We start from the raw sequence: 57264 nt of genomic DNA on the forward strand, positions 1-57264 counted from the left end.
TCTATCCGGTTATTAGTGGAAACCCATCCGCAAAATAAGCTTTATTTTTGGTTGATAGCGCATTAGCCCAGTAAATACGGGCTTTTGTCGCGGCTGGCGGCTGAGCAATCGGCTAATTGTCTTTCAGTAACGGGATAGCCGTTGACGAACTTATTGCGGCTTAATTTCAATCGAAGCACCACCAGAGTGTCTCGCTGCAGGTCACTGGAAACTGCCATTGCTCATGGCCTTGGGTTCTGTGCCAGAAGGGCCTTCTATTAATGTTTGTTCTATACGCGGCAGGGGGAATAAATAATATGTTGGATAAAGCGTGGCTCATTCGGGGCGTTCAAACAGTTGGCTTGTTGACGCCATTATTGGCACAGGCGGATGTGGTCAGTGACAGCAAGCTGACGCTGGGGACCCGCAACTTTTACATCGATCGGGATTACAAGGAGAACAACCCTCCGCATTCTCGGGTGGGCAGCTGGACCCAGGGTTTCGACCTGCGTTTCGCTTCCGGCTATACCGAAGGCCCGGTGCAGTTCGGCCTCGATGCAGAGGCGCAATATGCCTATCGTCTGGACGGCGGTGGCGGGCGCGGTGATGACTCCATCATCCCCTACAGCCAAAGCCGTCAGGCGCAGGCCGATGACTATGGCCGTGGCGGTGTGACGTTGAAAATGCGCTACTCGAAAACCGAGCTGAAAGTCGGTGAGTTGCGGCCGTTTCTGCCCGTGGTGATCATTGACGACTCGCGCCAACTGGTCACGACCTATCGCGGTGCCTTGCTCGAGTCCAAGGAGGTCGACCGTCTGACATTGACCGCCGGACGGCTGACGGAGATCGGGGCGCGTAACTCCTCCAACTACGAAAAGCTGTATCTGCAGACCGGCTCCGGCGTGCGCCACGGCAGCGATGGCCTTAACCTCGCCGGCGCCAGCTATGCCTTCACCCCTTCGTTGACCGGCACCTACTTCTACGCGCAACTGGAAGACATCTACCAACAGCACTACCTGGGTATCACTCATCTGGCAGACCTGGGTGACGGTTATGGGCTGAAGACCGACCTGCGTTACTTCAACAACAACGAAGATGGCGACGCCCTCTACGGCGACATCGACAACCGTTCCTACGGCGCCATGACTTCGCTGAAAAAGGGCGGGCATCGGTTTGGCGTGGGCTACCAGCGTATGCTCGGCGACAGCAACTTCCCGACCTTGGGCGGTTATGTCCCGCAGCCGTTTCTGGTGAACTGGTCGCGGGTCGCGTTCATCAAGCCCAACGAAAAATCCTGGCAATTGCGTTATGACTACGACTTTGCCGCCCTCGGCGTCCCGGGGCTGACCTTCATGACCCGATACTTCAAGGGCACGTCGGTGGACCGCGGCGACAACCTCAGCCAGGCAGCGGAGCAGGAACGCAACCTGGTGCTGTCGTATGTGGTGCAAAGCGGCCCGCTCAAAGGCGTCGGTGTGGAGGCCGGCAATGTTGTCGCCAAATTCAGCCACGGTAATGACTGGGTGGAGAACCGCCTGATCACCACTTACACCTGGAAATTTTGGTAACGTCCTGCCCTCAAATCGAGCGCGGTTGGGCGCTGAAGTGACGCCTTGGGTAGCGCATTACCCAAGGCGTTGACCCTGACCGGCACCGTTGCTGTGCGCGTCAACGCCGCTTGATGCGCTCGATATCCAGATAGTGTCCGATTACTAGCCTGAAAATGCGGATATCGCCTGTTCGCACCGGCTGGGCATAGCCCTTGCTAATCCAATGAGAATACGCGCCGAAGAGCGTGTCGATGTTCATTGCCGTGGGTGTACTGAAATGACCGAACCAAACGTTGCCCAGTTTCGAGATATCCGTATAGACCGCTATGACCTGGCCGGCGCCCGTGCATGGATGGCCGGCATTTGCGGGCCGCACGAACTGCAGACCTCTCAACCGAACCGGATTCAGTTTCACCACAAGGCCAATGTGTTCAAGTCCATGTCCACGACCTTGGGCCGGATGGAGTACGGCACCGACGTGACCATCGGCGTCGAGGATGTCGAACACCTCAATTGCTACAGCCTCAGCCTGCCCATTCGCGGCGAGCAGGAGCTGATCAAGGACGGCCGCCGGTTGTACTCCAGTCAGGACCAGGGCCTGATCGTGACGCCCCACGAAACCCAGTCACTGAGCATGGCCGGCGATTGCCACAAAATCTCCGTGGTGATCACCCGCATGGCTATGCGTCAGACCCTCGAAGGCATGCTGCAGCGTCCACTGGAAACGCCGCTGAAATTCGAACCCGTGATGGATGCGGTCAACGGCGCCTCAGCCTCCTGGTGGCGGCTGGCCCGTCACTACATTGATGAGCTGGAGCGCGGTCACGACCTGTTCAATCAGGTGTATTTCACCCGCGATATCGAAAGCGCGCTGATCAAGGGCCTCATCCTTTCTCAGCCCAATAATTACAGTGCCGAGTTGCGTGAACAGCTGGGCGCCAAGTTGCCGTACTACCTGGTGCGCGCCAAGGACTTCATCGAAAGCAACGCCCGCGAAGACATGCACCTGGAAGACATCGAGGCGGCAGCAGGTGTGTCACGTTTCAAATTGTTCGAAGGCTTTCGCAAACACTTCGGCGTCTCCCCCATGGCTTACCTGAAAAAGTTTCGCCTCGGCGCCGTGCGCCAGGAAATCCTTGAAGACGCCTCGGTGCGCAACATCTCCGTGATCGCGATGTGCTGGGGATTTTCGCACCTGGGGCGATTCGCCAGCGAATACCGCAAGCTGTTCAACGAAACGCCCAGCAAAACCCTGCAACGCAGCGAAGCCCGTCGCAACCGGTCGCTTTGAAATGACGACTTTACAGGCGGCCACCGCCAACAGCGTCGGCCTGAACTTGTCGCTGATGTGCCGCGAGCCGGTCTTCACCAGCCGCTCGGCGCAGGAAACCCAGCGGTTGATGGGGCAAGCGCTGGTGGAACATGAGCTGGATTGGCCGCGAGGCGGTGTCGATACGGCGTTCTATCGCGGCAAGGTCGCCAGTTGCGAACTGTATGCGCTGCGCTACGGCGGCCAGGTTGAAATCCGCCCGCAGCCTTTCGAAGATTTCGTCTTGGTGCAGATGCCACTGCGCGGCAGCGCCACCCTGGAGTCTGACGGCATGGGTTTTAGCGTCAGTCCTGGAGAAGTGGCGATTCTGTCGCCGCGTGAGCAGGCCCGAGTGGTGTGGGAGGAGGGCTGCGAGCAACTGATCCTCAAACTGCCGCGGGCATTACTCGACGAGAGCCAGAGGGTGCTGGCCGATGACTTGCCATCGGGATTCAGATTGGCGCCGGTCAGCCGCCTGCAACGGCCGCTGGCGGTGCGCTGGTTTCGTCTGGTCAGCGAATTGCTGGAGCACCTGCCCGAGGGACTGGGGAGCACAACGCCTTCGCGCTGGTTACAGCATTTGGAGCAAAGCTTGCCGCTGTTTCTGCTCAGTCATTGCGGCGTTGCCCAACAAGCCTCGCCCTCGCTGCGTCAGCCCACGCTTCAATTGCATAAAATCGACGCCTGTATGCGCGAGCACCTTGCCCAGGGCATCAGCCTGGCTGAACTGGCGACAGCCGTGGGCATGAGCATTCGCAGTCTGAATACCCTGTGCCAGCGCGAATACGGCCAAAGTCCGATGGACCGCTTGCGTGGGTTGCGCCTTCAAGCCGCTCGGGAGTATTTACTGGCCAGGCCACACGCCAGCGTGACTGAGGTGGCGCTGGAGTTTGGCTTTGGGCACGTGGGGCGGTTTGCCAATTATTATCGGCAGCGTTTTGGAGAGTTGCCGAAACAAACGGTGAAGTCACAGGCGTGAGCCGGTCGAGATCCAGATCATCAGAAACGAAAAAACCCGCCAGGAGGCGGGTTTTTTTGGGCTTCAGAGAATGTGGACGCTTTCTCTGGAACCGTGTCTGGCTCCACGACCTGGACTCGAACCAGGGACCCAGTGATTAACAGTCACTTGCTCTACCAACTGAGCTATCGCGGAATGGCGTGTATGTTACTGATTCAAAAAGAGAAGTCAAGCATCTGTTGGTAACTTGATGGATTCATCGGGACGGACGGTGGTTTATCGGTTATTGGCGGTTACCAGAATCGGTTCAGAGGTCTACCATGGCCGCCCGGAAGTGGTTACACGCGCTGCCGGCCATTCGCCGAAAAGGTACGCGCCATGAATCACTCAGTCCTCCCGCCTCAAACTACCGAGGTGATCGCATGACGATCGCTCAGATCAGCCTGCCTAAAGGTGTCGGCCCGCACGCCGAGAAATTGTTCGATGCAATCACTCAGGCCAGCACGGCTGACGAATTGAATCGGGCGGGCGGTAAGGCTGAAGGCTTCGTCCTCGGCCTGGAAAGCACCAAGGCGATCAAAAGCCAGGTCGCTGAATCGCTCTATGTTGCCTATGACGACGCCGCCAGCCAGCGTGCAGCCGAACTGGCTTAACCGCCAAAGGTAAAGGTGCCGAGCATCAGCTTGGCGTACAGCATCGTGGCGGCCAGTTGCACCAGCCATAAGGCGAGGCCGCCGAGAAACACGCCAGCGGCCACTTGCATCACAAGGTTATTGCCGCGCTTGGCCGGGGTGCGAGGGACGAAATGGTCCAGTTCGTCACGGTCTGCGCGTAGGTCGTCGTTTTTCATATCGGCTCTCATAAGAAATCTCGGGTGTACTCAAAACCTGTGGAAGCGAGCGCTTTTGTGGCGAGGGAGCTTGCTCCCGCTGGGTCGCGAAGCGGCCCCAACGGCTTTGCGTCTGCTTCGCAGCCGAGCGGGAGCAAGCTCCCTCGCCACACAGGCACCCTCGTCACAGAGGCTCGCTCCCAGCTGATTTGTGTGGAGTTTAGAGGGCGGCGCCACTGCTTTGAGAATTATCTCTGACAAATAAAAAACGGGAAGCCATCTGGCTTCCCGTTTTTCGTATTACAGAATGACTCAGATCACCGCAACGATGGCCTTGGTCACCACATCGATGTTGCTCTGGTTCAGTGCAGCCACGCAGATACGGCCGGTGTCCAGGGCGTAGATGCCAAACTCGTTGCGCAGGCGGGTGACTTGCTCAACCGTCAGGCCGGAGTAGGAGAACATGCCGCGCTGACGACCCACGAAGCTGAAGTCACGCTGCGGGGCGTTTTTTGCCAGCAGGTCGACCATCTGGGTGCGCATGCCGCGAATGCGAAGGCGCATTTCAGCCAGTTCTTCTTCCCACTTCGCACGCAATTCCGGGCTGTTCAGCACGGCAGCGACAATGCTTGCGCCGTGGGTCGGCGGGTTGGAGTAGTTGGTGCGGATCACGCGTTTGACTTGCGAAAGCACGCGCGCGCTTTCTTCTTTCGATTCGCTGACGATCGACAGGGCGCCAACGCGCTCGCCGTACAGCGAGAAAGATTTGGAGAACGAGCTCGAGACAAAGAAGGTCAGGCCCGACTCGGCGAACAGGCGCACGGCGGCGGCGTCTTCGTCGATGCCATCGCCGAAACCTTGATACGCCATGTCGAGGAACGGCACGTGACCTTTGGCTTTCACCACTTCCAGGACGTTTTTCCAGTCTGCCGGGCTCAGGTCAACGCCGGTCGGGTTGTGGCAGCAAGCGTGCAGCACCACGATCGAACCGGACGGCAGGGCGTTCAGGTCTTCCAGCAGGCCCGTACGGTTGACGTCGTGAGTTGCCGCGTCGTAGTAGCGATAGTTCTGTACCGGGAAACCGGCGGTTTCGAACAGTGCGCGGTGGTTTTCCCAGCTTGGGTCGCTGATCGCCACAACAGCGTTCGGCAGCAACTGCTTGAGGAAGTCGGCACCGATTTTCAGTGCGCCGGTACCACCAACAGCCTGGGTGGTGATGACGCGGCCAGCAGCGATCAGCGGCGAGTCATTGCCGAACAGCAGTTTTTGCACGGCCTGGTCGTAGGCGGCGATACCGTCGATCGGCAAGTAGCCACGGGAAGCGTGTTGAGCGACGCGAATCGTCTCGGCTTCGACAACGGCGCGCAGGAGTGGAATTCGCCCCTCCTCGTTGCAGTAAACACCCACCCCCAGGTTGACCTTATTGGTACGGGTATCGGCGTTGAATGCTTCGTTGAGGCCCAGGATTGGATCGCGTGGTGCCATTTCGACAGCGGAGAACAGGCTCATTTTTGCGGCGGCTCTGAATGGAGAGTGGAGGGACGTGTCGCGCTCCAGCCGAATGCACTAGAGCGGTGCACAAACGGGGAGCTAGTATAGAGGCCATCTACGATTGAAGGCGACAGACGAATCGGCTTTTCGGGTAAGTTTTTTGGAATATTTTTCGACCGTTAGTCGAATGCCCGCGTCAAAGACTTCAAGGGATGTAGGACGTTTGCCTTGAAAGCGCGGGCAATCGACTCCACATTGAGCACAATCAAGTTTTTTCCTCGGGCGACGTCAGTCGTTTGCGGCCTTTCTCGTTGCTGCCGGTTTGACCGGGCTGGCGCGACTCCTTGCTCCGAGAACCATGAGGTATGCATGTCTGAATTTCAGCTAGTCACCCGCTTCGAGCCCGCCGGCGATCAGCCGGAAGCCATCCGCCTGATGGTCGAGGGCATCGAAGCCGGGCTCGCGCACCAGACGTTGCTCGGTGTGACCGGCTCGGGCAAGACCTTCAGCATCGCCAACGTCATCGCTCAGGTTCAGCGTCCAACCCTGGTGCTGGCGCCGAACAAGACCCTGGCCGCGCAGCTGTATGGCGAGTTCAAGGCGTTCTTTCCCAATAACGCCGTCGAGTATTTCGTTTCCTACTACGACTACTACCAGCCCGAAGCCTACGTGCCGTCCTCGGATACCTTCATCGAGAAAGACGCCTCGATCAACGACCACATCGAGCAGATGCGACTGTCCGCGACCAAAGCGTTGCTGGAACGCAAGGACGCGATCATCGTCACTACGGTGTCGTGCATCTACGGTCTGGGCAGTCCGGAGACCTATCTGAAGATGGTTTTGCACGTGGATCGTGGCGACAAACTTGATCAACGTGCTTTGCTGCGTCGCCTGGCGGACCTGCAATACACCCGCAACGACATGGAATTTGCCCGTGCGACCTTCCGGGTGCGCGGTGATGTGATCGATATTCACCCGGCGGAATCCGATTTCGAAGCCATTCGCATCGAGTTGTTCGATGACGAGGTCGAGAGCCTGTCAGCTTTCGATCCGTTGACGGGTGAAGTGATCCGCAAACTGCCGCGTTTCACGTTTTATCCGAAAAGCCACTACGTAACGCCGCGAGAAACCCTGCTCGGCGCCATCGAAGGGATCAAGGTCGAGTTGCAGGAGCGCCTGGACTATCTGCGTTCCAACAATAAGCTGGTGGAAGCGCAGCGGCTGGAGCAGCGCACCCGTTTTGACCTGGAGATGATCCTCGAGCTGGGCTACTGCAACGGCATCGAAAACTACTCGCGCTACCTCTCCGGCCGTGAGTCCGGCCAGGCGCCGCCTACCTTGTTCGATTACCTGCCGGCCGACGCCTTGCTGGTGATCGACGAATCCCACGTCAGCGTGCCGCAAGTGGGCGCGATGTATAAGGGCGACCGCTCCCGCAAAGAAACGCTGGTCGAGTACGGCTTCCGCCTGCCGTCGGCGCTGGATAACCGGCCGATGCGTTTCGATGAGTTCGAAAACATCAGCCCGCAAACCATCTTCGTTTCCGCCACGCCGGGTAACTATGAGGCGGAGCACGCCGGCCGCGTTGTCGAGCAATTGGTGCGTCCGACCGGCCTGGTGGATCCGCAAATCGAGATCCGTCCGGCATTGACCCAGGTCGACGATCTGCTGTCGGAAATCGGCAAGCGTGTAGCGCTGGGAGAACGGGTGTTGGTCACGACGTTGACCAAACGCATGTCCGAAGACCTCACCGATTACCTGGCGGATCATGGCGTGCGGGTGCGCTACCTGCACTCGGACATCGACACCGTGGAGCGGGTCGAAATCATTCGCGATCTGCGCCTGGGCACCTTCGATGTGCTGGTGGGGATCAACCTGCTGCGTGAAGGCCTGGACATGCCGGAGGTCTCGCTGGTGGCGATCCTCGATGCGGACAAGGAAGGCTTCCTGCGCTCCGAGCGCTCGTTGATCCAGACCATTGGGCGCGCGGCGCGTAACCTCAATGGCCGGGCGATTCTGTATGCGGACCGGATCACCGGTTCTATGGAGCGCGCGATAGGCGAAACCGAACGCCGGCGCGACAAGCAGATCGCGTTCAACCTGGCCAACGGCATCACGCCCAAGGGTGTGTTCAAGGACGTTGCCGACATCATGGAAGGCGCCACCGTGCCGGGTTCGCGCAGCAAGAAGCGCAAAGGCATGGCCAAGGCTGCCGAGGAAAGTGCCAAGTACGAAGCCGAACTGCGCTCGCCGGGCGAAGTCGCCAAGCGCATCAAGGCCCTGGAAGAGAAGATGTATCAGCTTGCGCGTGATCTGGAATTTGAGGCTGCGGCGCAGATGCGCGATGAAATCACCAAGTTGCGGGATCGGTTGATTGCTGTTTGATATTCGCGGTGCCTGGGCTGGCCTCATCGCGAGCAGGCTCACTCCTACAATGGGCTTCGCAACGTTCACTATCGCGTGAATACCCGAAAACCCTGCAGGAGTGAGCCTGCTCGCGATGGGGGCAACCCGGTTTCAATGAGCCTCGCCAGCCTTCAACCCCGCCGGCAACGCCTTGGTCAACAACACCGCGATCATGCTGATGCCAAGCGCAATCCCCACAAAATGAAACGCATCGTTGTACGCCATTATCGACGCCTGTTGATGGGCGATCTCGCTCAGCTTGCCCAGCGCCGCCGTTTCACTGCCGAACCTGTCCGCCATCGACGCCATTCGCTCGGCCACCTGCGGGTTGGTGGGCACCAGCGCCTCTCGTAAATAATCAAAGTACGTCTTCGTTCGCGCATCCAGCAGCGTGGCGAGGAGGGCGATGCCAATCGCGCCGCCCAGGTTACGCAGGATGTTGAACAGGCTCGATGCCGACCCCGCATCCTGGGGCAGGATGTAGGCGGTGGCGATCAACGAAATGGTGACCATGATCAACGGCTGGCCCAGCGCGCGAATAATTTGAATTTGATTGAACTGCGGCCCGGCAAAGTCCGGGTTCAGCACCCCTGACGAAAAACTCGCCAGCCCGAACAACCCGAAGCCCAAGGTGCACAACCACTTGGGCGAGATGTACTTCATCAGTTTCGGCACCAATGGAATCAGGAACAGCTGCGGAACGCCCATCCACATGATCACTTCGCCGATCTGCAAGGCGTTGTAGTTCTGGATCTGCGCCAGGTACAACGGCAGCAGGTAAATCGAACCGTACAGCCCGACGCCCATCCCGAGGCTGGAAATGCTCGATAGGCCGAAGTTGCGATTGCGCAAGATGCCGAGGTTGATCAGCGGATTGGGTTTGGACACTTGCACGATCACAAAAGTGATCAGACTGATCAGCGCAATGCTGCCCAGGGAAACGATCAGGCTCGATTCCAGCCAGTCCTTGCGATGGCCTTCCTCCAGAAAAACCTGCAAGCAACCGAGGCCGACACCCAGGGTGAGAATGCCCATGTAGTCCGTGCTTTTGAGCAGTTCCCAGTGTGCTTCCTTCTTCTCCAGGCCATACATCAGGCCGGCAATCATGATCAGGCCCGGTGGGATGTTGATGTAGAAAATGTACTCCCAGCCCCAGTTCTCAGTCAGCCAGCCGCCCAGCGTCGGGCCGATTGAAGGTGCAAACGTGGCGGTCATGGCAAACATCGCCATGCCTTTCGCGCGGTGGTGTTCGGGGAGTTTGATCAGCGTCAGGGTAAACGCCAGAGGGATCAGCGCGCCGCCCGTAAAGCCTTGCAGAGCGCGGAAAACGATCATGCTTTCCAGGCTCCAGGCCATCGAGCAGAGCAGCGAGGCCACGAGGAACCCCAGCGAAACCCACACCGCCAATCGTCGTGCCGAGAGCAACTGCACCAGCCAGGCGGTCAGCGGGATCATGATGATTTCCGCGACCAGGTAGGAGGTGGAAATCCACGAGCCCTCTTCGAGGGTGGCCGACAGTGCGCCTTGAATATCCTTGAGCGAAGAGTTGGTGATCTGGATATCAAGCACGGCCATGAAGGCGCCGAGCATCACACTCATGACCGCGATCCAGTCCCGCCGGGTCGGTTCGCCGACCGGGCGGATCAGTTGATCACCGGCCATCGTCAGGGGCGTCTTTGATGTTCACTTTGGCGGTGACCGACATGCCCGGGCGAATCTTGCCGTGCAGCGGATTGTCCGCGGCGAAGGTCAGTTTTACCGGAATCCGTTGTACGACTTTGGTGAAGTTGCCGGTCGCATTGTCCGGCGGCAGCAGGCTGAACTGTGCGCCCGAAGCGGCGAACAGGCTGTCGACCCGGGCTTCGATCGGGGTGTCGCTGTAAGCATCAAACGTCAGTTCGGCTTTCTGGCCAGGCTGCATGTGGCCGATCTGGGTTTCCTTGAAATTGGCCTGAATCCAGATGTCTTGATCCGGCACGATCGACAGCAGATAGGCGCCGGCCTGCACATATTGGCCATTGCGCGCGGCTCGTTGGCCGATCAGGCCGCTGATGGGCGCGTGGATTTCGCTGCGAGTGAGGTTCAGTTCTGCCTGGGCCAGGTCGGTTTTGGCGTTGGAGATCATCGCGTCCAGACGCTTGATTTCGGCGCTCAGGGCGTTGACTTGCTGGCGCTGACTTTGCGCATCCGCCTGGGCTTTGGTCACTTGCGAGCGTGCAATGTGATTGTCGGCGGAAAGGGTGGTGACCCGTTCTTCCGATACGTAGCCGGGTTTACGCAAGGTTTCGGCCCGGGATAAATCGATCTGCGAGCGGCTGAGGCTGGCCTGGCTGGAGGCGACCTGTGCATCGCTGGCGGCGATCTGGCTGGCTTGTTGAGTGAGTTTGCTCTGCGCTTGCAGGCGTTCGGCCTGGCGCGTGGCGAGGGTGGCGTTGGCCCGGTCGACGGCGAGGTGGAAATCATCGCCTTCAAGCTTGATCAGCAGCTGGCCTTTCTCGACGTGCTGGTTGTCTTGCACCAGCACCTCATCGATACGCGCCCCCAGTTGGCTCGAGACGCGGGTGATCTCGCCCTGCACATAGGCGTTGTCGGTGCTTTCGTAAAACCGTCCCTTGAAGAACCAGTGGGCAAAGAAGCCCCCGGCGATCAACAGGACGATCAACAGGAAAATAAACAGGCGACGCTTGAGTTGGGCAGGCATGGGGCAGACTGTAGTCGAGAAATTGTAAGGAAAGTTATCAGCCGGTGAATCTCGCATACAGCCGATAAACGGTAAATGCCAATGGCTGATATTTGGCCATTCACCGGGCTATCAGCACTTTGTAGACCCAACCTTGGCTTAAATGCCCTGCTGACTGGAGCCGGGCCGCTGTCGCCTGTTACCATTCGCCCTTTGTTTTATCTTCATTTCGAGACTTGCCATGACCACCGTCCGCACTCGCATCGCGCCATCGCCTACCGGGGATCCCCACGTAGGTACCGCTTACATCGCTTTGTTCAACTACTGCTTTGCCAAGCAGCATGGCGGTGAGTTCATCCTGCGGATTGAAGACACTGATCAATTGCGTTCGACCCGCGAGTCCGAACAACAGATTTTCGACGCCCTGCGCTGGTTGGGTATCGACTGGAGCGAAGGTCCGGACGTTGGCGGCCCGCACGGTCCTTATCGTCAAAGCGAGCGTGGCGAGATCTATCAGAAGTACTGCCAGCAACTGGTCGAAATGGGCCACGCGTTCCCGTGTTTCTGCACCAGCGACGAGCTGGACCAGATGCGCGCCGAGCAGATGGCGCGTGGCGAAACCCCGCGCTACGACGGCCGTGCGCTGCTGCTGTCTGCAGAGGAAGTCGCGCGCCGCCTGGCCGCTGGCGAACCTCATGTGATCCGCATGAAGGTGCCGAGCGAAGGCGTTTGCGTGGTTCCGGACATGCTGCGTGGCGACGTCGAGATCCCGTGGGATCGCATGGACATGCAAGTACTGATGAAGACCGACGGCCTGCCGACGTACTTCCTGGCCAACGTGGTCGATGACCACTTGATGGGCATCACCCACGTACTGCGCGGCGAAGAGTGGCTGCCTTCGGCGCCGAAACTGATCCTGCTCTACGAGTACTTCGGTTGGGAACAGCCGGAACTGTGCTACATGCCTCTGCTGCGTAACCCGGACAAGAGCAAGTTGTCCAAGCGCAAAAACCCGACCTCGGTGACGTTCTACGAGCGCATGGGCTTCATGCCGGAAGCGATGCTGAATTACCTGGGCCGCATGGGCTGGTCGATGCCGGACGAGCGTGAGAAGTTCTCGCTGCAGGAAATGGTCGACAACTTTGACCTGAAGCGTGTTTCCCTGGGCGGGCCGATTTTCGACATCGAGAAACTGTCCTGGCTCAACGGCCAGTGGCTGCGTGATCTGCCGGTGGAAGAGTTTGCTTCGCGCCTGCAGACCTGGGCACTGAATCCTGAATACATGATGAAGATCGCGCCGCACGTCCAGGGCCGGGTTGAAACGTTCAGCCAGGTCGCACCGCTGGCCGGCTTTTTCTTCGCTGGCGGCGTGAACCCGGATGCGAAGCTGTTTGAATCGAAGAAGCTGTCGAGCGATCAGGTGCGTCAGCTGATGCAGTTGATCCTGTGGAAGCTTGAGAGCCTGCGTCAATGGGAGAAGGACAGCATCACCGCGACGATTCAGGCGGTAGTCGAATCCCTGGAACTGAAGCTGCGTGACGCCATGCCACTTATGTTCGCCTCGATCACGGGCCAGGCCAGTTCGGTTTCGGTGCTTGATGCGATGGAGATCCTCGGGCCGGACCTGACCCGTTTCCGTCTGCGCCAGGCCATCGACTTGCTCGGTGGTGTGTCGAAGAAAGAAAACAAAGAGTGGGAAAAACTCTTGGGCAACATCGCCTGATTCGTTGCGGTTCCCGAAAAGATCGCAGGCTTCGCAAGCTCCTACATTTGGAATGCATTCCCCTGTAGGAGCTGCCGCAGGCTGCGATCTTTTGATCTTGCTGTTGCCAGCACCCCCATTTCCCGGGGGAAGGGCGGTAAGTGATTGTTATGTCGGCAAAAAACTTTGAAATATTTTAAAAATAAGTTTGACAGCCTTTCGATGCGCCATTAAGATTCGCCCCGTCCTCAGCGATGAGGGGCTATAGCTCAGCTGGGAGAGCGCTTGCATGGCATGCAAGAGGTCGACGGTTCGATCCCGTCTAGCTCCACCAATTTACACTTCAAGGTCTGGCCACACCGGCCTTGAAGCGATCAACACTCAGCGTTGATCTGTTGTATAGAAGGGTTTGCGTCCCCTTCGTCTAGTGGCCTAGGACACCGCCCTTTCACGGCGGTAACAGGGGTTCGAGTCCCCTAGGGGACGCCAGTTTTACAGAAGTGATGTTGCAAGATGTCACTCCGCCGCGAGGCGAAAAATCCGGGGCTTTAGCTCAGCTGGGAGAGCGCCTGCATGGCATGCAGGAGGTCAGCGGTTCGATCCCGCTAAGCTCCACCAATTTTACAGTTCAAGGTCTGGCCACACCGGCCTTGAATCGATCAGCTCTCAGCACTGATCAGTTGTATAGAAGGTTTTGCGTCCCCTTCGTCTAGTGGCCTAGGACACCGCCCTTTCACGGCGGTAACAGGGGTTCGAGTCCCCTAGGGGACGCCACGATTACCCGCTCTGCGGGATTTTATAAGGGTCATTCAATTATTGAATGGCCCTTTTGTTTGTCTGGCGTTTGGCCAAACCCCCAATTTCTCTCACACTGTTCTTCAGACCAGCGGTCACATCCACGACTTGCGGAAAATTATTATGAGAATAATATTCTAGTCGTAATATTCGGAGGCAACGATGAACGATAAAAAAGCTCAAACCCGCGAACGCATTCTCAAGGCCGCCAGCGCAGCGCTGATTCAGCGCGGCCCGGCCGAACCGAGCGTGGGCGAGGTGATGGGGGCGGCTGGCCTGACGGTTGGCGGCTTCTATGCGCACTTCGAAAGCAAGGACGCGATGATGCTGGAGGCGTTCAAACAGTTGCTCGGTCATCGTCGTGAACTGATCGCCGATATGGATGCCCAGTTGACTGGTGAAGAGCGGCGGGCGTTGGTCGCTGCATTTTATCTGTCACGCAAACACCGTGACTCTTCTGATTCTGCTTGCCCGATCCCGGCGTCTGTCGGCGAATTGGGCCGGCTGCCAGACGCGTTTCGTGTCGCGCTGAATGAGCACGTGGAGTTGATGGTCGCGCAGTTGGCGGCCAGTCCGGAAGACACAGAGAAAGCTTTGGCTGACATGGCCTTGATGGTGGGTGGTTTGGCTCTGGCGCGGGCGCTGGGGCCTGGAGAGTTGTCTGATCGATTGCTGCGCGCCGCGAAATCAGCGGTGCAATGACCTGAAGGCAAACGCCTGGGGAGTGAGAGCGATGAGCGCGTTAAAGTGGGTTCGTGGCGTTAATGGCACCTTGGGCTGGTTTGCACCGCAGTTGGTCGCAAGCAAAATGCGACTCGCATTCATGACCCCGCGCACGCGGCCCCCGCGTGATTGGGAGCTGCCGCTGCTGGCGAATTCCGAGCGCATCACGTTGCGCTTCGGTCTCTCGGCATTGCGTTGGGGGCAGGGTCCGGCGGTCTTGCTGATGCACGGTTGGGAAGGGCGCCCCACGCAGTTTGCCAGCCTGATCACCGCACTTGTAGAGGCCGGTTATAGCGTGGTTGCGCTGGATGGCCCGGCACATGGTCGTTCTCCGGGTAGAGAGGCAAATGTCGTGCTTTTCGCCCGCGCCATGCTCGAAGCCGCCGCCGAGTTGCCACCGCTGCGCGCCGTCATCGGCCATTCCATGGGGGGCGCCAGTGCGATGCTTGCCGTGCAGTTGGGCCTGCGCACTGAAACCCTGGTAACCATTGCCGCCCCGGCACGAATTCTTGGGGTCCTGCGTGGTTTTGCGCGCTACGTGCGGCTGCCGCCCAAAGCGCGCTCGGCATTCATTCGTCAGGTCGAGAACGACGTCGGCATGCGCGCCGCCACGCTGGATGTCGCGCACTATCAGCTCGACATGCCGGGCCTGATCGTCCATGCCGACGATGATGATTTTGTCCTGGCCAAAGAGTCTCAGCTGATCCATGAAGCCTGGTTCGACAGTCGCCTGTTGCGTCTGGAGGCGGGCGGTCATCAGCGAGTGCTGGCCGATCCTCGGGTCATTGAGGGCGTGTTATCACTGTTGGCCGGACGCAGCCTGCAATCACGCCAATCCGCTTGAGCATCCGTTACACTGCCTCGGTCAAAATTTTCTGACTGGGAGTGGGGCATGGGCTGGGATCGGGCAACGCCATTTATCATTGACCTGGAAGTGGGCGCCGAAGACATCGACGGGCTGGGGCACGCGAACAACGCGGTCTATGTGACCTGGCTCGAGCGTTGCGCCTGGCGGCACTCCCAGCGCCTGGGCCTGGATCTGGTCGAGTATCGGCGTCTTGACCGGGCGATGGCCGTTGTACGTCACGAGATCGATTACCTCGCGGCAGCCTATGAAGGCGACGAATTACAGTTGGCAACCTGGATTGTCGATTGGGACCAGCGCCTGAAAATGACCCGGCACTTTCAACTCAAGCGCCCCAGTGACAACACCACATTGCTCAGGGCGCAAACCACGTTCGTCTGTATCGAGCTGTCTACCGGCAAGCCCAAGCGCATGCCGGCAGAGTTTATCGAGGGCTACGGGCCGGCGTTGTTGTCGCAAGAATTGAACACCACCCAAATCTAGTGTGGGAGTGAGCCTGATCGCGATTCAGGCGGCGCGGTTTAGCCATTACACCGCGTCATCGTTTATCGCGAGCAGGCTCACTCCTACAAGGAATCTGCGATTCCCCGCGCAATCCAGTAAACTGCGGCACGTTTTTCGTCGAGTGTGTTTTTCATGCAAATTGCTTTGGCGCCCATGGAGGGGTTGGTCGACAACATCCTGCGGGACGTGCTGACTCGGGTGGGCGGTATCGATTGGTGCGTGACCGAATTCATCCGCATCAACGACCAGCTGCTCACGCCTGCCTATTACCACAAGTTCGGCCCTGAACTGCTGCACGGCGCAAAAACCGCTGCCGGCGTGCCCTTGCGCGTGCAGTTGCTGGGTTCCGACCCGGTTTGCCTGGCGGAAAATGCCGCGCTGGCCTGCGAGCTGGGCTCCCAGGTGATCGACCTTAACTTCGGTTGCCCGGCCAAAACCGTGAACAAATCCCGCGGTGGCGCCGTTCTGCTCAAAGAGCCTGAGCTGCTGAACCAGATCGTTGAACATGTGCGCCGCGCTGTTCCGGCTCACATCCCGGTCACCGCCAAAATGCGCCTGGGTTTCGACAGTCCTGACGGTTCGCTGGTCTGCGCCACGGCACTGGCCGAAGGCGGCGCGGCTCACATCGTCGTGCACGCGCGAACCAAGACCGACGGTTACAAGCCGCCCGCTCATTGGGAGTGGATCCCGCGTGTACAGGACGTGGTCAAGGTGCCCGTGTTCGCCAACGGCGATATCTGGAGCGTCGAAGACTGGCGCCGCTGCCGCGAAATCAGTGGCGTGGAAGACATCATGCTGGGGCGCGGCCTGGTGTCGCGTCCCGACCTGGCGCGTCAAATCGCTGCGGCGCGCGCCGGTAAAGACGTCGTCGAGATGACCTGGGCCGAACTGTTGCCGCTCATTCAAGACTTCTGGCTGCAAGCCAAGGCACAGATGACACCCCGCCAATCACCCGGCCGCCTGAAGCAATGGCTGGCGATGCTGACCCGAAACTACCCCGAAGCAGTCGAACTGTTCACCGTGCTGAGACGTGAAACCGAACTGGATCAGGTTTCGCGTTTATTGGGTTTGCAAGTTCGCGAAGCGGCCTGAAAAAATCTTCAAAAAACCTCTTGAAAAGTAATCAGTGGTCCTTATCTAAGGGTTACGCGATGCCGAATTCGGGTCGCGGAGACATAGAACCTTGCTGATTATTTTCAGGAGATTTTGAATCATGAGTACTGCATTTTCCCTGGCGCCCCTGTTCCGTTCCTCGGTCGGCTTCGATCGTTTCAACGACCTGTTTGAAACCGCCTTGCGCAACGAACCAGGCAGCACCTACCCGCCTTACAACGTTGAAAAACACGGCGACGATCAGTACCGCATCGTCGTAGCGGCAGCCGGTTTCCAGGAAGAAGACCTGGACCTGCAAGTCGAGAAGGGCGTGCTGACCATCAGTGGCGGCAAACGCGACGCAACCGAAGGCGTGACCTTCCTGCATCAAGGCATCGCCCAGCGTGCGTTCAAACTGTCGTTCCGCCTGGCGGACCACATCGAGATCAAAGCCGCCGACCTGCGTAATGGTCTGCTGAGCATTGACCTTCTGCGCGTCGTGCCGGAAGAAGCGAAAGCCAAGCGCATCCCGATCAATGGGACGCAGCAACCTGCTCTGCAGCATTGATTCAGAGCAATCAAGAAGGGCGCCGACGGCGCCCTTTTTTGTGTCTGTCGCTACATCATCGAAGGAGTTCCTGAAACGCCTCCACCGGCAACGGCCGGCTGTGCAAATACCCCTGATAAAAATGACAGCCCAGCCCCTGCAAAAACTCCAATTGCTCCGCTGTCTCAACTCCCTCTGCAATCACCTTCAACTCCAGGCTTCGGGCCATGGCGACAATGGCGCGGATGATTTCGGCGTCGTTGGGGTCGGTGGTCGCGTCGCGGATGAATGACTGGTCGATTTTCAGGGTGTCGACCGGCAGGCGCTTGAGGTAGGTCAAGGAGGAGTAACCGGTACCAAAGTCATCCATCGCGAAGCTCACGCCGAGTTTTTTCAGGCGCCGCATTTTGTTGATGGTGTCTTCCAGGTTCTGGATGACGATGCCTTCGGTGATCTCCAGTTTCAGCAGTGAGCAGGGCAGCCCATGGCTGCTGAGGCTGTGTTCGATGCGCTCGACAAAGTCGTTCTGGCGAAACTGTCGTGGGCTGATGTTCACGCACAGGCTGAAATCCAGCGGATCGATCAGACCCTGCGCCACCAATTGTTTAAAGGCTTCGCAGGCTTCGTCGACGATCCAGGTGCCGACCTCCAGGATCAGTCCGCTGTCTTCGAGCACTTTGATGAACTCGGTGGGCGATTGCGCGCCGAGTTCCGGGTGATTCCAGCGCACCAGCGCTTCCGCGCCGACGATGCGGTTATCCCTGGCGTCCACCTGGGGTTGGTAATGCACGCGAAACTCGCCCCTTGAAAGTGCCAGGCGCAGGTCGGTTTCCATGCGCAGGCGCTCGCTCGCAGCCTTCTGCATGGCGTTGTGGTACATCTGCGTGGTGTTGCGGCCTGAATCCTTGGCCCGATACAGCGCGATGTCCGCGCGTTTAAGCAGGTCGGTTGGCGTCGAGCCATGATCGGGAATCAAGGCGATACCGATACTCGGCGTCACTTGCAGACGCTGGCCGTCGAGGAACATCGGTTCCGACAGCAGTTCGCGCAAGGTGTCCGCCAACTCGCGCACCTGGGCACTGACTTCGTTGCGCGAGCCTTCCAGGCCGCTCAGCAGCACGACAAATTCATCGCCGCCCAGGCGCGCGACCGTGTCTTCCATGCGCACGCTGGCTTCAAGGCGCGCGGTGATGATTTTCAGCACCGTATCGCCGACCGGATGGCCGAGCGAATCGTTGATGTGCTTGAAGTGATCGAGATCGAGAAAGAGCAACGCACCCCGCAGGTTGTGGCGCTTGAGCAGGGCGATCTGTTGGCTGAGGCGATCCATCAGCAGTGCGCGGTTGGGCAGATTGGTCAGTGGATCGTGATAGGCCAGGTGACGGATCTGCGCTTCGGCGTTCTTCAGCAGGCTGACGTCACGCGCGGTCAACAGCAGGCACGCGGTTTCGTTAAGGGTGATCGGTTCTACCGAGACTTCGACGGTCAGCAATTCGCCCCGCTTGTTGCGCCCGAGCATCTCCTGGTGATGAACCCGACCTTTGAGCTGTAACTCGGCCAGCAGTGAGGACCGTTGTTTTTCTTCGGCCCAAATGCCCACCTGGTACACCGTCCGCCCGATGACTTCATCGGCGCGGTAACCGGTCAGTCGGCAGAACCCGTCATTGACCTCCAGATAACGTCCGGTGTCGCGCTCGGTGATGGTAATGGCGTCGGGGCTGGAGTGAAACGCCTTGGCGAACTTCTCTTCGCTGGCCTTGAGTGCCGCTTCGGAGCGCTGCTGTTGAGTGATGTCACGCAAATTGGTGACGATGCACGGCTGGTCGCCGACGCTGATCTGGCGACTGGAAATTACACAGGTCAACGACTGCCCGTTCTTGTGTTGAACGTGAATCGCCACGTTGCTCAATCCCTGTTCACGGATGACCTGTTCGATCCGCTGCAGGCTCTTGGACGAGGCGTCCCACAGACCGATCTCATCGGCGCTACGGCCGATCACATCGGCGGCGCTCCAGCCGAACGTCTGGGTAAAGCTGGAGTTGATTTCGATGAATTGGCCACTGTCCTGATGAGTGACACAAATCGGGTCCGGGCTGACCTGGAACAGCGTGGCGAATTTTTCTTCCGAGGCAATCAACTGCTGTTCGCGCTCCACCTGTTCGGTGATGTCCAGCAGGGTGCCAGCCATGCGCAAGGGCGCGCCATTTTCATCGCGATAGAGGCGGGCTCGGCTTTCCAGATAGCGCGAGGTACCGTCCGCCAATTGCACGCGATAGGTCAGCTGATAATTGCCGGCGGGACCTTCGCGCAAGCTGCGGTAGGCGTCACGCATGGTGTCGCGCTCTTCACCGGGCACGCCCTCGAAAAATTCGTCAAAGGACTCGTGGACGGGTTTGGCTTCCATCCCGTGCAGTTGCGCGGCGCGCGCCGAGCCGTAAAGCATGCCGCTGGGAATGTGCCAGTCCCAAGTGCCGAGTTGCGCAGAATCCAGTGCCAGGTCCAGGCGCTCCTGACTGTCTTTCAGGGCATGCTCGGCGGCCTTGCGTTCGGTGGTGTCGAGGAAGGTGCTCAGCAGATACGGTTGGCCTTCGAGCTCGACCTTTTGTGCGCTGAGGATGCCGTCGTGGATCTGCCCGTTGCTGGCGCGAAACTGCACTTCCATGCTGACCAGCTCGCCTTTGGCCTTGGTCGCTTTGACCAGGTGCTCGCGTTGTTCCGGGTGCACCCACAAGCCAAGCTCGAGGGTGGTGCGGCCAATGGCATCCTGCACGGGCCAGCCGAACAGGCTCTCGAAATACTGGTTGGCCTCGGTGATCAGGCCATCTTCCTGACGAGTCAGCAGCACCATGTTCGGGCACAGGTGAAACAGCGTTGCAAAGCGCTTCTCCGAGCTGGTCAGGGCTTGTTCACGCTGGCGCTGATGGGTGATTTCGCGGATTACGCCGATCATGCGTGGGTGTCCATCCTTGTCTGGCAGCAGGCTGCCATTGATTTCGAGCCAATGCAGGCTGCCATCGGGCCAGCGAATGCGGTGATGCATCGCCTGTGCCAGCGGTGCGCCGGCGATCACGGCGTTAAAGGCGCGGACGGTTTTTGCCCGATCCTCTGGCGGCAGCAGGTCGAGGTATTCCAGGTCGGCGGGCAATGGCGTGTGCGGGTCAAAGCCGAACAGCGCTTGTGTGCCCCGTGACCAGCTGATTTGCCCGCGTTCGATATCCCAATACCAGGCGCCCAAACGTGCACCGTTAAGGGCGGCCAGCAATTGCGGTGCGCTTTCCCAGCTCTGCTCTGACTGTTTTGGGTCAAGCGCCTGAATACGCGGCATTGGCGGAATTCGGTCAACAGATTTCGGCATTGGCAAGCCTTAAGCTGAGTGGGCGTTAGGCGCAGGGTCTCGCGGCTCTATAGGCGTAGCACACGTTAGCCATGAGTCCCTGGCCGATCGATTTGTGCATCCAGCAAGGCCATAAAGGCCCGTGCCGCATTCGACAGCGTCCGTTCGGTGTGCACGATATAGCCTAGCTGGCGAGTGAGCTGTATGCCCGGCAAAGGTATGCGCGCCACCTGATCATCGAGCATGGTGCGTGGCAATACGCTCCAGGCCAGGCCAATCGAGACCATCATCTTGATGGTTTCCAGGTAATTGGTGCTCATGGCGATGTTTGGCGTCAGGCCCTGCGCTTCGAACAGACGCTGGACGATGTGGTGGGTAAAGGTGTTGCCGCCGGGGAACACAGCCGGGTGCAGGGCAATGTCCGCCAGGCTGACGGCGCCGTTGCTGATGAGCGAATGTTCCGGCGCGACCACAAAGTCCAGCGGGTCGTCCCACACCGGTGTGGCCTTGACCAGCGAGTGGGGCTCTGGCGCAAGGGTGATGACCGCCAGCTCGGCGCGACCGTGGAGGATTTCCTCATAAGCCACTTCCGAATCGAGGAACTGAATATCCAGCGCGACCTGTGGGTAGCGTCGAGTGAACTCCCTTAATAAGGGCGGCAAACGGTGCAGGCCGATGTGGTGACTGGTGGCCAGGGTCAGGCGGCCCGTCACTTCGCCGGTCAGGTTGGTCAGGGCGCGGCGGGTATCGTCCAGCACATTGAGGATCTGATAAGCCCGCGGCAGCAGGGCGCGCCCGGCCTCGGTAAGACCGACTTCACGGCCCAGGCGATCGAACAGGCGCACCTTCAATTGCTGTTCCAGACCGGCGATACGTTTACTGATCGCGGGCTGGGTCAGGTGCAACCGTTCGCCTGCGCCAGAGAAGCTGCCGGTCTCGGCAATCGCGATAAAAGCATTCAGGTTGGCGAGGTCCATTTAGGTATTCCAGCTGGTTATCCAAAGCATAAAAAATATGAATTTGAGTTATTTAATGTAACCCCCTAGGATCGACCTCACAAGCCAAGGGGTTATTGAAAAAGCCCAGGGCATAGAAACAAGCTGATGAGGACCGTCTGATGGCCGGCAAAACGCTTTACGACAAGCTTTGGGATTCCCATGAAGTGAAACGGCGCGACGATGGGTCGTCGTTGATCTATATCGACCGCCACATCATCCATGAAGTGACTTCGCCCCAGGCTTTCGAAGGCCTGCGCCTGGCCGGGCGCAAGCCTTGGCGCGTCGACTCGATCATCGCTACCCCGGACCACAACGTGCCGACTACCCCGGATCGCAAGGGCGGGATCGAAGCGATCACCGACCAGGTCTCGCGTTTGCAGGTTCAGACCCTCGACGACTATTGCGACGAATATGGCATCACTGAATTCAAAATGAATGACGTGCGTCAGGGCATCGTTCACGTGATTGGTCCGGAGCAGGGCGCGACCTTGCCGGGCATGACCGTCGTCTGCGGCGACTCGCACACCTCGACCCACGGCGCGTTTGGCGCGTTGGCACACGGCATCGGCACCTCCGAGGTCGAGCATGTGTTCGCCACGCAGTGCCTGGTCGCCAAGAAAATGAAAAACATGCTGGTATCGGTCGAAGGCCAATTGCCGTTCGGCGTCACCGCCAAGGACATCGTGCTCGCGGTGATCGGCAAGATCGGCACCGCTGGCGGTAATGGCCATGCCATCGAGTTCGCTGGCAGCGCCATTCGCGATCTGTCGATCGAAGGCCGCATGACCATCTGCAACATGTCCATCGAAGCCGGCGCTCGGGTGGGGCTGGTCGCTGCGGACGAAAAAACCGTGGAATACGTCAAAGGCCGTCCATTCGCCCCGAAAGGTGCGGAATGGGACATGGCGGTCGAAGCCTGGAAAGACCTGGTGTCCGACGCTGATGCCAAGTTCGATACCGTGGTTGAACTCGACGCCACCCAGATCAAGCCGCAAGTCAGCTGGGGCACCTCGCCAGAGATGGTCCTGGCCGTTGATCAGAACGTGCCGGACCCGGCGAAGGAAATGGACCTGGTCAAGCGCGGTTCCATCGAACGCGCCTTGAAATACATGGGGTTGAGTGCCAATCAGGCCATCACCGATATCCAGCTGGACCGCGTATTCATTGGTTCGTGCACCAACTCGCGAATTGAAGACCTGCGCGCCGCGGCCGTCATCGCCAAGGGCCGCAAAGTCGCTTCGACTATCAAGCAGGCTATCGTCGTGCCGGGCTCGGGCCTGGTGAAGGCGCAGGCCGAGGCAGAAGGTCTGGACAAGATTTTCCTCGAAGCCGGTTTCGAGTGGCGTGAGCCGGGGTGCTCGATGTGCCTGGCGATGAACCCGGACCGTTTGGAGTCGGGCGAGCATTGCGCCTCGACCTCCAACCGCAACTTCGAAGGGCGTCAGGGCGCCGGTGGCCGTACGCACCTGGTGAGCCCGGCCATGGCCGCGGCAGCTGCCGTCAACGGTCGTTTCATCGACGTTCGCGAACTGATCTGAGGAACCGCACATGAGAGCTTTTACCCAACACACCGGTTTGGTCGCGCCATTGGACCGGGCCAACGTCGACACCGACCAGATCATTCCGAAGCAGTTTCTGAAGTCGATCAAGCGCACCGGGTTCGGTCCGAATCTGTTTGACGAGTGGCGCTATCTGGACGTGGGCTATGCCTACCAGGACAACTCCAAGCGTCCGCTGAACAAGGATTTCGTGCTCAACGCCGAGCGTTATCAGGGCGCCAGTGTGTTGCTGGCCCGTGAGAACTTCGGTTGTGGTTCCAGCCGTGAACACGCGCCGTGGGCCCTGGAAGAATACGGTTTCCGCAGCATCATCGCGCCGAGCTATGCCGACATCTTCTACAACAACAGCTTCAAGAACGGCTTGCTGCCGATCATCTTGAGTGACGCTGAGGTTGATGAGCTGTTCCAGCAGGTTGAGGCGAATCCTGGCTACGAGTTGACGGTCGACCTGCAAGCCCAGACCGTGACCCGGCCGGATGGCAAGGTCTACAGCTTCGAACTGGATGAATTCCGCAAGCATTGCCTGGTGAATGGTCTGGACGACATCGGCCTGACCTTGCAGGACCACGAGGCGATTGCGACGTTTGAAGGCAAGCACCGGGCGAGTCAGCCTTGGTTGTTTCGTGACGCGTAAATTAGCGTAAGGCGTGATGACGCCATCGCCAGCAGGCTGGCTCCCACATTGGATTTGCGGCGTTCACAAAACCCTGTGGGAGCTGGCTTGCCAGCGATGAGGCCCGACCAGGCAACACAAGGCTTAAACCCAAAAGGAAATCTTCATGACCAGCACCGCCCACAGTCAGGTTGTACAAAAGCAATTCGGTGAACAGGCCTCCGCCTACCTGAGCAGCGCCGTACACGCTCAAGGCACCGAATTCGCCTTGTTACAGGCGGAACTGGCAGGGCAGGGCGATGCACGGGTGCTGGACCTGGGGTGCGGCGCCGGGCACGTAAGTTTTCACGTGGCTTCGCTGGTCAAGGACGTGGTGGCTTACGACCTGTCGCAGCAGATGCTCGACGTGGTGGCCGGTGCTGCCGTTGACCGGGGCTTGAGCAACGTGTCGACGGTCCTTGGCGCCGCCGAGCGCCTGCCGTTCGACGACGGTGAATTCGACTTCGTCTTCAGCCGTTACTCCGCGCACCACTGGAGCGATCTGGGGTCGGCGCTGCGCGAAGTCCGTCGGGTACTGAAGCCGGGTGGCGTGGCGGCGTTCATCGATGTGTTGTCACCGGGCAGCCCGTTGTTCGACACTTACCTGCAAAGCGTCGAAGTGCTGCGCGACACTAGCCATGTGCGCGATTATTCCGCCGGTGAGTGGTTGCGTCAGGTCAGCGAGGCGGGGTTGCATGCCCGCAGCACTAGTCGTCAACGTCTGCGCCTGGAATACAACTCCTGGGTCGAACGCATGCGCACGCCACAGGTGATGCGCGCCGCGATCCGCGAATTGCAGCAGTCCATGGGCAACGAAGTGCGCGAATATTTTGAGATTGAGGCCGATGGTTCGTTCAGTACCGATGTGCTGGTTCTGATTGCAGAACGCTAAGCACTGAACGATAGCCGCCGGACGATAGAATTTTTCCGGGTGCGCCCAAGGGGCGCACCGACTGATGACATGAGGAAAGCATGAGCAAGCAGATTCTGATTCTCCCAGGTGACGGTATTGGCCCGGAAATCATGGCCGAAGCGGTCAAGGTGCTGGAGCTGGCTAACGACAAGTACAGCCTGGGCTTCGAATTCAGCCACGACGTGATCGGCGGCGCGGCCATCGACAAACATGGCGTGCCGCTGGCCGACGAAACCCTGGAGCGTGCCCGCGCGGCAGACGCTGTGTTGCTGGGCGCCGTGGGCGGCCCGAAATGGGACACCATCGAGCGTGATATCCGTCCAGAACGCGGTCTGCTGAAAATCCGTGCGCAACTGGGCCTGTTCGGCAACCTGCGTCCGGCGATCCTCTACCCGCAACTGGCCGACGCCTCCAGCTTGAAGCCGGAAATCGTTTCCGGTCTGGACATCCTGATCGTTCGCGAGCTGACCGGCGGCATCTACTTCGGCGCGCCACGCGGTACCCGCACCCTGGAAAACGGCGAGCGTCAGTCTTACGACACGCTGCCTTACAGTGAAAGCGAAATCCGCCGTATCGCCCGTGTCGGTTTTGACATGGCCATGGTGCGCGGCAAGAAGCTGTGCTCGGTGGACAAGGCCAACGTGCTGGCTTCCAGCCAGCTGTGGCGTGAAATCGTCGAAGAAGTGGCCAGGGATTACCCGGAAGTTGAACTGAGCCACATGTACGTCGACAACGCTGCCATGCAACTGGTGCGCGCACCCAAGCAGTTCGACGTGATCGTGACCGACAACCTGTTCGGCGACATCCTGTCCGACCAGGCTTCCATGTTGACCGGGTCCATTGGCATGCTGCCGTCGGCGTCCCTGGACACCAACAACAAGGGCATGTACGAGCCGTGCCACGGTTCGGCGCCGGACATCGCAGGCAAAGGCATTGCCAACCCGTTGGCGACCATTTTGTCGGTGTCGATGATGCTGCGTTACAGCTTCAACCAACAGGCTGCCGCTGATGCCATCGAGCAAGCCGTTAGCCTGGTTCTGGATCAAGGCCTGCGTACCGGCGACATCTGGTCGACGGGTTGCACTAAGGTCGGTACGCAGGAAATGGGCGACGCAGTAGTCGCCGCGCTGCGGAATCTGTAATCTCTCGGGCCCGCTGCCACTTTCAACGTCGAAAGCAGCGGCCCACTTTTTAAAGAAGGTGTAGTTGCGATGAAACGTGTAGGTCTGATCGGTTGGCGCGGTATGGTCGGTTCCGTGCTCATGCAGCGGATGCTGGAAGAGCAGGATTTCGATCTTATTGAGCCGGTGTTTTTCACCACTTCCAATGTCGGTGGCCAAGGCCCGTCCGTGGGCAAGGATATTGCGCCGCTCAAGGACGCTTACAGCATTGAAGAGCTGAAGACGCTTGACGTGATCCTGACCTGCCAGGGTGGCGACTACACCAGCGAAGTCTTCCCGAAACTGCGCGAAGCCGGCTGGCAGGGTTACTGGATCGACGCCGCTTCCAGCCTGCGCATGCAGGATGACGCGGTGATCGTGCTGGACCCGGTGAACCGCAAGGTCATCGACCAGCAGCTCGATGCAGGCACCAAGAACTACATCGGCGGCAACTGCACCGTCAGCCTGATGCTGATGGGCCTTGGCGGTCTGTTCGAAGCCGGTCTGGTGGAGTGGATGAGCGCCATGACCTATCAGGCGGCTTCCGGTGCCGGCGCGCAGAACATGCGTGAGCTGATCAAGCAAATGGGCGCAACCCACGCTTCTGTCGCTGATCAACTGGCGGATCCTGCCAGCGCCATCCTCGACATCGACCGTCGTGTGGCCGAAGCCATGCGCAGCGACGCGTACCCGACCGAAAACTTCGGCGTTCCGCTGGCCGGCAGCCTGATCCCGTGGATCGACAAGGAACTGCCGAACGGTCAGAGCCGCGAAGAGTGGAAAGCTCAGGCCGAGACCAACAAGATCCTCGGTCGCTTCAAGAACCCGATTCCGGTCGACGGTATCTGCGTGCGTATCGGCGCCATGCGCTGCCACAGCCAGGCGCTGACCATCAAGCTGAACAAAGACGTACCGATCGCCGATATCGAAGGGCTGATCAGCCAGCACAACCCTTGGGTCAAGCTGGTGCCGAACAGCCGTGAGAGCAGCATTCAGGAGCTGAGCCCGACGAAAGTCACCGGCACCCTGAATGTACCGGTTGGCCGTCTGCGCAAGCTGAACATGGGTTCGCAATTCGTCGGTGCCTTCACCGTCGGCGACCAGCTGTTGTGGGGCGCGGCCGAACCGCTGCGTCGCATGCTGCGGATTCTGCTTGAGCGTTGATCGATTGATGCAATGAAAGAGCCCGTGCCTTGAAAGAGGTGCGGGTTTTTTTATGTCTGAAGTTTCCCGGTAGTCTGGTCTGGCCTCATCGCTGGCAAGCCAGCTCCCACAGGTTTCATGGTGTACCCGGTTTTGTGCTTGAAACCATTCACTGTGGGAGCTGGCTTGCCAGCGATGGGGCCTTTACGGGCACCGTCGAATTGCCTGCATCCCCACCACCCGGTAAAGTGCCGCTCCCCCCGTTTCGCCAGAGGTAGAACCATGAGCCAGACCCTTGATATTGCCGTGATCGGCGCGACCGGTACTGTCGGCGAAACGCTTGTGCAGATTCTCGAAGAGCGCGACTTCCCGGTGGGCAACCTGCACCTGCTTGCCAGCAGCGAGTCCGCCGGGCATTCGGTGCCGTTTCGCGGCAAGAACGTACGCGTACGCGAAGTCGATGAGTTCGACTTCAGCAAGGTCCAGCTGGTGTTCTTCGCCGCCGGTCCCGCGGTCACTCTCAGCTTCGCCTCGCGCGCCACGGCTGCCGGCTGCTCGCTGATCGACCTGTCCGGCGCTTTGCCCGCCGATCAGGCACCGCAAGTCGTGCCTGAGGCCAACGGCGACATCCTCGTCGGGATGAAAAAGCCTTTCCAGGTCAGCAGCCCAAGTCCTTCGGCCACCACCCTGGCCGTGCTGCTGGCGCCGTTGCTCAGCATCATCGACCTGCAACGCATCCATCTGACGGCGAGTCTGGCGGTGTCAGCCCAGGGTCGTGAAGCCGTGACTGAACTGGCGCGGCAAACCGCCGAGCTGCTCAATGTACGTCCGCTGGAGCCAACGTTCTTTGATCGGCAGATGGCCTTCAACCTGCTGGCTCAGGTCGGCAAGCCGGATGAGCAGGGCCATACCTTGCTGGAAAAACGCCTGGTGCGCGAAGTGCGTCAGGTGTTGGCGCTGCCTTCGTTAAAGATTTCCGTTACGTGCATTCAAGCGCCGGTGTTTTTTGGCGATAGCTTTAGTGTGACTCTTCAGTCTTCGCGTGAAGTCGACCTGGCGAAAGTCAACGCCGCCCTGGAAGACGCGCCGGGCATCGAACTGGTAGAAGCCGGAGATTACCCGACAGCGGTGGGCGACGCGGTAGGGCAGGATGTGGTGTACGTCGGTCGGGTCCGCCGGGGAATTGACGACCCGTCGGAACTTAATGTCTGGCTGACGTCAGATAACGTACGCAAAGGTGCCGCGCTCAATGCTGTGCAGGTGGCTGAATTGTTGATAAAAGACCTAGCGTAAAAGATACTTGGCAACAATTTGTCGACTGAATCTGGCCGGGCGCTATGCTTGGCCGAAGTGCTGATCGCGAGTCACCCTTCGGGGCTTCGCGTGGCAAGAAAGAAAAGATCGCGCGCGACGACCCTTCGCCGCCGCGCGCAATGCCTTACGGCAGCGACTATCAACACCTTCTCGCTGGCCGAGGAATGTTCAAACAAAGGATGAGGCTATGGTTCAAGTTCGCAAACTGGTGTTAGCAATAGCGGCCGCCTCGGCGCTGTCCTCCGGTGTGGCGCATGCCCTCGGGCTCGGGGAGCTGACCCTGAAGTCGACGCTGAACCAGCCGCTGGTGGCGGAAATCGAGCTTCTTGATATCAAGGAGCTCACTGCTGCTGAAGTGGTGCCGAGCCTGGCCTCACCCGAAGATTTCGCCAAGGCCGGTGTCGACCGCCAGGCGTTTCTCAACGACCTGACCTTTACTCCGGTGCTCAACCCCGGCGGTAAAAGCATCCTGCGTGTGACATCCAGCAAGCCACTGTCCGAACCGATGGTGAAATTCCTGGTTCAGGTGATGTGGCCGAGCGGTCGATTGATGCGCGATTACAGCGTATTGCTCGATCCTTCAAAATTCTCGCCGCAGACCGCTGATGCGGCTGCTCAGCCTGCACCAACGCAAACCGTTGCGGCACCAGTCACCGGCGCAACCAAGTCCGCCCAGTACACCACCACGCCGCGCGATACCTTATGGGAAATCGCTGCAAAGGCGCGTAATGGCGGGTCGATCCAGCAGACCATGCTGGCCATCCAGGCACTGAACCCGGATGCCTTTATTGACGGCAACATCAACCGTTTGAAAACCGGTCAGGTGCTGCGTCTGCCGGATCAGGCGCAAAGCACCAATCTGCCGCAACCTAAAGCCATCGCCGAAGTCGCCGCACAGAACACGGCGTGGCGTCAGGGGCGTCGCTATGTACCCAAGGCGGGCGCTGGCCAGCAACAACTGGATGCCACTAACCGTCCTCGCGGTGATGGCGCGACCTCGCAAGCTCCCAAGGACAACTTGAGCCTGGTCTCGGCCGAGACGGGCAAGCCCGGTGCCAAAGGCGCTGCGGGCGATGCGAAGAAGTTGAGCAACAAGCTGGCGGTAACCCAGGAAAGCCTCGACACGACCCGTCGTGACAACGCCGAACTGAAAAGCCGCATGACCGATCTGCAAAGTCAGATGGACAAGCTGCAACGCCTGATCGAACTGAAGAACAACCAATTGGCCAAGTTGCAGGCTGAAGGCGCTGCAGACGCTCCGGTGGATGCAGGTGCGGCTGCCGCGCCAGCCATGTCGGCGGAACTGGCAGGCAGTCCAGCGGCAACGACGCCTGCCGAAGCCGTGCCGACAGCACCGGTGACACCCGCGTCAGCGCCTGAGGCTGTGGTGCCGGAAGCCGCGCTGGCACCCGCTGAAAAACCGGTCGAGCCGACGCCGGTTAAAACCACTGACGATCAGAAATTCAATGAGCTGCTGACCAATCCATGGTTGCTGGGCATGGTCGGCGGTGGCGCAGTCATCCTGCTGCTTCTGTTGCTGTTGCTGGCCCGTCGGCGCAAAGCTCAGCAAGAAGCTGAAAAGCATCTGCGCATGGCTCGCGCATTGTCCGAGGAGCAGGAATTCTCGGTCGATCACGATTTGCCGGAAAGCAGCTTCGAAGGTCTGGAAGTTCCGCCTGCAAGCGTGAAGCTCGCCACGGCGCCGGCTGTAGAGCCGACTCCAGCGCCTGTGCCTGCACCGGCGCCAGTGATCGCTCCGGTCATCGTAACGCCGCCAATCGCAGCGCCGCTGATCTCGCCAGCCGCCGAGCACAATGATGATGTGTTGGGTCGGGCGCAGTCGCACATTGCTGCCGGTCGCCTGAATCAGGCCGCCGCGATACTGGAAGATGGCATCAAGCAGGAGCCGCAACGCAGTGATTTGCGCTTGAAGCTGATGGAAGTCTACGGGCAGCAGGGCGATCGCGATGCGTTCGTCGCCCAGGAGCGCAAGCTGATTGCCAACGGCGACAACTTCGCTCAGGTCGAACAGTTGAAAAGCCGCTTCCCGGCCATGGCGCTCGTGGCGGCGGGTGGTGCTGCGGCTATCGCAGCGCAAATGGATGCCCAGTACGTCAAGGACCTGATGCTGGATGAGCCAGAGGCGCCTGCGCCAGTGGTGCCGGCTGATGACGAATTTGATCATGACTTCGACTTGAGCCTGGATGATCTGGAAACCGCTTCTCCGGCCGTTGTTTCTCCCGAAGCGAACCCCGTGGAAGATCTGGATGCATTCCCGTCTGACGATGATCTGAGCTTTGAGTCGGTGTTGCAGCAGCAGACTGATATCAAGGAAAACCTCGACGACCTGTCTGATTTTGATCTGGACATGGACCTCGGTGGTGAAGCTTCGCCAGCCACGTTGGCCGAAGATGATTTCCTGCTGAACCTGGACGACGATGCCAAGGATCTGCCGGTTGCGGAAGCGCCGAGTGTTCCGGAAGTGACACTGGACGATCTGGAATTGCCGGCCGACTTCGACCTGTCGCTGGCGGACGAAATGGACGCCCCCGTCGCTGCCGATGATTTGTCCGCCAAGCCTGACGATTTCAGCGCGGAGCTCGATCGTCTATCCCAGGACATCAGCGGGCCGACCTTTTCAGCGGAAGACGCCATGGCCTCTGCCGCTGACGAGCCTGAGTTCGACTTCCTTTCCGGTACCGACGAAGTGGCCACCAAACTCGATCTGGCCCAGGCCTACATCGACATGGGCGACAACGACGGTGCGCGGGACATCCTCAACGAGGTGGTGACCGAGGGTGATGACGGTCAGAAGAGCGAAGCGAAGGAAATGTTGTCGCGCCTCGCTTGAATGCTCGGTAAGTCGTAAAGAGAACGGCAGCCCATTGAGGCTGCCGTTTTTGTTTCTGCCGGGAGTGCGAGGGTGGTGGTGGTGGTGGTGGTGGTGGGATGGTCATCGCGGGCAAGCCCGCTCCCACAGTGATTTGCGCCGTTCACAAAACCTGTGGGAGCGGGCTTGCCCGCGATGAAGCCCTAACATTCAACACTGTGTCGACTGTTGCACTGGCATCCACCTCCCACAGCCTTATAATGCCCGCCTTTGCGTACATCAGCAGGCTGTCACTCCTTGGCAAATATAGATAATCCTGCCGCCGAAATGGCGGCCGACGGCTTTTTCCGGATCGCGTTGGGCGTTGAATACAAAGGCTCGCGTTATCGCGGCTGGCAGCGTCAGGCCTCCGGCGTGCTCACCGTGCAGGAAACCCTGGAAAAGGCGTTGTCGAAAGTCGCCGACTCGCCTGTCTCGCTGCTCTGCGCCGGTCGCACTGACGCCGGTGTGCACGCATGCGGACAGGTGGTGCATTTCGACACGCAGGTCGAGCGCTCTATGAAAGCCTGGGTCATGGGTGCCAACATCAACTTGCCCCACGACATCAGTGTCAGTTGGGCCAAGGCCATGCCGGCGGATTTTCATGCACGGTTCAAAGCCATTGCCCGGCGCTATCGCTACGTGATCTACAACGATCAGATCCGCCCGGCGCACCTGAACGATGAAATTACCTGGAACCACCGGCCCCTGGACGTCGACCGTATGGCCGAGGCGGCGCAGTACCTGGTGGGTACCCATGATTTCAGCGCTTTCCGCGCGGGTCAGTGCCAGGCCAAGTCGCCGATCAAGGAGCTTCACCACCTGCGAGTCACTCGCCACGGCAAAATGATCGTGCTGGACATCCGTGCCAGCGCGTTCCTGCACCACATGGTGCGCAACATTGCCGGCGTGCTGATGACCATCGGTGCCGGCGAGCGCCCGGTGGAGTGGATGAAAGAGGTGCTGGAGAGCCGAATCCGTCGTTCCGGCGGGGTGACCGCGCATCCTTTCGGCCTGTACCTGGTGCAGGTCGAATACCGCGATGAGTTCGAATTGCCGCAGCGTTACATTGGCCCGCACTTCTTGACCGGTTTCACCGAACTTGACGGCTGACGCCCTCGAACGCATTTGTTACCATCCGGGACTTTCTCGGATTTGCCTTGGGGTTCTATCGACATGTCAGCCGTTCGCAGCAAGATTTGCGGGATTACCCGCATAGAAGATGCGTTGGCAGCGGTAGAGGCCGGGGCGGATGCGATCGGATTCGTCTTCTATGCAAAAAGCCCGCGTGCCGTGACGTTTCAGCAAGCGCGAGACATTATCAAGGCGCTGCCGCCGTTCGTGACCACCGTGGGATTGTTCGTCAACGCCAGTCGTTGCGAGTTGGGCGAACTGCTCGACGCCGTGCCGCTGGATCTGTTGCAGTTCCATGGTGATGAAACGGCTGCGGATTGTGAAGGCTGGCACCGTCCGTACATCAAGGCGCTGCGGGTCAAGGCCGGTGACGACATTGCGGCCGCTTGCGATGCCTTTCCCAGTGCCAGCGGTATCCTGCTGGATGCCTATGTCGAGGGCGTACCTGGGGGAACCGGGGAAGCATTCGACTGGTCTCTGATACCTCAAGGGTTGAGCAAACCGATCATTTTGGCGGGTGGCCTGACACCGGACAACGTTGCCGAAGCGATTGCGCGGGTCCGGCCTTACGCGGTCGACGTCAGTGGCGGGGTAGAGGCGAGCAAGGGAATCAAGGATCACGCAAAGGTTCAGGCGTTCATCAAGGCAGTACGCGGCACGTTGATGTGACGGCTGGCACACTGCCGCCGTCCACAGGCATGGCTGAGGGTTTTTGGGTGGTACGCAGGTCACATTTTGCTGATCCGGCCATCCAGTCGATCATCGCCGCACATATGAATTTAGCTCAAGGGCATACGCGGGGCTGCGAACCAAAGTGTTCGAGCCGCCGGTACTGGAGAAAGAAAGCATGAGCAACTGGTTAGTAGACAAACTGATCCCTTCGATCATGCGTTCCGAGGTCAAGAAGAGCTCGGTGCCTGAAGGTCTGTGGCACAAATGCCCGTCTTGCGAGGCTGTGCTGTATCGTCCGGAGCTGGAAAAGACCCTGGACGTTTGCCCCAAGTGCAATCACCACATGCGTATCGGCGCCCGCGCCCGTATCGACATTTTCCTCGACGCCGAAGGCCGTGCCGAACTGGGCGCCGAGCTGGAGCCCGTCGACCGTCTGAAATTCCGTGACGGCAAGAAGTACAAGGATCGCCTGACCGCCGCACAGAAAGCGACCGGCGAAAAAGATGCCCTGATCTCCATGAGCGGCACGCTGCTGGGTATGCCGGTCGTGGTGTCGGCTTTCGAATTTTCCTTCATGGGCGGTTCGATGGGTGCCATCGTCGGTGAGCGCTTTGTACGCGCTGCCAACTACGCACTGGAAAACAAATGCCCGATGATCTGCTTCGCTGCCTCCGGCGGCGCGCGGATGCAGGAAGCCTTGATCTCCCTGATGCAAATGGCCAAGACCTCCGCGGTGCTGGCGCGTCTGCGTGAAGAAGGCATTCCGTTCATCTCGGTACTGACCGACCCTGTCTACGGCGGTGTTTCCGCCAGTCTGGCGATGCTGGGCGATGTGATCGTCGGCGAACCGAAAGCCCTGATCGGTTTTGCCGGTCCGCGCGTCATCGAACAGACCGTGCGTGAAAAATTGCCGGAAGGCTTCCAGCGCAGTGAGTTCCTGCTGGAACACGGCGCGATCGACATGATCATTCACCGTCAGGAACTGCGTCCGCGCCTGGGCAACCTGCTGGCACAGATGATGGGCCTGCCGACGCCTAAATTCGTCGCCGCACCTATCGAGCCAATCGTGGTTCCGCCGGTGCCTGCCAACATATGACCCAACGTACCCTTGGCGAGTGGCTCGCCTACCTTGAGCAGTTGCACCCTTCGGCCATCGACATGGGCCTGGAGCGCTCGCAACAGGTAGCGTCCCGCATGGGACTGGGCAAGCCGGCGCCTCGGGTGATCACGGTCACCGGCACCAACGGCAAGGGTTCCACCTGCGCATTTGTGGCTTCGTTGCTACGGTCGCAGGGCCTGAGCGTCGGCGTTTACAATTCTCCGCACCTGCTGCGTTATAACGAGCGGGTGCAGGTCAACGGCGTCGAAGCAACCGACGCCGAGCTGTGCGAAGCCTTTGCTGCAGTCGAGGCGGGCCGCGGCGACACTTCCCTGACGTACTTCGAAATGGGCACCCTGGCGGCGTTCTGGCTGTTTCAACAGGCCGGGCTTGACGCGGTGGTGCTCGAAGTCGGTCTGGGCGGGCGTCTGGATACAGTCAACGTGGTAGATGCCGACATGGCGCTGGTCACCAGCATTGGCGTCGATCATGCCGATTACCTGGGTGATACCCGGGAATCCGTGGCGTACGAAAAAGCCGGTATCTTCCGCCAGGGCGCGCCTGCGCTTTGCGGCGATCTGAATCCTCCACAACCTTTGCTTGATAAGGCGCGCGAGCTGGCTTGTCCGTTTTTCTTGCGCGGGCGTGATTTTGATCTGGGTGTGACCGATCATCACTGGCAATGGCGCGGTGTCGACGCTCAAGGGCAGGTGATTGAGCTGCGTGATCTGCCGTTGCTTGACCTGCCGATGGAAAACGCCGCGCTGGCGTTGCAGGCTTATCTGCTGATGGATCTGCCGTGGGTGGATGCACAGATTGTCGATGCCCTGAAGGCTACGCGGGTGGTAGGGCGTCTTGATCGCCGTCAGTTCGACTGGCAAGGCAAGCACCTGAGCCTGTTGCTGGACGTGGGCCATAATCCTCATGCGGCCGAGTACCTGGCTCGTCGACTGGCCAGTCGGCCACCGGCAGGCAAGCGTCTGGCCGTGTTCGGATTGCTGGCGGACAAGGATCTCGATGGTGTTGTGGGCGAGTTGAATGCTAGTGTCCAGCACTGGGCGGTTGCGCCGCTGGATTCGCCTCGGTCACGGCCAGTTGCCGATTTGCACGGGGTGTTGCAGAACCTTGGCGCTTCGGTAACGTCCTATGACAGCGTGGCTGCAGCCCTCGATGGGCAGTGTGCATTGGCCACGAGCGACGACGAGATTCTGTTGTTCGGATCATTTTATTGTGTCGCCGAGGCCCTTGAATGGTTGGCCCGGCGCTCCACGGAGGAAGCGGCAAATGGCATTGCTGGATAAAGCCTACAAACAGCGGATGGTCGGTGCCCTGGTTCTAGTGGCACTGGCGGTGATTTTCCTGCCGATGCTGTTTTCGCGTCAGGATGAACAGCGCCAGGTGAGCGTTGAGGCGCCCGCCGCACCGCAAGCACCTTCGATGCCGCAAGTGCAGGTCGAGCCCGTGGTCGTGCCCGAGCCGCAGACGCTTCCGCAAGAGCCGGTACCGAGCGATGAGGAAATCGCTCAGCAGGAAGAGCCTTCGGTGCCGATCGCTCCGACTGCCCCTGTCGCGCCTGCACCTGCTGCCAAACCCGCCGCCAAACCCGCCGCGCCGGCGCCTGTGCCAGCCATGGCGGCCAAGCCAAGCACGCCGCCTGCCCAACCGATCACCGCGGCCCCAGGCAAACCCGATACCACGCAAAGTCGCGTCGATGCCAATGGCCTGTCGGTCAGTTGGTCGGTGCAACTGGCCAGTCTGTCGAACCGAGCCAGCGCGGAAAGCCTGCAGAAATCCTTGCGCAGCCAAGGCTATAACGCCTACATCCGCACAGCGGACGGCAAGAACCGGGTATTCGTCGGGCCGCTGATTGAGCGCGCAGAAGCCGACCGTTTGCGCGACTTGCTAAGCCGCCAGCAGAACCTCAAGGGTTTTGTAGTGCGCTTCCAGCCTGAGCGCGGTTAAAACGGGCCGATCTCTGTAGCAGCTGGCGCAGCCTGCGTCCGGCTGCGAAGCAGCTGTCAATCCCGCTTGCACGGCGTGCCGGATAGACCCAATTGCCTGATTTTACGGCTCCTGCGCAGTCGGACGCAGGCTTCGCCAGCTGCTACAGGGGCGAGTGCAGTTTCGATAAGGGTTAAAACTATTGCCCCGATTTGAAATGCACTGACAATCGCAGCTTACCGATCAGCATGGGCTCTGCTAAAATGCGCCGCCTTATCCGTCTGTAGGCTGCACTGTGCCATTTACCTGGGTTGATTGGGCGATCGTTGCAATAGTCGCCATCTCCGCATTGATCAGTCTGAGCCGCGGCTTCGTCAAAGAAGCATTATCGCTGGTGACCTGGATCATCGCAGGAGTCGTCGCCTGGATGTTCGGTGGTTCATTGTCCGAGTACCTCGCCGGATACATAGAAACGCCATCGGCTCGTGTAATCACGGGCTGTGCCATCATGTTTGTCGCCACGTTAATCGTAGGCGCAATGATCAATTATCTTATCGGCGAGTTGGTTCGCGTCACCGGGCTATCCGGGACCGATCGATTTCTCGGCATGGCCTTCGGCGCAGCGCGTGGCGTGTTGCTGGTGGTCGTGGCGATCGGGCTGTTGAGCCTGGGGCCGGTACAGCAGGACGGGTGGTGGAAAGAATCACAGCTCGTGCCAAAGTTTCTATTGGTCGCAGACTGGTCCAAAAACCTGATTCTCGGGTGGAGCAGTCAGTGGCTTGCCAGCGGTATCAGCGTACCCGCTGAGATACCGTTCAAGGAGCACCTCTTGCCGACGGCCAAAACGCCTCAGTGAGTGTTGTTCAGTTCAGATCCATTAAGTAGGGGTTGCGTCGCATGTGTGGCATCGTCGGTATCGTCGGTAAGTCGAACGTCAATCAGGCGCTGTATGACGCGCTAACCGTGCTCCAGCACCGCGGCCAGGACGCTGCCGGTATCGTGACCAGCCATGATGGCCGGTTATTCCTGCGCAAGGACAATGGCCTGGTACGTGACGTGTTCCATCAGCGTCACATGCAGCGCCTTGTCGGGCACATGGGCATTGGCCATGTGCGTTACCCGACCGCAGGCAGCTCGACTTCGGCTGAAGCTCAACCGTTTTACGTCAACTCGCCTTACGGCATCACCCTGGCGCACAACGGTAACCTGACCAACGTTGAACAGCTGGCCAAGGAGATTTACGAATCTGACCTGCGCCACGTCAACACCAACTCTGATTCGGAAGTACTGCTGAACGTGTTCGCGCACGAGCTGGCCCAGCGCGGCAAGTTGCAGCCTACCGAAGAAGATGTATTTGCTGCCGTCACTGACGTGCACAACCGTTGCGTGGGTGGTTACGCGGTCGTTGCGATGGTGACCGGTTACGGTATCGTCGGTTTCCGCGACCCGCATGGCATCCGCCCGATTGTCTTCGGTCAGCGTCACACCGACGAAGGCGTCGAGTACATGATTGCCTCCGAAAGCGTCTCCCTGGACGTGCTCGGTTTCACCCTGATTCGCGACCTCGCGCCGGGCGAAGCGGTCTACATCACTGAAGACGGCAAGCTGCACACCCGTCAGTGCGCAAACAATCCGTCCCTGACTCCGTGCATCTTCGAACACGTCTACCTGGCGCGTCCGGACTCGATCATCGACGGCGTGTCGGTCTACAAGGCCCGTCTGCGCATGGGCGAGAAACTTGCCGAGAAGATCTTGCGCGAGCGTCCGGATCACGACATCGACGTGGTCATCCCGATCCCTGACACCAGCCGCACCGCAGCGCTCGAGCTGGCGAACCACTTGGGCGTCAAGTTCCGCGAAGGCTTCGTGAAGAACCGCTACATCGGCCGGACCTTCATCATGCCGGGCCAGGCTGCACGGAAAAAATCCGTACGCCAGAAGCTCAACGCCATCGAGCTGGAATTCCGCGGCAAGAACGTGATGCTGGTGGACGACTCGATCGTACGCGGCACCACGTGCAAGCAGATCATCCAGATGGCCCGCGAAGCGGGCGCCAAGAACGTTTACTTCTGCTCTGCGGCACCGGCCGTTCGCTACCCGAACGTCTATGGCATCGACATGCCGAGCGCTCACGAGCTGATCGCGCACAACCGTTCGACCCAGGACGTGGCGGATCTGATCGGCGCTGACTGGCTGATCTATCAGGACTTGCCCGACTTGATCGAAGCAGTCGGTGGCGGCAAGATCAAGATCGAGAAGTTCGATTGCGCAGTGTTCGACGGCCAGTACGTTACCGGCGACGTCGACGAGGCTTACCTGAACAAGATCGAGCAGGCTCGCAACGATGCCTCCAAGGTCAAGACGCAGGCAGTCAGTGCGATCATTGATCTGTATAACAACTGAGTAACTACCGGCCCTGAGGGGCCGGTTTTGTATCTACTAAAAGAGCAAGGCAAGGAGTGACAGCATGAGTCAGGATTGGGATGCCGGTCGGCTGGACAGCGACCTCGACGGCGTAGCGTTCGATACCCTGGCCGTACGCGCCGGTCAGCACCGTACGCCAGAAGGCGAACACGGTGATCCGATGTTCTTTACTTCCAGTTACGTGTTCCGCACCGCTGCCGATGCGGCGGCGCGTTTTGCCGGGGAAGTTCCGGGCAACGTTTACTCGCGCTACACCAACCCGACCGTGCGTGCGTTCGAAGAGCGTATTGCCGCGCTGGAAAGCGCCGAGCAGGCCGTGGCCACCGCCACCGGCATGGCTGCGATCATGGCTGTGGTGATGAGCCTGTGCAGCGCTGGCGACCATGTGTTGGTGTCTCGTAGTGTGTTTGGCTCGACCATCAGCCTGTTCGAAAAGTACTTCAAGCGCTTTGGAATCGAAGTCGATTACGTTCCCCTGGCGGATTTGTCCGGCTGGGATGCGGCGATCAAGCCCAACACCAAATTGCTGTTCGTCGAGTCTCCGTCCAATCCGCTGGCCGAACTGGTGGATATCACTGCGTTATCGGAAATCGCTCACGCCAAAGGCGCGATGCTGGTGGTCGACAACTGTTTCTGCACCCCGGCGTTGCAGCAGCCATTGAAACTCGGTGCAGACATCGTTGTGCACTCGGCGACCAAATTCATCGACGGCCAGGGTCGTTGCATGGGCGGTGTCGTTGCCGGTCGCAGCGAGCAGATGAAGGAAGTGGTCGGCTTCTTGCGCACCGCAGGCCCAACCCTGAGTCCGTTCAACGCCTGGATCTTCCTCAAGGGTCTTGAAACCCTGAACCTGCGGATGAAGGCCCATTGTGCCAACGCCCAGCAACTGGCCGAGTGGCTGGAACAGCAGGAAGGCATCGAGAAAGTCCATTACGCCGGGCTGAAAAGCCATCCTCAGCACGAACTGGCCCAGCGCCAGCAGAAGGGCTTTGGCGCGGTCGTGAGTTTCGAAGTCAAGGGTGGCAAAGAGGGCGCCTGGCGCTTTATCGATGCGACCCGACTGATTTCCATCACGGCTAACCTCGGTGACACCAAGACCACCATCACTCACCCAAGCACCACCTCCCACGGTCGTCTGGCGCCGCAGGAGCGTGAAGCGGCGGGTATTCGTGACAGCCTGATCCGCATCGCGGTCGGCCTCGAAGACGTGACAGACCTGCAAGCCGATCTGGCGCGCGGTCTGGCTGCGCTGTGATCGAATTGTCGACGCCGGGTACTGGCACCAATGGCCGCGTCGCGCTGGTCACGGGTGCTGCGCGGGGCATCGGTCTGGGGATATCGGCCTGGCTGGTCAGCGAAGGCTGGCAAGTCGTGCTGACCGACCTGGATCGGGTCCGCGGTTCGAAAGTGGCCAAGGTGCTGGGCGAAAACGCCTGGTTCATCGCCATGGACGTATCCAACGAGGGCCAGGTGGCGTTGGGTGTGGCTGAGGTCTTGGGGCAATTCGGCCGACTTGATGCGCTGGTGTGCAATGCGGCCATTGCCGATCCGCACAACATCACGCTGGAAAGCCTCGATCTGTCTTACTGGAATCGGGTGCTGGCGGTGAATCTCAGCGGGCCGATGCTGTTGGCGAAGCACTGCGCGCCTTACCTGCGAGCTCACAGCGGGGCTATCGTCAATCTGGCCTCGACCCGTGCCGGGCAGTCGGAACCTGACACTGAGGCGTACGCGGCGAGCAAGGGAGGGCTGTTGGCCCTGACTCATGCGCTGGCAATCAGCCTTGGGCCGGAGATTCGCGTCAATGCCGTCAGTCCGGGATGGATCGATACGCGTGACCCGTCTGCCCGCCGGGCCGAACCTCTCACCGATGCCGACCATTCCCAGCATCCGGCGGGCAGGGTAGGGACGGTCGAGTACGTGGCGGCGATGGTGGCGTGGCTGCTGTCGCGCAATGCAGGGTTCGTCACGGGCCAGGAGTTCGTGGTGGATGGCGGGATGACCAAGAAGATGATTTACAGCGAGTGACAGGGCTAGTGGATGTTCCGCCGTCATCGCGAGCAGGCTCACTCCCACAGGTGCAACGCGGACTATTGTGGGAGTGAGCCTGCTCGCGATAGCGGTCTGGCCGTCACCACGCTCACCAGCCACTGACGCGATTTTGTCTTTTTCAGAAAAACTTCAATCCTGCTATTGACTTAGGTTCGCTACCTGCGTAAATTTCGCGGCCTCGGAGATGCAAACCGGGTGATTAGCTCAGCTGGGAGAGCGTCTGCCTTACAAGCAGAATGTCGGCGGTTCGATCCCGTCATCACCCACCACTTCCGAGAGTCTTGCGAAAGCAAGATGGAAGCTTTTAAAAGCCTCCACCGACGCGCAGCGGTAGTTCAGTCGGTTAGAATACCGGCCTGTCACGCCGGGGGTCGCGGGTTCGAGTCCCGTCCGCTGCGCCATATTTGCGAAGCAGGTTTTACCTGGTTCGAGATTGACAAGCCTCGAAGCTTTCAGTCAGACGAGTTACTTGGACGCAAGTCCAAAGCGATACGCAGCGGTAGTTCAGTCGGTTAGAATACCGGCCTGTCACGCCGGGGGTCGCGGGTTCGAGTCCCGTCCGCTGCGCCATATCTGCTACAAGGCCCACTGAACGCCTTGGAGCTACGAAGAAAAGCCTCAGGCTGTCTTCGAGTCGATAGCAAAGACCCTGGTCGAAAGACCGGGGTTTTTTGTGTCTGCGATTCAACGTTTTCTCCCTCCCGACCCTCCTCATCCAGCCTTTCTGCTCAACTGACACATAAAGCGCTTCCTTCGCACGGCTGACATTAATTAGAATCACTCTCATTAACGATAACTCGTTGGCACAGGGCTTCTTGAGATGAGTGATGCAGTAATGCCAGAGGAGCAATCTTTCAACGACCTCTACCGCGATCATCGTGGTTGGCTGGAAGGCTGGTTGAGACGGCGCATGAGCAATGGCCATGATGCGGCGGATCTTAGCCAGGACACCTTCGTACGCTTACTCGCCAGCTCTCAGAGCATTGCTGATCTGCAAGAACCCCGTGCCTATCTGGCAACTGTCGGCAAACGGCTCCTGACCAATTTCTACAAGCGTCGCAGCCTGGAGCAGGCCTACCTCAATGCGCTGGCCCTCTTGCCTGAGGATTGTGTGCCATCCCCCGAGCAGCGCTGGATCCTCCTGGAAACCCTGCAAGCCCTCGATGAGTTGCTCGATGGATTGCCAAGGCCGGTGCGCAGGGCGTTTCTGTGGAGTCAATTGGAGGGTTTGACATATCAGGACATCGCCGAGCGCCTGAGCGTCTCGGAGCGCACGATCAAGCGCTACATGGCCCAGGCTTATGAACATTGCCTGCTGGTGATGCTGTGATCGGCTCAGCGCCGTCGGCTGAAGCCCGCCAAGTCGTACGGGTCGCTGCACAATGGCTGGCGCTTATGGAATCCGGTTCTGCCAATGAGCGGGATCGCGCCGAACTGCAGACCTGGCGAAACAGTCATTCGAGTCACGAGCAGGCCTGGCAGAAAGCCCAAGTCCTGCGTCAGCGCTTTACCGAGCTACCGTCAGCGCTGGCAATGGCCAGTCTCGATCGACCGCAGGAAAGCCGGCGTACCGTACTCAAGCGTGCCTTGGGGGCGGTGGCATTGGTGCCGGCTGCCTGGCTGATCAGTCGACAATTACCGCTGGATGTCTGGAGTGCCGACCTGCGAACCGCGACCGGGGAAGGCAAAACGGTCCGCTTGGCCGATGGCAGCTCGCTGCAACTGAACACCGCAAGCGCCGTCGATATCGATCTGACGAATCGGTGGCTGAAACTCGTCGAGGGCGAAATAGCGCTGAGCGTTCCTGGAACCCCGCCGTTGACCGTCCAGACCCACTTCGGGCAATTAATCGTCAGTCAGGGCGAAGTGTGCGTTCGTCAGGGGCAGGCGGGTTGCAAGGTGTCAGTCCTGAAAGGGGCGGTGCGATTGCAACCGTTGCGCGGACCGGATTTCTCGTTGCAAGCCGGCCAGCAAGTCAGTCTTAAAGCGGCGGGTGCGGGCGCTATTGAACCCTTTGACGTACTCGCCCCAGGCTGGCGTGAGGGTGTACTGATGGCGCAGAACCAACCCTTGGGTGATTTTTTGCGCGAGCTCAGCAGTTATCGTCCGGGCGTGTTGCGCTGGGAGCCAGAGCTGGAATCCCTGCGCGTGACCGGCAGTTTTCGTTTGCAAGATACCGACCGAATCCTGGCGCTGCTTGCTGCCAGCCTTCCTCTGGAGGTGCATTCGCGCACACGTTATTGGGTAACGCTGCTGCCGCGCAAAAATAGTGTTTAAGGCGTGTCCCCTTTTTTCGTATCGATTGTCATTCAAGGCAAGTGAACGAACCAAGAGAACTTTTTCAATGCCTGCAGTGTTCCCGTCCAGTCCGCGTTTGGTCCCCGCCAGCCGTCGTCCGTTGTTGCACTTGAGCCTGTTGTTGAGCCTGAGTGCGTGTCCGTTGTTCATCACCGCCGGTTGGGCTGAAGACGCGTCTCGACGCAGTTATCAGGTGCCGGCAGGAAGTCTCAGTGCCGCGCTGACGCGCTTCGCCGGGTTGGCTGGCGTCAATCTGTCGGTGGACCCGACACTGGTGGGCGGGCGCAGCAGCCCTGGTCTTGCCGGCGAGTTCGCGGTGGAGGAGGGCTTCGCTCGACTGTTGCAAGGTTCCGGTTTGCAACTGCAGCCGGTGGGCGAACAAGCGTACATCCTGACCCCGGCGCCAGAAGGCAGCAGCCTGCAACTGGCGCCGACCTCGATTCTCGGTGCCACGGGTGGGGCGGACGGCGAGGTATATGCCGGCGGCCAGGTTGCGCGACGCGGTTCGCAAGGATTGCTGGGCTCGAAAGACTTCATGGAAACGCCGTTCAGCATGACCACCTATACCAGTGAGGTGATCGAAAACCAGCAGGCTCGTACCTTGGGCGACTTGATCGCCAATGATCCGTCGGTTCGCGCCACCAACCCGGCGGGTGGCCGTTATGAGCAGTTCACCATCCGTGGGCTTAGCCTGTTCAACAGTGATGTTGCCTACAACGGCCTCTACGGCGTTCTGCCCACTTATACGATCGACATGGAGATGGCCGACCGCGTCGACATCCTCAAAGGTCCTACCCAGCTCATCAACGGTATCTCGCCTCGGGGCAGTGTGGGTGGCGGCATCAACGTGGTACCCAAGCGTGCCACCGACAAGCCGATCACTTCGTTCACCGGCAGTTACGCGTCCAACAACCAGCTCGGCGGCGCCGTGGATGTCGGTCGGCGCTTTGGTGAGGATGACAAGTTCGGCATCCGCTTCAATGGCGTGAAGCAGTCCGGCGACACCGAATGGGATCACCAGAGCGTCGATCGCGACATGGCTGTGCTGGGCCTGGATTTCCGTGGCGAGCGCCTGCGGCTCTCAACGGACATCGGGCACACCGAGCGTGACACTGATGCACCGCAGGAACGCGTACAGGTTGGCGCCAATGCCCAGGTTCCGCATGCCAGCGATGTCCGCCGCAACTATGCGCAGGCCTGGAGCAAGGCGCGCACCGAAGATACGTTCGGAACAGTGAACGGCGAATTCGACGTCAGCGATTCCGTCATGTTGTACGGCGGCGTGGGCGCGCGTAAAAGCAACCATGACTTTCTCCGTCATGCCGTCTCGGTCACTAACGACGCTGGGGACTTCAGCGTTCAACCTCGCGACTTCACCCGTGATGAAAATGTCCGGACGGCCACGGCAGGGGTACGCAACTGGTTTCATACCGGTCCGGTGAGCCATGAGGTCAATCTGGCTGCCAGCTACTTCTACATGGACTTTGAAAACGGCGGTGCCCGTTACGCCTCGGCCCCCAGCAACCTTTACGACCCGGTCGAAACACCGAAGCCTGGGACCCCGACGCGATTCGATTCAAAGGTGTACACCGAGAACCGCTTCAGCGGTGTCGCGTTGTCCGACACGCTGGGCTTCTTCGATGATCGGCTGCTGCTGACACTCGGCGCCCGCTGGCAGCGAGTGAAGGTCGACGACTGGTCGGATAACATCAAAGGCGACACCGCCTATGACGAGGAAAAAGTGTCGCCATCGGGTGGCATCCTGTTCAAAGCGACCGACAAGCTCTCGTTGTATGCCAACTACATGGAAGGCCTGAGTCAGGGCAAGATCGCGCCATCGACCTCGGTGAACGAGGACGAAATCTTCCCGCCGTTCATCAGCCGCCAGGTTGAGGTCGGCGCCAAGTATGACGCGGGCCCTTTTGCCGTGACCGCCGCAGTGTTCCGGATCAAGCAACCGGCCTACGAGACCAATGCCACGACTCGCGTCTTCGGCCCGAACGGCAAGCGTCAAAACGACGGTGTTGAAGTGAGCGTGTTTGGTGAACCGCTAACAGGGTTTCGCCTGCTCGGCGGTGTCATGTACATCGACAGCGAGTTGACCAGCACCACCAATGGCACGTTTGATGGCAACCGGGCGCCTGCCACGCCGAAATACAACGTCAACCTTGGTGCCGAGTGGGATGTGCCGACCGTGCAGGGCCTGACCTTGACCAGCCGCGGGATCTATTCCAGCTCGCAGTACCTGGACCAGTCCAACAACAAGGAAATCGACTCCTGGGAGCGTTTCGACGTGGGCGCACGTTATGCGTTCCGGGTCGACGAAAAAACCATCACCCTGCGTGGCAATATCGAGAACGTAGCCGACAAGCGCTACTGGAGTTCGGCGGGCGCATCGGATGACAGCGAGCCCGGCTTGACGCTATCGACCCCGCGTACTTACCTGCTGTCGGCGACTGTTGATTTCTGAATCTCGCGACTTGTAGCAGCTGTCGAGCCTGCGAGACTGCGTTCGGCTGCGCAGCAGCCGCTATGGGTCCACTCCGTTTTTTGGGAAACCGGGGTGTCTGGTTTGACGACTGTTACGCAGCCGAACGCAGTCTCGCAGGCTCGACAGCTGCTACAAGGATCGCATTCTGCGGCACTTGCTCGCCCACACCTCAGCGTGGGCTTTTTGATCGTTAATGCGGTGCAACGCCACATGACTTTGATCTTTCGGTCAGTTTTTTGTAACTGGTTGTTTGCCGCGAGCGCATAAACCTTTAAAGTTAACCTTTCGGTCAGCTTTGCACTGTCAACACAGCCCTTTGCTTCGTCCAAAAAGGGTTCCTGCAAGACTCGAGATTCCAGAACATAACCAGAAGGGCGGGCCTATAACCGCCCAGAGGATGATCCATGTCCAACCGTGATATATCCCGGCGTTCGTTCCTTCAGGGCGGGCTGGTGGCGGGTGTGAGCGTGACGCTTACACCGCTCAGTACCCAGGCGCTGGCAGCCTTGATGGAAAACAGCGTGACCGTGCCGTCCGAGCAATGGCTCGGCAACAATGGCAAGGCGCGCTCGCGTAACGATGCCTTGTCCAAGGTCTGCGGCAGCAAAGTCTTTGCCCGCGACATCCGCGCCAAGGACATGCCGGGCTGGCCGCAGCAGCAGGGCCATGCCATGTTGCTGAAAATCACCAAAGCTGATCGCATCTACGCAGGTTACGACCTGTCGTGGCTCGGTGCTGACTTGCAGCCTGACCGCATTGTCACCGCCGCCGACCTGGACAAGGACGGCATCGTCTTCCCGGAAGAGCACGCACCTGATCCGCTATTGCCGGAAGGCAAAGTGCCGATGTTCATCGGACACCCGGTGGCGATCCTGATCTGGAACGACTTCGAGCGCTTCCGTCAGGCCAAGGCCAAACTCAAATTCAATGACAAAGCGATTCGTTATGGCGCCCAGGTGCCTTTCTACGAAGGCGACCCCTACGGCAGCTTCCGCTACGTACGCGTCGGTGGCGCGACTTCGGCGGACGAGGATGAATTTGCCAGCCTCAAGGATTCGATCCTGTTCCCGATGCTGAAAAACCGTCGGCCGGTGTGGAATTCCCAGCCGGACCTGCACGGTAACCTGACTGAACGCGGACTGTTTTACGCCGACCGCATGAAGCAGCAGATCGAAACCCCGCCTGAAAACTGGCTGGTGTTCGACGAGCGCTACAAGACCCCATCGATCGAGCCGGCCGCGATGGAACCGGACAACGGCAACGGCTGGTACGATCCTGCGACCAAGACTCTGCATTTCGTCGTCGCCACGCAGTGCCCGCTGGAAGCCGCCACCGAGACAGCGAAGATGATCGCGCCGTCGCGTTTCGGCCTGGCCAACCTGAACATGCACCCTGGCTACACAGTCGGCTACGGCTCCAAAGACCACAACATCTTCGTCTACTACGCAGCCCTTGCTGCGTTGTACGGCGCCGGTGTGCCGGTGCGTTTGGCCAATGACCGTTACGAGCAGTTCCAGAGCGGCATCAAGCGTCACCCGTTCGACATCCGCTACCAGCTGGCGGTCGACAAGATCGATCACAGCTTCAAGATTTTCCGCGCCGAGATGAGTGTCGATGGCGGCGGACGAATCAACTACAGCCCTTCAGTGGCGGCGGTAGGCGCGACGGCGGCGCAGTCGATCTATTACATGCCGCAGAACGATTTGCAGGTCACGGCCTACCATTCCCGCGCGGTTGAGGCGGGCTCGATGCGTGGTTACGGCACGCTGCAAAGCATGGCGTCCACCGAGATGATGGTCGATGAAATCGCCGGTCGTCTTGGTATCGATGCCATCGACCTGCGCAAGAAAAACGCCATGGTCTCGGGTATGAAAAACACCCAGGGCGCGGTGCCGGCGGGTGCGTTGCGCCTGCACGAGATCCTCGACAAGGCGGCCGTGCACGACGTCTGGAAAAACCGCGATGCGATCAAGCAGCAGCGCGAAGCCCAGGACCCGGACAACTGGTACGGCGTCGGTTTCGCCATCTGCCAGAAAGACTTCGGCACCGGTTCCGAAGCGCCGATGGCCAGCATCGAATTCACCGCCGAAGGCCACGTGACCCTGCGTCACATCGGTATCGAAATCGGCACGGGCATGTCCACCTCGCAAGCCCTGGTGGTGGCGGATTTCATCGGCATCCCGGCGACTGAAGTGAAGACTGGCGAAACCGAATGGAAAGAGTTGCAGCTGATCACCGGCGGCAACCCGTACATCATGAGTCAGGCTGAACAGGACGGTTTCCTGCGCAATCCGCGCTGGGTCGGCAAGTTGGCCTCGGCGTCGTCGGCGACCAACTCCGCCTATTACTTCAGCCACGCCACCCGTGAAGCAGCGCGCGTGCTGTTCAACCACGGCTTATGGCCGGCAGCGCTACAGATCTGGGGCCAGGGCCCTTACGGCGGTCAGGCCAATCCTTATGTGGTGCGCCGCGAAGACGCCCATTGGGTCGACGGCAAACTCACCGCCAACGGCATGCAGCCGCTGAGCTTTGAACAGTTGGCAAAACACGCCCACGAAAAAGGTCTGGTGACCGGCGCCACGGTGCACGGTTTCAACCGCTGGAGCTGGGCCGAGGCTGAATACAGCATCGACGGCGTGCGCGAACGTCTGCCCCTCGATGGCCTGGCCGTGAAGTACGGTGACGGCGCACCGAAGGCAAAACTGGCGCAGATGACCAGCAACGGTTTCCACCTGCTGGATCGCCAGAACGTCCATTACCCGGACACCCAGTTGAACAACGCGGCGGTGACGTACTACAGCCCGGTTGCGACGCTGGTGGAATTGAAAGTGAACAAGGGCTCCGCCGAAGTGCAGGTGCTTAACCATCACTCCTGGGTCGAGTGCGGTCGAGTGCTGGTGGAAGAGTTGGTCAAGGGGCAGCTCGAAGGCGGGATCGCGATGGGCATCGGTCACGCGTTGCTGGAAGAGATGCCGCTGTACGAAGGCGGGCCGGGGGAGGGTGACTGGAACTTCAACCGTTACCGTTTGCCGATGGCGCGTCACGTAGCTGTGTGGAACCAGACGGCCGAAATCCTGCCGCCGCTGTCGCCGAGCGACCCGTCCAAGGGCATTGCCGAAGTGGTGATGATCCCGGTGGTGGGCGCCATCGGTAACGCCGTGGCTCATGCCATCGGTAAACGTGTTCGCGATCTGCCTATCACTTCTGCACGCATCAAGGAGGCCCTCAATGGCTAACCGTCCGCTTAAACTGACTCTCAACGGTCAATCCGTCGGCCCGGTGGACATCCCTGATGACCTGCCGATGATCGACTACCTGCACGAATACAAGAACCTCACGGGCTCCCGGCTGGGTTGCGGTCAGGGCATCTGTCACGCCTGCGTGGTGATTGTCGATAACCCGGACGGCACCAGCGAAGAAGTGCGCACCTGCATCACGGGTGCGCATTATTTCGAAGGCAAGAAAGTGCGGACCATCGAGGGACACGCGACCCGCGACGAGCAGGGCAAGGTCACCGAACTGAACCCGATCCAGCAGCGCTTTGTGGATGAGTTCGCGTTCCAGTGCAGCTACTGCGCGCCAGGTTTTGTGAACGCCGCGACTGTGTTGGTGGAGAAGCTTCAGCGTCAGCCAATCGTTAAGAGCCAGCTGGAACAGGTGATCGAGGACAGCCTCGGTCACCACGTCTGCCGCTGCACCGGCTACGTGCGCTATTACAGCGCCACGCGCAACGTGCTGACCGATCTTGGCCTGGTCAAGGAGGGTTAAGCATGAAGCATCTACTTTCCCGTCTGGCGTTGGCGGTCGGTCTGGCTGCACCGGTATTGCTGGTTCATGCGGATGATCAGATCAAGCGCGGTGAATACCTCGCGCGCGCTGCCGACTGCATGGCGTGCCACACCGCACCAGGTGGTGCGCCGTATGCGGGCGGTCTGCCGATTGTCTCGCCGTTCGGCACGATCTACGGCACCAACATCACCCCGAGTAAAGAGCACGGTATCGGCCTGTACAGCGATGACGAATTCTTCGCTGCACTGACCGAAGGCAAGCGTCGCGATGGTGCGAACCTGTACCCGGCGATGCCGTATACCTCGTACCACCTGATGCCGCGTGAAGACTCTGACGCGATCCACGCGTATATGAAAACGATCGAACCGATCGAGCGTGCGGCACCGGTCACCAGCCTGAGCTTTCCGTTCAACGTGCGCCTGGGGCTGATGGGCTGGAACATGCTCTATGGCAAGGACGTAAAACTGTTGCCCACCGAGGGCAAAAGCGAAGCGTTCAAGCGTGGCCAGTACATGGTTGACGTCCTCGGTCACTGTGGCGAATGCCACACGCCGCGCGGGTTGCCCGGCGCGATGCAACAGGACAAGCGCATGACCGGTGGTCTGCTCAATGGTTATCTGGCACCGAGCCTGCTGGCCAATGACCTGGCGGCGCGCGGCTGGAATCACCAGGACCTGAGTTCGTTTCTCAAGCACGGGATGAGCGCCCAGGGCACGATGTTCAACGAGATGTTCCCGGTGTTCCACAACAGCACCCAAGGCCTCACGGACCCGGACCTGGCGGCGATGGCGACTTACCTGCTCGGCGATCAACCGCCGGCAGCGAAGGTACTGACCGACGTACCGTTGGACAAACTCAGCGCCAGCGCCCAGCGCGGTCGTCAGGAATACCTGAACGTCTGCGCCGGTTGCCATGCCGTAGAGGGCGAGGGCAAGCCGCACATCGCGGTGGCCATGCGCGGTAATACCACCTTGCGCCTGGAAGATCCGCGCAACCTGTTGCGGGTGATCGAGGACGGGATTGGCGAACAGCAGTTCGTCGGCTTCGAGCGCATGCAACCGATGCCGGGCTTTGCCGACAAACTCAGCCAGGAACAGCTGGCCGATCTGCTCAATTACCTGCGTCAAGGTTGGGGTGGGCAAACCGGTGATCTGGCCGTCAGTGACGTGCAGAAGCTGCAAGCGCAAGCCCCTTTGGCCGAGCATAAGGCGCACTGATATGCAGCATCTCGATCTGCAAGTGGTGAGACGGGCGCTTGATTGGTCGGCGGCCGGTCAATGCGTGTGGCTGTGCACGGTGCTCGCCACCTACGGTTCGGCGCCTCGTGCGCCTGGCTCACTGCTGGCGGTGAACGCTGACGGACAATGGATCGGTTCGTTGTCGGGCGGCTGTGTCGAGGAAGACTTTCTCGAACGGGTCGCCGAGGGCGCATTTTCTGAGCCGGTCAATGTGGTGCGTTATGGCGAAGGCGATGATCCGCGCTCCCGGGTCAGCTTGCCCTGTGGCGGGATACTTGACGTGCTGGTGGAAAAGCTTGAGCCGGAGTGTGAGGTTCAGGCCCATCTACGCGAGCTTGAGTCGGCATTGTTGGGTCAGCGTCGGCTGATCCGCGAGGTCGATCTGGTCAGCGGTGCGCGCAGTCTGTTTGCCGATCGCGAGCAGGGTGTGCGCATCGAGCGTGAAGTCGATCGGGTTCGTGTGCGGATCGGGGCAGCTCAGCGATTGTTGCTGGCGGGTTACTCCAGCGTTGCTCAGGCGTGCGCGGAGTTTGCCGTCGGGCTGGGTTTCGAAGTGATTCTCTGCGATCCCCGGGACGAGGTGCTGGAAGGCGTGGTGCTGGAAAACGTCGACATTCGCCGGCAACTGCCCTCGGTGTTTATTGCCGATGGCGGATGCCACAGCGATACGGCGGTGGTGGCGCTGACCCACGACCCGCGTATCGATGATTTGGCGATGATGGAAGCGGTACGCACCGATGCGTTTTACATCGGCGTGATGGGGTCGATGCAGACGTCGCAAAAGCGCTTCGAGCGGTTGCGGCGCATTGGTGGACTGGGGGATGCCGAACTGTCGCGGATTCATGCGCCGATCGGGCTGAACCTGGGCAGCAAAACACCTGCTGAAATTGCCTTGGCGGTGCTCGCCGACATCCTGCGCATCCGCAGCGGAATTGCACGGGATCGGCTCTGACGACCTTCTCGACGGCGCTTGTGAAAGCGCCGGTTACATCAATGAATGACAAGCCTGTCAGAAACCGAACTTATCCCGCAGGCCGTAATACCAGGCCCCTAGCGCAGCGAACGGTGTGCGCAACAATTGGCCGCCAGGGAACGGGTAGTGCGGCAGATCCGCAAACGCATCAAAACGCTCGGCCTGACCGCGCAACGCTTCGGCCAGCACCTTGCCCGCCAGGTGCGTATAAGTCACGCCGTGGCCGCTGCAACCCTGGGAGTAGTAGATGTTGTCGCCCAACCGTCCCACCTGGGGCAGGCGCGACAGGGTGAGCAGGAAATTGCCGGTCCACGCGTAATCAATCTTCACGTCCTTGAGTTGCGGGAATGCCTTTGAGCATCTTCGGCCGAATGATCGCCTCGATGTTCGCCGGATCCCGCGCGCCATAGACTACGCCGCCACCGAAAATCAGGCGTTTGTCGCCCGTCAGACGGTAATAATCAAGCAGGTAGTTGCAGTCTTCGACACAGTAATCCTGAGGTAGCAAGCTGCTCGCCAAAGCCTCGCCCAACGGTTCGGTCGTAATGACCTGGGTACCGCAAGAGATCGATTTGGCCGCCAGTTCCGGCACCAGATTGCCGAGATAGGCGTTGCCCGCCACGATGATGAATTTGGCCCTTACCTTGCCCTGTGGCGTATGCACCACCGGATTCGCGCCACGCTCGATGCGTACCGCTGGCGACTGCTCATAAATCGTCCCGCCAAGTGACTCGACGGCTGCCGCTTCGCCCAGCGCCAGATTCAGCGGATGGATATGTCCACCACTCATGTCGAGCATGCCGCCGACATACTGATCGCAAGCCACTACTTCACGGATGCGTTTTTGATCCATCAGCTCGAGTTGCGTGTGGCCGAAACGTTCCCATAAACGCTTCTGGGATTCCAGGTGACCCATCTGCTTGGCGGTGACGGCTGCAAACACGCCACCGTCTTTCAGGTCGCACTGGATATTATAGGTGGCAACCCGCTCGCGAATGATCCGCCCGCCCTCGAACGCCATCTGACCCAGCAGTTGAGCCTGCTTGGGGCCGACACTGCGTTCGATCACATCGATGTCGCGACTGTAACTGTTAACAATCTGACCACCGTTGCGGCCCGACGCCCCAAAACCCACCTTGGCGGCTTCCAGCACCGTAACCTTGAACCCGCTCTCGAGCAAAAACAGGGCAGAAGACAACCCGGTGTAGCCGGCGCCAATCACACAGACGTCAGTCTCTACATCGTTCTGCAATGCCGGACGCGGAGGAACCGCACACGCCGATGCGGCGTAATAGGACTCTGGGTAGGGGGTGTTCGCCATCCTGCTGCCTCTGTGTTTAATATATTTTACGAGCGCTTCGATCCTACCCGAGTTAAAAATCGACCGCCAGCCACCGTAAAATCTTCTTCACGGTCGCGAAATTAAATATTTTGCATATTCATAGGGTTAGCTCGAAAAAAGGTGTTGACACCCTTTCGGAATTCCGTAGAATGCCGCCTCACAGCAGGCACGTAGCTCAGTTGGTTAGAGCACCACCTTGACATGGTGGGGGTCGTTGGTTCGAGTCCAATCGCGCCTACCAAACAAAATCCGCTCTGCTGGGCGGTCTAGAAGGGCTCACCGAAAGGTGGGCCCTTTTTTGTTGTCTGCGATTTGAATAACTTTTGCAAAACCTCAGTCGCGACGCCAGCGCGGCGCCTTTCTCCAAGTTCTTGATTTTGTTTTCATCGTGCCCGTTTTGTAGTGCTATCTGCATGCCTCATCAATGCCTGGATGTATTCCTGTGGGAATTTCTGCGGCACATAAAGCCATGCCCCTAAAGCGCGAATCTCGAAAAGCGGGATGCTCGCCGGCTGGCATGTTGTCGTAGACGTGAGCGTATTCCTGGTCTTGCTGAACTCTTGGTCAGGTAGCGCGGGGTTGCCAACGTCAAATGATCTTGGCGTCGATCTGCTCCCGCTGGCGGGTCTTGGACTTGGAGTAGATGAGATTCGCGGGCTACATGCGCCGCAATGTTGCCTGCTCCAACGCGCTGACCAAAGGGCTGGCGCACCGATTGCAACTGGTACCAAGCAAGGGCCCGCGGAATGACGTGTGAAAAGCCCTATGACGCGGTAGGCGGCTGAGCGGTATCGCTGACGTTCATCCCTGGTTCAAGTTCGCACGCTTTCACGCGGGCGGTGTCGATCAGAGAAGAGTAGTAACTGTCAGATCGTGTTGTCCTCGCCAGTTCGGCCAGGGCGCCCTCAGGCGAACTGAAAAATCCAGTCTGACTAAAATCCTGGCTTGCACAGTCGAACTGAAAGGCGCGATAGGACGTGAATTCTGGACCGCTTCTTTTCACCACTACATTGCGAACAGGCGAGTCGCCCATCACTCTGTCGATGGAGTATGCGGCGTAGTAATCGTCTGCGGCAGAAAGGGTATTGGCGGAATAAGTAACGGCGGCGAACAGAAGCGTGGCAAAGACTGCTGATGATTTCATTGCGCTCTTCCCTGACGAGGTTTCTAAGCTGAGACTGGTCAGCGACAGCATTGTAGAGCTGAAATATGACGAAACGGAATCGGTAAATGAGAAGAAATATCAGCTTATGTGTGTCGGCCGCCGAACGGTCATCATGGTCGCGTCATGCCTTGCTGATCTCTTTGGTTAGCTAGTCCGGGTTAACATTTCAAGTATCAGGTGAGCCCATGACAGCCAGGCAGTCTGACTGGAGGCGATCCGTCACGCTTTCTATCAGCCCCTCGCTCAGCGGGTGGCCTCTGAGGCATGAAAATTAAATCAAATTCGGGCTAATTTACCGGGAGGCGCAATCATGAATATGCTAATCAGACAGGCCGTCTTGAGCGATATCGAATGGTTGGTTCGTCTGGATCCTTTGGCGGCGGAAGAAAGTGGTCGCCGGGCATACATCGAGAAGGCAGTAGAGCAGTGCGAATGCCTGGTTGCATGTGAAAGAAGCAAACCTGATGTCCCGATTGGTTATGGATGCCTGGAAAAATGCTTTTTTGGGGAATGGTTCATAACCCTGGTAGTTGTTTCCAGCGCTCACCGACGTTCTGGGGTTGCCACGCAAATCATCACTCACTTGGAACATGGCGCCTCTGCAAAAAAAATCTTCACTTCTACCAACCTGTCGAATGTGGCCATGCAGCAGCTGTTGGTGCAGATTGGATTTGAATCCAGCGGCAGAATAGAGAACCTTGATCCAGGAGACCCAGAGCTCATCTTTGTGAAGTTTTTTGACAGTTAAACTTGGTGTTCTCTTGTTGAATTGAGCCTGCGTTTTAAGATGAAGCCAATTGCCCACCTAAGTTAGCTCAAGTCGCTCTAGCGCATAATCCTTACCCGCCAAGGTAAGCATATAGATGGTGGAGCCAAACGTACCCCGCGTCACATCCCGCTTCACAAGGCGTTTGACTTCCAGTTGCTTTAGACCCGATTCAACTTCCAGCGTGCTGAGTGAAACGAGTTTGCAAACCGAGTCAAAATTTGCAATTTTTCTGAAGTTCGCGTGATAGGCCAACGCTTCCATCAGTATCGTTTCGTTGTCTGTCAGCTGGGGAAACTGAGGGTTGTTTTTTTTGTAAACTCTTCGCTCTATCTCATGTAATTCGCCATACGCACGTTCAGTCGCGCGGGTGTAGTAAATTGCCACCGACAGAGAAACGATCAAAGGCGCGATCATCAGCAGCAGCCAGTTCGGCACTGGTGTTTCCAGCGAAAGCCAATCCCAGACACCTGACAGCCATCCCTCGGCATCTGTAAACAATTTCAAGTCGAAGTGAGTATCGAGCAGCTTTGTGACAACCCAAGCGACAAACAAGCCTCCGGCCGAGTAGGCCGTAGCCTTGAAAGCAAGAGGGGATCGCATGCCTTCTGCTGCCATGCTTTTCATCTCAGGTTGGGAGAGTTGGCATTATGAGCATAGCAGTGGAAGAGAGGCTCTCAAGCCATTGCACAGGCGGTGCCGATGACTTTTCGTCGGGCCTCTGCCGATGTTGCTTGGTCGTCTAATTACTCAGACTTGCTTCGCACTATCCTTCCTGCCTTAACCTCATCCGCGTAGAGACTGATTATTGCTTGCTGATCCTTCAGTAATGCCGAAATCTTGCCAAGCGCAATGGCTTCCTCAGGCGATTTGCCTCGGCCTGCCATGCTGCTCAACTCTGTCGCGCACCAGCCGATGATCGCGGTCGCATCTTCAAGGTCAAAAAACAGCTCTTGTTGGGCTGTTCTTGGGCCATCGAGCCCTTGTATTAGATCTGGCAACTGTTTGTCCGTCCGTTCGCGTCGCGGCTTTTAATGAGCCTGTGGTCGTTTTCAATGAAGCGTCTTAACCCTGCGACTCTCGCCAATCCTGATCCGGTCCAGCGCCCGATTTAGAGAGTCCAGCGCATCCAACAGGGCTTTCGCCTCGATTTCTCGGCCCTCTCCCCAAAGGCGCTCAGCCATTTTGTTCAAGGCCTGGATAGCTCTCTCAATTTCAGCGGCAGTTACTGCCACTGTACTGTTCACCTGTTTCTTCGGCATGCATCAACCCTTTCGCTGGACTCTCCGTATCTGTTTTTCGCACCGTTGGGGGTTCAGGCTATCAGTTCAACTTTACCGGTTGCCAAACGATAGATACCTCCCACTATTTTCAGTTTGCCTTTTGCGAGCGCGTCGGTCAGCAGGGGTGAGGCTTTTGTGAGGTGCTCGACCGAGTCTTTGACATTCTGCGCGGTCGCGTTTTCCACGATATCTCCGGGTTGCTTGATCACTGTCTCAATCGAGGATTTGAGAGCGTCAGTCAGTTTCGGGATGTGCCCCGGGAACACCGTTTGATCTTTAACAGCTTTTATGCCCGCTTCTATGGCGCCGCAGCGCTCATGCCCCAGCACCAGAATGAGTGGGGTTCCCAGCACGGCAACACCGTATTCAATACTAGCCAGGCCCTCGGCAGTGACAAAGTTGCCAGCGACGCGTACGGCGAAAAGATCACCTCGCGCGGTGTCGAAGGCGTACTCGGGTGCAATGCGCGAGTCAGAGCAACTCAGCACTGCCACGAACGGGTTCTGGCCGGAGACCAGCGCTTCGCGTTCGTCCTTGAAGTCGTGTGTCACTGAGTTACCGCTGACGTACCGATCATTTCCCTCCATTAACCGCTTAATCGCTTCATCCGGGTTGATGACGTTTTTCGGTTTTGGGGGGGCTGAAGGAATTGCCGCGGCCTGAATGCTTCGGTTGGGCAATATACCTGCAAGTAGCAGGGCGCCGGCCCCTAATCCGGCAAGGCGCAGAAAGTGGCGGCGCCCAGTGAGTTTTGCAGCAGGTTTCGGATCACATGGCTCACACATGATTATGTGTACTCGGTTCAGTGCGGTGGGAACAAGGGCTGTTGTATTTTGCCTGCAGGAACTTGTCGCACTGGCGTGTTGGAGTCCAGCGAGTCGCTGTAACGCCATGTATTTCTTCGGCTGCGCAGTCAGCCCGTTGAATTAAACCTGGCAGACGGCGACTACCAGAGCGGGTGCGCTACATCGTTTGATGGGCTACTACTGACAGACCGATTCAATTCGTCCTGCAAGGAGTATCTAGATGCTGACCCACTGGTTTCTGGCTGCAATACATCTGATAGCGTTTGGATTGGGTTTTTGGGCTGTGCTGTCGCGCGGTACGGCGTTCAGACGCTTGTCTGCGGGTATGGGGGAGGCTCGAAGCGTATTGAACGCGGATAACTTTTGGGGGATCTGCGCGGTCATTCTGCTTGTTACTGGCGGGATAAGAGCGTTTGGCG

The 57264-nt window shown here is 59.1% G+C and carries 48 protein-coding genes, 9 tRNA genes and 1 pseudogene (1 of these 58 cut by a window edge); 44 read left to right on the forward strand and 14 right to left on the reverse strand.

From position 1 onward, the window contains the following. Positions 1-62: 62 nt before the first annotated feature. Positions 63-218, reverse strand: coding sequence for a hypothetical protein (locus ACA063_RS09770; protein WP_194690392.1), 156 nt, complete (start codon positions 216-218; stop codon positions 63-65). A gap of 78 nt (positions 219-296) precedes the next feature. On the opposite strand from ACA063_RS09770, the gene ACA063_RS09775 reads away from it, so the two are divergent. From ACA063_RS09775 to ACA063_RS09785, 3 genes are all read left to right on the forward strand, one after another. Next, the gene (locus ACA063_RS09775) at positions 297-1547 is read left to right on the forward strand and encodes an OprD family porin (protein WP_497665682.1); all 1251 of its coding nucleotides are present in this window, start codon (positions 297-299) and stop codon (positions 1545-1547) included. 259 nt (positions 1548-1806) lie between these two features. After that, the gene (locus tag ACA063_RS09780) at positions 1807-2820 is read left to right on the forward strand and encodes an AraC family transcriptional regulator (RefSeq protein WP_178114324.1); all 1014 of its coding nucleotides are present in this window, start codon (positions 1807-1809) and stop codon (positions 2818-2820) included. A 1-nt stretch (position 2821) separates the two neighbouring features. Beyond that, positions 2822-3817: an AraC family transcriptional regulator gene (locus tag ACA063_RS09785; protein ID WP_497665683.1), complete on the forward strand. Its 996-nt coding sequence runs from the start codon at positions 2822-2824 to the stop codon at positions 3815-3817. A 98-nt stretch (positions 3818-3915) separates the two neighbouring features. Here the strand turns inward: ACA063_RS09785 and ACA063_RS09790 are convergent. After that, positions 3916-3991 (reverse strand) — tRNA-Asn (locus ACA063_RS09790). A 227-nt stretch (positions 3992-4218) separates the two neighbouring features. Between ACA063_RS09790 and ACA063_RS09795 the strand changes: the two genes are divergently transcribed. Then, positions 4219-4449 (forward strand): hypothetical protein, encoded by a 231-nt coding sequence (locus ACA063_RS09795; RefSeq protein WP_194690388.1) that lies wholly within the window; start codon positions 4219-4221, stop codon positions 4447-4449. On the opposite strand, the gene ACA063_RS09800 is transcribed toward ACA063_RS09795, so the two are convergent. Both ACA063_RS09800 and ACA063_RS09805 read right to left on the reverse strand, forming a co-directional pair. Next, a complete protein-coding gene (locus tag ACA063_RS09800; protein WP_194690387.1) occupies positions 4446-4646 on the reverse strand; it encodes a hypothetical protein in 201 nt (66 codons plus the stop codon). The genes ACA063_RS09795 and ACA063_RS09800 overlap by 4 nt on opposite strands. A gap of 291 nt (positions 4647-4937) precedes the next feature. Continuing rightward, complete coding sequence (locus ACA063_RS09805; RefSeq protein WP_497665684.1) at positions 4938-6134, reverse strand: amino acid aminotransferase; 1197 nt, start codon at positions 6132-6134, stop codon at positions 4938-4940. Positions 6135-6485: 351 nt separating this feature from the next. On the opposite strand from ACA063_RS09805, the gene uvrB reads away from it, so the two are divergent. Next, the gene (uvrB, locus tag ACA063_RS09810) at positions 6486-8501 is read left to right on the forward strand and encodes an excinuclease ABC subunit UvrB (protein WP_490146001.1); all 2016 of its coding nucleotides are present in this window, start codon (positions 6486-6488) and stop codon (positions 8499-8501) included. 132 nt (positions 8502-8633) lie between these two features. Here the strand turns inward: uvrB and ACA063_RS09815 are convergent, their stop codons facing one another. Both ACA063_RS09815 and ACA063_RS09820 read right to left on the reverse strand, forming a co-directional pair. Next, entirely contained in the window at positions 8634-10184 is a 1551-nt protein-coding gene (locus ACA063_RS09815; RefSeq protein ID WP_497665685.1) for an MDR family MFS transporter, read from the reverse strand. After that, entirely contained in the window at positions 10174-11223 is a 1050-nt protein-coding gene (locus tag ACA063_RS09820; protein ID WP_497665686.1) for an HlyD family secretion protein, read from the reverse strand. The genes ACA063_RS09815 and ACA063_RS09820 overlap by 11 nt, the downstream gene beginning before the upstream one ends. A gap of 220 nt (positions 11224-11443) precedes the next feature. Here ACA063_RS09820 and gltX point away from each other — a divergent pair, with 220 nt between their 5' ends. From gltX to ACA063_RS09870, 10 genes are all read left to right on the forward strand, one after another. Beyond that, entirely contained in the window at positions 11444-12925 is a 1482-nt protein-coding gene (gltX, locus tag ACA063_RS09825; RefSeq protein WP_497665687.1) for a glutamate--tRNA ligase, read from the forward strand. 237 nt (positions 12926-13162) lie between these two features. After that, positions 13163-13238 (forward strand) — tRNA-Ala (locus ACA063_RS09830). A 79-nt stretch (positions 13239-13317) separates the two neighbouring features. Continuing rightward, positions 13318-13393: transfer RNA gene (locus tag ACA063_RS09835), tRNA-Glu, on the forward strand. 53 nt (positions 13394-13446) lie between these two features. Continuing rightward, positions 13447-13522: transfer RNA gene (locus ACA063_RS09840), tRNA-Ala, on the forward strand. A gap of 80 nt (positions 13523-13602) precedes the next feature. Then, positions 13603-13678: transfer RNA gene (locus ACA063_RS09845), tRNA-Glu, on the forward strand. A 183-nt stretch (positions 13679-13861) separates the two neighbouring features. Next, positions 13862-14401 carry a TetR/AcrR family transcriptional regulator gene (locus ACA063_RS09850; protein ID WP_497665688.1) on the forward strand — a complete coding sequence of 180 codons (540 nt, stop codon included), beginning with the start codon at positions 13862-13864 and terminating at the stop codon, positions 14399-14401. Between the two features lie 31 nt (positions 14402-14432). After that, complete coding sequence (locus ACA063_RS09855; protein WP_497665689.1) at positions 14433-15266, forward strand: alpha/beta fold hydrolase; 834 nt, start codon at positions 14433-14435, stop codon at positions 15264-15266. A gap of 48 nt (positions 15267-15314) precedes the next feature. After that, positions 15315-15770, forward strand: a complete 456-nt coding sequence (locus ACA063_RS09860) for an acyl-CoA thioesterase (RefSeq protein ID WP_194690384.1) — start codon at positions 15315-15317, stop codon at positions 15768-15770. 153 nt (positions 15771-15923) lie between these two features. Then, positions 15924-16883, forward strand: coding sequence for a tRNA dihydrouridine synthase (locus ACA063_RS09865; RefSeq protein ID WP_162439733.1), 960 nt, complete (start codon positions 15924-15926; stop codon positions 16881-16883). Positions 16884-17004: 121 nt separating this feature from the next. After that, entirely contained in the window at positions 17005-17451 is a 447-nt protein-coding gene (locus ACA063_RS09870; protein ID WP_162439732.1) for an Hsp20 family protein, read from the forward strand. 55 nt (positions 17452-17506) lie between these two features. On the opposite strand, the gene ACA063_RS09875 is transcribed toward ACA063_RS09870, so the two are convergent. Together ACA063_RS09875 and ACA063_RS09880 are read right to left on the reverse strand one after the other, a co-directional pair. Next, positions 17507-20785, reverse strand: coding sequence for a PAS domain S-box protein (locus tag ACA063_RS09875; protein WP_497665690.1), 3279 nt, complete (start codon positions 20783-20785; stop codon positions 17507-17509). A gap of 65 nt (positions 20786-20850) precedes the next feature. After that, complete coding sequence (locus tag ACA063_RS09880; RefSeq protein WP_162439724.1) at positions 20851-21741, reverse strand: LysR family transcriptional regulator; 891 nt, start codon at positions 21739-21741, stop codon at positions 20851-20853. A gap of 140 nt (positions 21742-21881) precedes the next feature. On the opposite strand from ACA063_RS09880, the gene leuC reads away from it, so the two are divergent. From leuC to ACA063_RS10010, 26 genes are all read left to right on the forward strand, one after another. Beyond that, a complete protein-coding gene (gene leuC / locus ACA063_RS09885) occupies positions 21882-23300 on the forward strand; it encodes a 3-isopropylmalate dehydratase large subunit (protein ID WP_162439723.1) in 1419 nt (472 codons plus the stop codon). 10 nt (positions 23301-23310) lie between these two features. After that, positions 23311-23955 carry a 3-isopropylmalate dehydratase small subunit gene (gene leuD, locus ACA063_RS09890; RefSeq protein WP_162439722.1) on the forward strand — a complete coding sequence of 215 codons (645 nt, stop codon included), beginning with the start codon at positions 23311-23313 and terminating at the stop codon, positions 23953-23955. Between the two features lie 145 nt (positions 23956-24100). Beyond that, positions 24101-24865: a class I SAM-dependent methyltransferase gene (locus tag ACA063_RS09895; RefSeq protein WP_497665691.1), complete on the forward strand. Its 765-nt coding sequence runs from the start codon at positions 24101-24103 to the stop codon at positions 24863-24865. Between the two features lie 80 nt (positions 24866-24945). After that, complete coding sequence (gene leuB / locus ACA063_RS09900) at positions 24946-26028, forward strand: 3-isopropylmalate dehydrogenase (RefSeq protein WP_497665692.1); 1083 nt, start codon at positions 24946-24948, stop codon at positions 26026-26028. A 69-nt stretch (positions 26029-26097) separates the two neighbouring features. Beyond that, a complete protein-coding gene (gene asd / locus ACA063_RS09905; RefSeq protein ID WP_497665693.1) occupies positions 26098-27210 on the forward strand; it encodes an aspartate-semialdehyde dehydrogenase in 1113 nt (370 codons plus the stop codon). 261 nt (positions 27211-27471) lie between these two features. After that, complete coding sequence (locus tag ACA063_RS09910; protein ID WP_497665694.1) at positions 27472-28482, forward strand: aspartate-semialdehyde dehydrogenase; 1011 nt, start codon at positions 27472-27474, stop codon at positions 28480-28482. A gap of 208 nt (positions 28483-28690) precedes the next feature. Beyond that, entirely contained in the window at positions 28691-31354 is a 2664-nt protein-coding gene (locus tag ACA063_RS09915) for a FimV/HubP family polar landmark protein (RefSeq protein WP_497665695.1), read from the forward strand. Between the two features lie 306 nt (positions 31355-31660). Continuing rightward, positions 31661-32485, forward strand: coding sequence for a tRNA pseudouridine(38-40) synthase TruA (gene truA / locus ACA063_RS09920; RefSeq protein ID WP_194690765.1), 825 nt, complete (start codon positions 31661-31663; stop codon positions 32483-32485). 63 nt (positions 32486-32548) lie between these two features. Further along, complete coding sequence (locus ACA063_RS09925) at positions 32549-33175, forward strand: phosphoribosylanthranilate isomerase (RefSeq protein ID WP_162437754.1); 627 nt, start codon at positions 32549-32551, stop codon at positions 33173-33175. 178 nt (positions 33176-33353) lie between these two features. Further along, positions 33354-34274: an acetyl-CoA carboxylase, carboxyltransferase subunit beta gene (gene accD, locus ACA063_RS09930; RefSeq protein WP_162437753.1), complete on the forward strand. Its 921-nt coding sequence runs from the start codon at positions 33354-33356 to the stop codon at positions 34272-34274. Next, on the forward strand, positions 34271-35578 hold the full coding sequence (gene folC / locus ACA063_RS09935; RefSeq protein ID WP_497665696.1) for a bifunctional tetrahydrofolate synthase/dihydrofolate synthase: 1308 nt from the start codon (positions 34271-34273) through the stop codon (positions 35576-35578). The genes accD and folC overlap by 4 nt, the downstream gene beginning before the upstream one ends. Further along, positions 35562-36239: an SPOR domain-containing protein gene (locus ACA063_RS09940; RefSeq protein ID WP_497665697.1), complete on the forward strand. Its 678-nt coding sequence runs from the start codon at positions 35562-35564 to the stop codon at positions 36237-36239. The genes folC and ACA063_RS09940 overlap by 17 nt, the downstream gene beginning before the upstream one ends. 274 nt (positions 36240-36513) lie before the next feature. Beyond that, entirely contained in the window at positions 36514-37074 is a 561-nt protein-coding gene (locus ACA063_RS09945; RefSeq protein ID WP_497665698.1) for a CvpA family protein, read from the forward strand. Between the two features lie 41 nt (positions 37075-37115). Further along, complete coding sequence (gene purF / locus ACA063_RS09950) at positions 37116-38621, forward strand: amidophosphoribosyltransferase (RefSeq protein WP_497665699.1); 1506 nt, start codon at positions 37116-37118, stop codon at positions 38619-38621. 64 nt (positions 38622-38685) lie between these two features. Then, complete coding sequence (locus ACA063_RS09955; protein ID WP_497665700.1) at positions 38686-39897, forward strand: O-succinylhomoserine sulfhydrylase; 1212 nt, start codon at positions 38686-38688, stop codon at positions 39895-39897. Next, positions 39894-40670, forward strand: coding sequence for an SDR family oxidoreductase (locus tag ACA063_RS09960; RefSeq protein WP_497665701.1), 777 nt, complete (start codon positions 39894-39896; stop codon positions 40668-40670). Before ACA063_RS09955 ends, ACA063_RS09960 begins: the two co-directional genes overlap by 4 nt. A gap of 217 nt (positions 40671-40887) precedes the next feature. Next, positions 40888-40963, forward strand: a tRNA-Val gene (locus tag ACA063_RS09965). Positions 40964-41018: 55 nt separating this feature from the next. Further along, positions 41019-41095, forward strand: a tRNA-Asp gene (locus ACA063_RS09970). 92 nt (positions 41096-41187) lie between these two features. Beyond that, positions 41188-41264: transfer RNA gene (locus ACA063_RS09975), tRNA-Asp, on the forward strand. Positions 41265-41514: 250 nt separating this feature from the next. Next, positions 41515-42024, forward strand: coding sequence for a sigma-70 family RNA polymerase sigma factor (locus ACA063_RS09980; protein ID WP_497665702.1), 510 nt, complete (start codon positions 41515-41517; stop codon positions 42022-42024). Continuing rightward, on the forward strand, positions 42021-42971 hold the full coding sequence (locus ACA063_RS09985; protein ID WP_497665703.1) for a FecR domain-containing protein: 951 nt from the start codon (positions 42021-42023) through the stop codon (positions 42969-42971). Before ACA063_RS09980 ends, ACA063_RS09985 begins: the two co-directional genes overlap by 4 nt. 67 nt (positions 42972-43038) lie before the next feature. After that, positions 43039-45462: a TonB-dependent siderophore receptor gene (locus ACA063_RS09990; protein WP_497665704.1), complete on the forward strand. Its 2424-nt coding sequence runs from the start codon at positions 43039-43041 to the stop codon at positions 45460-45462. A 425-nt stretch (positions 45463-45887) separates the two neighbouring features. Next, on the forward strand, positions 45888-48719 hold the full coding sequence (locus ACA063_RS09995; RefSeq protein WP_497665705.1) for a xanthine dehydrogenase family protein molybdopterin-binding subunit: 2832 nt from the start codon (positions 45888-45890) through the stop codon (positions 48717-48719). Then, a complete protein-coding gene (locus ACA063_RS10000) occupies positions 48712-49251 on the forward strand; it encodes a (2Fe-2S)-binding protein (protein WP_497665706.1) in 540 nt (179 codons plus the stop codon). Before ACA063_RS09995 ends, ACA063_RS10000 begins: the two co-directional genes overlap by 8 nt. 2 nt (positions 49252-49253) lie before the next feature. Continuing rightward, positions 49254-50489: a c-type cytochrome gene (locus ACA063_RS10005; protein ID WP_497665707.1), complete on the forward strand. Its 1236-nt coding sequence runs from the start codon at positions 49254-49256 to the stop codon at positions 50487-50489. Between the two features lies 1 nt (position 50490). Further along, positions 50491-51462, forward strand: coding sequence for an XdhC family protein (locus tag ACA063_RS10010; RefSeq protein WP_497665708.1), 972 nt, complete (start codon positions 50491-50493; stop codon positions 51460-51462). 57 nt (positions 51463-51519) lie between these two features. Here the strand turns inward: ACA063_RS10010 and ACA063_RS10015 are convergent. Further along, positions 51520-52804, reverse strand: a pseudogene (locus tag ACA063_RS10015) (NAD(P)/FAD-dependent oxidoreductase). A 185-nt stretch (positions 52805-52989) separates the two neighbouring features. Here ACA063_RS10015 and ACA063_RS10020 point away from each other — a divergent pair. After that, positions 52990-53066: transfer RNA gene (locus tag ACA063_RS10020), tRNA-Val, on the forward strand. Between the two features lie 522 nt (positions 53067-53588). Here ACA063_RS10020 and ACA063_RS10025 read toward each other — a convergent pair. Continuing rightward, entirely contained in the window at positions 53589-53969 is a 381-nt protein-coding gene (locus ACA063_RS10025) for a hypothetical protein (protein WP_497665709.1), read from the reverse strand. A gap of 331 nt (positions 53970-54300) precedes the next feature. On the opposite strand from ACA063_RS10025, the gene ACA063_RS10030 reads away from it, so the two are divergent. Then, positions 54301-54738, forward strand: coding sequence for a GNAT family N-acetyltransferase (locus ACA063_RS10030; protein WP_497665710.1), 438 nt, complete (start codon positions 54301-54303; stop codon positions 54736-54738). 57 nt (positions 54739-54795) lie between these two features. Here ACA063_RS10030 and ACA063_RS10035 read toward each other — a convergent pair whose 3' ends face one another. The 4 genes from ACA063_RS10035 to ACA063_RS10050 all read right to left on the reverse strand — a co-directional run bounded on the left by ACA063_RS10035 (position 54796) and on the right by ACA063_RS10050 (position 56824). Continuing rightward, on the reverse strand, positions 54796-55374 hold the full coding sequence (locus ACA063_RS10035; protein WP_497665711.1) for a hypothetical protein: 579 nt from the start codon (positions 55372-55374) through the stop codon (positions 54796-54798). Positions 55375-55502: 128 nt separating this feature from the next. Continuing rightward, on the reverse strand, positions 55503-55757 hold the full coding sequence (locus tag ACA063_RS10040) for a hypothetical protein (protein WP_497665712.1): 255 nt from the start codon (positions 55755-55757) through the stop codon (positions 55503-55505). Between the two features lie 51 nt (positions 55758-55808). Continuing rightward, positions 55809-56018, reverse strand: a complete 210-nt coding sequence (locus ACA063_RS10045; protein WP_497665713.1) for a hypothetical protein — start codon at positions 56016-56018, stop codon at positions 55809-55811. A gap of 53 nt (positions 56019-56071) precedes the next feature. Further along, entirely contained in the window at positions 56072-56824 is a 753-nt protein-coding gene (locus ACA063_RS10050; protein WP_497665714.1) for a carbonic anhydrase, read from the reverse strand. A gap of 241 nt (positions 56825-57065) precedes the next feature. On the opposite strand from ACA063_RS10050, the gene ACA063_RS10055 reads away from it, so the two are divergent. Continuing rightward, on the forward strand, positions 57066-57264 hold the beginning of the coding sequence (locus tag ACA063_RS10055; protein WP_497665715.1) for a DUF2214 family protein. It continues 251 nt past the right edge of the window; the window shows 199 of its 450 coding nt (coding positions 1-199); it begins with the start codon at positions 57066-57068; its stop codon lies off the right edge, out of view.

The sequence above is a fragment of the Pseudomonas sp. LBUM1643 genome, assembly GCF_059716215.1.

Coding starts and splice junctions, on each gene's coding strand:
- asd (WP_497665693.1), top strand. CDS start 26,098: ATGAAACGTGTAGGTCTGATCGGTTGGCGCGGTATGGTCGGTTCCGTG.
- ACA063_RS09795 (WP_194690388.1), top strand. CDS start 4,219: ATGACGATCGCTCAGATCAGCCTGCCTAAAGGTGTCGGCCCGCACGCC.
- ACA063_RS09910 (WP_497665694.1), top strand. CDS start 27,472: ATGAGCCAGACCCTTGATATTGCCGTGATCGGCGCGACCGGTACTGTC.
- ACA063_RS10025 (WP_497665709.1), bottom strand. CDS start 53,969: ATGAAATCATCAGCAGTCTTTGCCACGCTTCTGTTCGCCGCCGTTACT.
- ACA063_RS09925 (WP_162437754.1), top strand. CDS start 32,549: ATGTCAGCCGTTCGCAGCAAGATTTGCGGGATTACCCGCATAGAAGAT.
- ACA063_RS10005 (WP_497665707.1), top strand. CDS start 49,254: ATGAAGCATCTACTTTCCCGTCTGGCGTTGGCGGTCGGTCTGGCTGCA.
- ACA063_RS09775 (WP_497665682.1), top strand. CDS start 297: ATGTTGGATAAAGCGTGGCTCATTCGGGGCGTTCAAACAGTTGGCTTG.
- ACA063_RS09995 (WP_497665705.1), top strand. CDS start 45,888: ATGTCCAACCGTGATATATCCCGGCGTTCGTTCCTTCAGGGCGGGCTG.
- ACA063_RS09860 (WP_194690384.1), top strand. CDS start 15,315: ATGGGCTGGGATCGGGCAACGCCATTTATCATTGACCTGGAAGTGGGC.
- leuB (WP_497665692.1), top strand. CDS start 24,946: ATGAGCAAGCAGATTCTGATTCTCCCAGGTGACGGTATTGGCCCGGAA.
- leuC (WP_162439723.1), top strand. CDS start 21,882: ATGGCCGGCAAAACGCTTTACGACAAGCTTTGGGATTCCCATGAAGTG.
- ACA063_RS10000 (WP_497665706.1), top strand. CDS start 48,712: ATGGCTAACCGTCCGCTTAAACTGACTCTCAACGGTCAATCCGTCGGC.
- gltX (WP_497665687.1), top strand. CDS start 11,444: ATGACCACCGTCCGCACTCGCATCGCGCCATCGCCTACCGGGGATCCC.
- ACA063_RS09805 (WP_497665684.1), bottom strand. CDS start 6,134: ATGAGCCTGTTCTCCGCTGTCGAAATGGCACCACGCGATCCAATCCTG.
- folC (WP_497665696.1), top strand. CDS start 34,271: ATGACCCAACGTACCCTTGGCGAGTGGCTCGCCTACCTTGAGCAGTTG.
- ACA063_RS09780 (WP_178114324.1), top strand. CDS start 1,807: ATGACCGAACCAAACGTTGCCCAGTTTCGAGATATCCGTATAGACCGC.
- ACA063_RS09940 (WP_497665697.1), top strand. CDS start 35,562: ATGGCATTGCTGGATAAAGCCTACAAACAGCGGATGGTCGGTGCCCTG.
- ACA063_RS09770 (WP_194690392.1), bottom strand. CDS start 218: ATGGCAGTTTCCAGTGACCTGCAGCGAGACACTCTGGTGGTGCTTCGA.
- ACA063_RS09800 (WP_194690387.1), bottom strand. CDS start 4,646: ATGAAAAACGACGACCTACGCGCAGACCGTGACGAACTGGACCATTTC.
- purF (WP_497665699.1), top strand. CDS start 37,116: ATGTGTGGCATCGTCGGTATCGTCGGTAAGTCGAACGTCAATCAGGCG.
- ACA063_RS09785 (WP_497665683.1), top strand. CDS start 2,822: ATGACGACTTTACAGGCGGCCACCGCCAACAGCGTCGGCCTGAACTTG.
- ACA063_RS09990 (WP_497665704.1), top strand. CDS start 43,039: ATGCCTGCAGTGTTCCCGTCCAGTCCGCGTTTGGTCCCCGCCAGCCGT.
- leuD (WP_162439722.1), top strand. CDS start 23,311: ATGAGAGCTTTTACCCAACACACCGGTTTGGTCGCGCCATTGGACCGG.
- ACA063_RS09870 (WP_162439732.1), top strand. CDS start 17,005: ATGAGTACTGCATTTTCCCTGGCGCCCCTGTTCCGTTCCTCGGTCGGC.
- ACA063_RS10010 (WP_497665708.1), top strand. CDS start 50,491: ATGCAGCATCTCGATCTGCAAGTGGTGAGACGGGCGCTTGATTGGTCG.
- ACA063_RS09820 (WP_497665686.1), bottom strand. CDS start 11,223: ATGCCTGCCCAACTCAAGCGTCGCCTGTTTATTTTCCTGTTGATCGTC.
- ACA063_RS09850 (WP_497665688.1), top strand. CDS start 13,862: ATGAACGATAAAAAAGCTCAAACCCGCGAACGCATTCTCAAGGCCGCC.
- ACA063_RS09955 (WP_497665700.1), top strand. CDS start 38,686: ATGAGTCAGGATTGGGATGCCGGTCGGCTGGACAGCGACCTCGACGGC.
- ACA063_RS10035 (WP_497665711.1), bottom strand. CDS start 55,374: ATGGCAGCAGAAGGCATGCGATCCCCTCTTGCTTTCAAGGCTACGGCC.
- ACA063_RS10050 (WP_497665714.1), bottom strand. CDS start 56,824: ATGTGTGAGCCATGTGATCCGAAACCTGCTGCAAAACTCACTGGGCGC.
- ACA063_RS09855 (WP_497665689.1), top strand. CDS start 14,433: ATGAGCGCGTTAAAGTGGGTTCGTGGCGTTAATGGCACCTTGGGCTGG.
- accD (WP_162437753.1), top strand. CDS start 33,354: ATGAGCAACTGGTTAGTAGACAAACTGATCCCTTCGATCATGCGTTCC.
- truA (WP_194690765.1), top strand. CDS start 31,661: ATGGCGGCCGACGGCTTTTTCCGGATCGCGTTGGGCGTTGAATACAAA.
- ACA063_RS09815 (WP_497665685.1), bottom strand. CDS start 10,184: ATGGCCGGTGATCAACTGATCCGCCCGGTCGGCGAACCGACCCGGCGG.
- ACA063_RS09875 (WP_497665690.1), bottom strand. CDS start 20,785: ATGCCGAAATCTGTTGACCGAATTCCGCCAATGCCGCGTATTCAGGCG.
- ACA063_RS09980 (WP_497665702.1), top strand. CDS start 41,515: ATGAGTGATGCAGTAATGCCAGAGGAGCAATCTTTCAACGACCTCTAC.
- ACA063_RS09895 (WP_497665691.1), top strand. CDS start 24,101: ATGACCAGCACCGCCCACAGTCAGGTTGTACAAAAGCAATTCGGTGAA.
- ACA063_RS09880 (WP_162439724.1), bottom strand. CDS start 21,741: ATGGACCTCGCCAACCTGAATGCTTTTATCGCGATTGCCGAGACCGGC.
- ACA063_RS10030 (WP_497665710.1), top strand. CDS start 54,301: ATGAATATGCTAATCAGACAGGCCGTCTTGAGCGATATCGAATGGTTG.
- ACA063_RS09915 (WP_497665695.1), top strand. CDS start 28,691: ATGGTTCAAGTTCGCAAACTGGTGTTAGCAATAGCGGCCGCCTCGGCG.
- ACA063_RS10045 (WP_497665713.1), bottom strand. CDS start 56,018: ATGCCGAAGAAACAGGTGAACAGTACAGTGGCAGTAACTGCCGCTGAA.
- ACA063_RS09865 (WP_162439733.1), top strand. CDS start 15,924: ATGCAAATTGCTTTGGCGCCCATGGAGGGGTTGGTCGACAACATCCTG.
- uvrB (WP_490146001.1), top strand. CDS start 6,486: ATGTCTGAATTTCAGCTAGTCACCCGCTTCGAGCCCGCCGGCGATCAG.